This window comes from Rothia sp. HMSC08A08 (genome assembly GCF_001808385.1).
GTDB lineage: Bacteria > Actinomycetota > Actinomycetes > Actinomycetales > Micrococcaceae > Rothia > Rothia dentocariosa.
In genome coordinates this window covers 1-42430 of sequence record NZ_KV793057.1, presented here as the reverse complement: position 1 = coordinate 42430, position 42430 = coordinate 1, and the positions used below count along the sequence as shown (strand labels likewise).

Below are 42430 nucleotides of genomic sequence, written 5' to 3'. Positions count from 1 at the left end.
AGGGCGGAGTACTAGGCCGCTATACGATGGGGCCGGACTGTTTTTCGGGACCCGCCCGAACAACATATATAACTATACAGTTAAGGAAATACCCCACCAACTCCAATAAGCATGATATGCATCACTAGATTTAAGGGAGTATTCCTCATAGGGTTGAAAAATTATCCCCGCAGGTGCGGGGAAAACAGCGAGAGTGTGGCAGCTGCTTCTTCAGGGTTCGGCTCATCCCCGCGGGTGCGGGGAACATATTCGATGGTGATTTCCGTCATCTCTCCCACTGGGCTCATCCCCGCGGGTGCGGGGAACATGCTCCTTAGAATTCGTTGCGCGGGTCCCAGTCGGGCTCATCCCCGCGGGTGCGGGGAACATTGTGACCCTTTCTAATACCCCGCGGCGTGTACGGGCTCATCCCCGCGGGTGCGGGGAACATAATGAGAATAGGCAGGTGCTTTTGTGTGCCCCGGGCTCATCCCCGCGGGTGCGGGGAACATCCAGCAGAGAAGCCGCGCACAAAATCACCAGAGGGCTCATCCCCGCGGGTGCGGGGAACATTTACCCCCGCCTGTTTCGGGTAAGTCTAGTTGGGGCTCATCCCCGCGGGTGCGGGGGAACATCCCCTACGCCGCCATACCACCCTTCAACGTCTGGGCTCATCCCCGCGGGTGCGGGGAACATGGATATACTCGAAGAGGCGAAAGGCGACGACGGGGCTCATCCCCGCGGGTGCGGGGAACATTGGTGAATTGATCACCTGCGTAGCGTCGCTCTGGGCTCATCCCCGCGGGTGCGGGGAACATTTTTCCTTCAGAAGGTCAAGGTAACGGGCAAGGGGCTCATCCCCGCGGGTGCGGGGAACATTGGTGGGGTCTGTGCGTGGTGAGTCGGTGGTTGGGCTCATCCCCGCGGGTGCGGGGAACATGATTGGTCTTTTTCAACGGACGGGTGGGTAACGGGCTCATCCCCGCGGGTGCGGGGAACATTAGCTTTTCGTAGTTAAGAAATTCGCTCATTTGGGCTCATCCCCGCGGGTGCGGGGAACATCATTCGCGCAGAGCGGTACCGAGCTGAAATATGGGCTCATCCCCGCGGGTGCGGGGAAAATGCCGCTCCTACCGTTGCATATAGGGGCGGCGGCGGCTCATCCCCGCAGGTGCGGGGAAAATGGAACTGCATTCGCTGTCCTGCTCATAGTCTGCGGCTCATCCCCGCAGGTGCGGGGAAAATGCCACATTTATCAGCGGGAAGGGCACTACGATCGGCTCATCCCCGCAGGTGCGGGGAAAATCACGAAGACGACGCTGTGCGAGACCAAGGCAGCGGCTCATCCCCGCAGGTGCGGGGAAAATTGATCCGGTGCACCATACACGATGAACGATGTCGGCTCATCCCCGCAGGTGCGGGGAAAATCGTCTAGGGAGCCGCCTAGTTTGATGATGCGCAGGCTCATCCCCGCAGGTGCGGGGAAAATGCCTAGTAGCGCGCCGATGATGCCGTATAGTGCGGCTCATCCCCGCAGGTGCGGGGAAAATACGAAACTATCTTCTCTGACAGGGACATAGAGCGGCTCATCCCCGCAGGTGCGGGGAAAATACCCATGTGTCACCGCTACGCGCTAGGCTATTCGGCTCATCCCCGCAGGTGCGGGGAAAATTCTTCAAGTGTCAGGTAAGAGCGTTGTTCGTACGGCTCATCCCCGCAGGTGCGGGGAAAATAGTATTGGCATAAAGGACGCGGTGAGTACGTTCGGCTCATCCCCGCAGGTGCGGGGAAAATTTCTTTCGGCTGTACTTTCTGCTCTGGCACGCCGGCTCATCCCCGCAGGTGCGGGGAAAATACTGTATCCCCGATTTGGAAGTTCACCCCAAACGGCTCATCCCCGCAGGTGCGGGGAAAATACTTGCTGATATGGGGCTTTATCCCCACAAAGCAAGTTTTAGAATTAGTTTGGAGCCCAAAGCCTCTATTAACCCTACATGATTTTTAACTGTAGCGTCGCCGGGAAGCACGCCTATATCGACTCGCTTTACTCCACCCTTTTCGAAGTCCCAATTTTTCTTTGGGAGTAGATGGACGCATCATAAGTTTGACTCCCTCAAAATCTACAGGCTCCCATGGATAATTATGAATCTTAAAATCAAGACGCTGTTCATTATCTGCCGAATACACCATAAGAGCACGACCATCACTACAAGTAACCGTAATGCGATTCCATAAATGTTCACGCACGCGCGCACTCACTTTTCCTACGAAAACGCCAGCACTAATTTCTAATAACCACCTCGTAAGATCGCCTCGTAATCCAACTGGGCATGCAGATAAAACCACTACAATCATGCGTCCCCATCCATCTCAAAATTGTGTCGAGCAGATGTGCCACCAGTTTTCTCATCCCAAAGCATCATATCGGTGCTTTCTAGAATTTCTTCTGGAATCTCATTGGGAACAAGTAAACGTTGAATATCCCGAGCCACCCGCTGCATAATCTTTTCGCCGCGAATACGGTCGCGAACAGCACGACGAGTAATAGCTCCAATATCTTGGCCTTCCTCATACTTAGCAGTCACCTGAAAAGCCACCGGAATAGTAATCTCCGCCTTATACAAATCCGCTATATCGTATACAAATGACCAGGAATTACCGGTATGCACAAACCCCAATCCTGGGGCGCATCCCAAAGCAACAATCGCGGCATGAACAATCCCGTAAAGACAAGCATGCGCCGCCGAAAGAGATTGATTTATAGGGTCTCCATCCCCAAAATCATTTGGGTTATAGCTACGTCGCGTCCATGGAACTCCCGTTTTCTCTGACCAATACCTATACACACGCCTCACCCGGGCACCTTCACGTCCCCGAAGCTGTTGCATCGTGAGCCCGCTAGTGTCATCGTCAGGAAAACGCCACGCATACATAGTACGTGCAACTTCTAGGCGAGAACGCGTGTTTGATACTTTCTCTGCCTGAGCAATGAGTAATCGAGAGGAACGTGCTAGAGACCGTCCGTGCGCATAGTAACGCACCCCTTGCTCTCCCACCCATATTGCCGAAGTACCGCACTCTCCTAATAATGTCATGGCCTGATGGGTTACCCGCGTGCCGGGTCCCAGCAGTAAAACACTTAAAGATGCTGCTGGGATATGGATGACTCCCCGCTCTTCTGCCACAGTGATTGCATTGTCTGCACGGTGAATTGTTGCGTGTTCCACATAAATGTAAGAGAGCCGTTCTGAACTCCTTGTTAGCTCACTAATATTGGGTGGAGTTGCCCCAATCATCGTTCCTCCTTGAAGAATAAACACTCAATAATAAGGCATTTATACAACGGGCGGGGTGCTGTATAACACCCCGCCCAAATAATCTATGCGATAAAACGGGGCAAAGTTTTACCGAGCAAGCGGCGCTAAAGTCATCAGGCCCATTCCGTAAGCCTTACCCCGACCCATACCGTTCACCAATGCTTTACGGAACAGTTCGACATCGGTAATGCGTAGGACACCATCGAATTGCACCTTACGTAAGGTAACTCGTCCTAAATGCCCACCAGAATCACGGCGGCTAAAGGAAAGATTCTTACGAGCCGTTACGAGAGGAGCATCTTCAATCCCCTGGTTTTCAACCGGTATGACTTCAAATCCCCACTGCTGAGCGCGCTCGCGCAACCAAGCGCTTTGCTGAATTGGTGTTACGTGTGGCCATGTCTTACCGCTTTTACCCTGGCGTTTTACCGGATTGGCAGCAAGCCTGAACCCCCATTCCTGCCCGTCCTCAAGTTTTGAGAGCAAGCGTCCATAGTGGGCGCTCTCCCCCGGTCGAGTATTCCATCCGGCTTGTTCGACCAAAGCCGAAAAGTCAGGCTTTTCGGGGCTTAGCACGTACAGCACATACTGGTGTCCGGTAATATCTAGACGCCATAGTATGCGCCCATCTTCATTTTTTATGTCTGGAGGGTTGGTTGCCATGACGGCCGCATGCAAAGCCTGCGGGCTGGTCAATAGCTTACGGGCGCCACGACGCTGCGGGTTAATGAGGAACTTTGAGAAGTAGGTCATGCTTCAGTCACCGTCCTCATAAAATCAATGTCGTTGTGACGTTTGCCTTTGGGGTTCTCAACTATCTTAGGTTCGACAGAAACTACCGCCCGTACTGCATATTGACGATGTTCCTGGCTAAAGCTCACCGGAACATCTTGTACTAGGTCTCCCTGCTCGCCAGGTTTTGCGTCCCGTAAAATACGCAGCCGCATAGGATCGGGGAACTCGGTGCGGCGATACTCAGGCACATGCCATTCTTCATTCCGTAGGGCTTCTTCAGCAGATTCTTCACGAATACCGAGCACAAGATCATACCCTGCGGGGCAGGAACGCCGCCCTAGATACAACGGGTACACCGGTTTTTTGAGTGCCGACTCGATATTCTTTAGTTCCTCTTGCTCTCCTTCTACAGCAGCCACGAAAACTGCGTCTGAAAGATAATAGCGAATAGAGAGCGACGCCATGCCATGTGGATCTGTCGCCCAGTCTTTTGCGGTTTGGTAGTCGCGCAGTAAAGTACCAGGTGCATCTACACGCACCGCAAATTTAAGCCGAGCAAGGTCATCTATGGGCTCCGTCCGTGCACGTCCTAAGGCTGCGGCTATCAAACCAATAACACCAGATTTGCTGGGTTCATGTCCGGAATCTCGACGGCGGTATCGGCTCTGTGTGCCCCAGGACTGCATTGGCCCGCTCAGTTTAAGGAGCAGACTAGGCATAATTAAGACTCCTGACCGATTAGCTCATTCAGCTGAGTTTCAAGGGAAGTCAGAAGCTCCCTTAAAGTGACAGCCTCTCCTATATTCGACAATGCCTTACGTAGCTCGCCAAGCGCTACCACGTATGAAACCTTAGGCTCATATCCGTAGGTATCAAGGATATTTGCTGCTTCCGTTGCTAACGCATGGGCGGCCGCGAGACGGCGTCCTTCGGAAGCTTTCTCTGTAACAGGCTTTTCGAATGCATTAATGTAAGAAATCGGGCGATGCTCACGCACCGTCACAACCACGGCCTCAGGCAGAGTACGTGCAGCAAACGTATTCTGTTTACCAGTGGGCATCGAATCAATGAAGGCGCGGATAAAAGCGAGGGTAGCTTCAACAGTAGCAACCGAAGAACCGCCCAAGTTAGTTTTCAGAGCGTCAACATTGATGTTGGCGTAACGGTAAAGGGTGCTGGAGGCCATCTCGATGGTGCCGATCATTCCAGCACCGGTTTCATCTTCTGATTCACGAATTACATCATCAACGGCAGTATAGTAGTCAAAATCAGGTTCCGAACCATGTACCCCAAGGGCGTGAGCCACCTGGCAAGCGGCATCCACATTGAAATCTGGGGCGTCGGCCAGCATACGGCCAAAGAGTGCAATATCAACACTATGCTCGGTATCCAGAATGTCTTTGATTTCCTTAGCGGGGATTTTCTCGCCCTTAGCCTCTATGATGGCGTTGGCAAGACGGTTAATCTGCTGGTTACTCAGGAAGAGAAGGTAACCCGATACAGCGCGGCCAGTATTTTCTTCTCCCTTCTTGGCCTTGGGCTTCTCAAGTTTGATTTTGGCCGCTTTGAAAGCATCCACAACAGCTGATTCGGCTTTATCTGGGTCAAAATCGGGGCTGATATTGGTGATGCGGTCTACAATCATGTCAGCAACTTGGCGGGTACGAACACCGATTTCAGAGCGGTCTAAGTGTTCTTCAAAGTTACGGCGGATGACTGATTTCCATGCCTGGCTAGAGACACGCTGGCGGCTCACACCGCCAAAAATAGCAGATTTCGGGCTTCCAGTATCGTCACGGTTAATGTTTGACGGGGGAAGAGTTTGCAGAGCGTGAATATCAACAAAGAACGACATAGTTCTTATCCTTTCAATTAGTTATTAGAGGTTTCCTCTGAGGTTTTAGATTTCTTGGGTTCGTAGCCATACAAAAAGTCACGGCTCCAGCGCAGAATAACCGCATCGCGTTTTTCAGGATTTAGTAACTGCATGTAATCTTGAGCAAACTGCCCGTAGTCAAAAGCAATTTCTTCTGACCGTAGAAGTGTTATGAGGCTACGCAAATAATGCCTGCGTGCCGGTTCGCTTCGTGCTTTTAACAGCGAATCAAACCTTTTCTTCATAGACTCACTAGTTTTCAGGGTAAGTTGCCCCGCTGCTGTACCGAACCTGAAACCTGGCACATGCATAGGCTGAGAACGTGCTTGCTGGTGCAAGGCAAAGAGGGTTACTGCATTAAAGGTTGCATATTCCCCACAAGTAGGAGTGTCATATTTGCCTCTATGACATTCGGGAAAACCAGAGGTATCTTCATCTTCTCCGAAAATAATTCCCCATAGTTCCGGATGGCTTACAGGGTCTGTTCCTGCCCCACGACGCAACTGTGCCAGTTTTGCGATAGCAGCTGAACTACCAGCATCTTTCTGGTGATAGAGGGACATCACCTTGCGATTAACATAGTTGCTCAAGGTGACTTGAGACTCGACGTCACTCATTGCCTTCCTCCTTTGTCTTAGTAGGTGTTGAAGAATATGCGCGAGGAAGCAGCTTACGCAGCCGCCCGCCAAACAGACGCCGTACTTTTGCCGTATTGTAAAGCTGCTCATCATAGATAGTTCCTATTGCAGCTTTAGGTCCAGCGTTCACAGCGAGCTGGTCAGCTTCATCCTCAAGAATGCGGCGTACTTGTAATTGCCACTCATCCTCTTGCGAAGAAACATCGTCAGAAGCATGCAACTTTTCAAGCCAGGTACGGAATTCATCTTCCATACGGTGCAAAGCGCTTTCTGTCACGGCAGGACGAAACTCGTATTCCTTACCTGCTGCGCGAAGAAGGTCTCCCGCATATTGTCCAAGAGCAATAGCTGCATTCATGGTTGTCTGGATATTGTCACGTACCATTGTAGAAATTTGGGTGCCCTGCTCTGTCAAAAGAGCAAGTTCCAGAGTCAATGATTCATCAATGGTTCCCTCAATCACAGCACTTTGGTTTCCATAAACCACACCAATAAGCTGCACATGAGCCTTGGCACCTGTAGGAAAATATTTTCCACTGGCAATCTGCTGTATAACAGGTGCTGGCTTATCCTGTTTCGCTTCTGACGAGTTCAACCGCGTCAATAACGCATCAACCCCACGCCACAGCGTACGCTCAGCACTGTGTACTTTTGGCATCCATACAGGGCGAGTTTGAGTAGATTGGTTTTTACTGTAGCGGTAAGCAGTTAACGGATCGGTATATGTGTTACGGTCAAACCACTTATCACCATTCGAGACGAGTACTCCAGTAACTCGCCCATTTTCAGGGAAAAGACGAACACGGCGTGATTGCCAGGTCAAGATCTCACACATACCAGTTGCCAGAGCAGGTTCGTCTTTATATTTGGTGGGATCACCGTTTTTATATGCACGAGGAGCAGCGGTATCAGGGTCTTCATGTTCCCACACAGGCTTGTCTTTCAGAGCAAGCGGACGTTTCTTACCCTTTACCTTTTCGACGTTAAGAAGCTGTTCATAATCAATGCAATACAACAGCGTTTCGATCAGGTTCTCGCCATGAACAATAATCTTTCCGGTAGTTCCGTACCACCCCACTCCCAAAGGGTATCCCTTACCACCTTTAACACGAGGATCCCCGACAGCACCAGATTTAATGCCCGAATAATCGTATGCCTGCACGGTTACTAGGTACCGCGCTGCTTCAGCATAACTCAACGATATCAACGTCTTTTCGGCGCGCATCGAGAAGTATTCGCTCTCAGAATCAAGCACAAGACGCGAGACTGGTTTTATCTCCCCTTTACTCGTATGCAGATCCGCGACCTGCATAAAGGGACGTTCAGGGTCAAAAAGGTTGAAACGGTCTTGATGCCTCTCAAAGTAATCAAAAACGAACCTTAACCGATCAGAATTACCTGAACGAACATCTCGAATCCAGCTTTTCGGATCGCCCTCTAGATCCTTATGTTCACTTGGATCTTTCAGAACTGCGCGAAACAGCACAACAACAACTATCCCAAGGATCGCAACATCGGTCGTTGCATCACCCGAATGGATTTTGCGGATTGAATATCCATCCTCAAACAGCTGTTTCAGGGAAACTGTTTGGATTTCCCCTGAAGTGTAGAGAACAGGAATCCATGGTTCATAGTATAGATTGAAGCCGGAGCTCACATTATCTTGCACCGACTGATTACTAGACATGATCCATCCTTTCATTATTGATTAAAGTCACACATCAAGAACCATCGTACGATGACGAATTCTTAAGCATGTTCTTGTTGCATACTTCAAAATAAATGATTATGAAGCTCATTAGATACTCCGTCGTGCCACTAGGTTCGACTGAGCACAGTCTCAGTGTAGACCCGATGAAAGTATTAAGTCAAGAAGAAAACGTACAAACTTATAAAATAAACTTAAAACGAGAAGATCCCCAGAAATCTGGGGAACATTTTAAGAAGGAACCGTACAAAAGGCTCATCCCGCGCTTCTCGCCTCGCGGGAACAATGGCTTATAAGTCTAACCGATAAGGAGTTAAAATGACAGCCGAAAATACTATGTACCCCAGCCAACTTGCCTCAATAGAGACATCATCACTATGGGCCAAAACTGGGTCTGAGGAAACACCCTCTATAGGCCTCTCCCTACCTCAACACATGACAGATGCAGGATCTGTAGCTGCTGAACTTTGGGATAAGTGGCTCTCCCCTGGCGCTAAACAGCGCATCATGGAGTTACTCGACCTCACACAGAATGAGGCCAAGTCTTTCGCCTGTTGGGTTGCCGCCACCCACGATATGGGCAAAGCGACACCAGAGTTTGCGGGGCAGTTAGATTCACGTGGCAAAGAAGAACTCCGCGTATTTCGAGACAGGATTGAAGAACACAAGTTTAATTTTCCTCTTCACCTCACAACACCACCTGCAGGCACCCGATGCCCTCACTCAACCTATAGCCAGAGCATCCTCATCAAACTGCTTACTGAACGTTACACAGACGATGTAGAAACTGCCAAAACGATTGCAAGTATTGCAGGTGCTCACCATGGCGTGCCTGCAAAATATGTCTCAGACACTGGACGTGCTTGTGCAATTTTTGAGGGGCTTAACGACAGGTGGCATCAAGCGTGGCATGAACTTTTCGAGATGACGCTGGAGCAAACCAGTGCAGATCAGGTTCTTAAGAAACTCATGTCAGGGACCAAAATCCCTGTTTCCGTGCAGCTTTATCTTACGGGCCTGGTAATTATGGCGGATTGGATCGCTTCTAACCCAGAGTTTTTTCCTATGGGAACTTTTGATGTTGAGGCTCAGCGCAATCGATTAAACCATGGTTGGGAAGAACTAGGTTTTGAAGATTCTTGGAATGCACACGTTGAAGAAACCGAGGCTTCCATTTTATACAGCTCACGTTTTAGTTGGGTGAACCCCACACTACGTCCCATGCAAGAAGTTGTCGTCGAAGCCGCGCGCTCGATGAAGGGCGGCGGCATGATGTGCATTGAGGCTCCCATGGGACAAGGCAAAACTGAGGCTGGACTCATCGCTGCCGAAATTCTAGCCCAAGAAACAGGGCGCAGCGGGCTTGCTTTTGCCGCACCCACGCAGGCTACCTCCAACGCATTATTTGACCGAGTTAAAGCGTGGGCTCAAGGATCGGCAGGTGGTCCCAAACCACACACTATGTTTTTAGGTCATGCAAAAAGTCAGCAGCAGGATTCTTTCCGCTACCTCCAACGAGCTGATATTTTCGATTCAGAGGTCGAAGTTGAAGGAAAACAAAGTATACGTCCCAATGCTTCGATTGCACGCCACAGCTGGATGGGGGGCCGCAAACGCGGCATTCTTTCAACCTTCGTAGTGTGTACCATCGATCAGATTCTTATGATGGCTCTACAGTCACGCCATGTGATGCTTCGCCACCTTGGGCTAGGTTCTAAAGTCGTCATCATTGACGAGGTGCACGCTTATGATGCCTATATGGGTGTTTATCTCAAGGAGGCACTCTACTGGTTGGGTCAGATGAACGCACCCGTTATTCTCATGTCGGCTACTCTACCTGCACATGTTCGCACCTCTTTGATGGAAAGTTACGCGGAAGGTCTTGAAATTCAGGATTCTACTGAATGGGATTTTGATGATGATTTCGACTCAGAGGATGTTACCGAGCCTTCTCTCGACCTAGATTATCCAGTTATTCATACGCTCACTGCCGAGGATGGTTACACGCCACGTAAATGGCAGGTAACAGCCCCCGAAGAGCAGGTAACAATCTCCATTCGTCAGATAGGTGACGAGTTCACCGACCTTGATAAAGTGCTGGAACCCCTAGAAATCGGGCACGGCTGTGCCGCGGTTATCTGTAATACGGTGGGTCGGGCTCAAAACGCTTACGAGCATCTTCGAGCAAAATTTGGCGCTAACGTAATGTTGACCCATTCCCGTTTTACCTCTAAACATCGTGCGGAGAAAGAAGCTGATTTAGTTTCGCAGCTCGGTAAAGGCGCTCACCGAGGTGATGGCCGCCCAGAACGTTTAATCGTGGTGGGAACACAGGTTATCGAGCAGTCTCTCGACCTCGACTTTGATGTCATGGTGACCGACTTCGCCCCGGTAGATTTAGTACTTCAAAGGCTAGGCCGCCTGCACCGTCATGAGCGTGATGACTCAGAACGACCTTCCGAGTATCGTTCACCCATCTGCTACGTTCGTGGTGTTGAAATTTTTGGTTCTGAAACCCAAGTCCCCGAGTTCCCCAAAGGCTCACGTTCGGTCTACGAGCCCGCTATCCTGCTCAGCAGTTATGCGCAGTTACTCCCCTATTTTGACGGCAAAGCTCTGCGCATTCCGGCGGATATGAGCGAGCTTGTTCAGAAAGCATACGAAGATACTCCAAAGTACCCTGATGCTTGGAACGATGCATACCAGGAAGCACGCGAAGAATTCAATAAGAACTGGGAAACCGCTGAGCGTAGGGCGCAATCCTACTTACTGAAACATCCAGGTGCGCAAACCCAAACGGTGATGGCTGATGTGATGAATAATTACATCAGCACCAAAAACGGAACACTCTCAGAAGACCAAATCGGTGAGGCACGTGTACGCGATAGTGACGCTTCTCTTGAGGTGATTGCGATAGTGGTTGAACGCGATGGAGACGGCTACATTGACCGCTACCGTACGATTCCCAGCGCTACACGGAAAAACCAGGATATTGACTGGCACAATGCAAAAGATCCAGAGGAGCCCACAAAGCCCCTAGCCTTCGAGCTGTTAGCATCAGCTATACGTCTGCCCTACCAATACTCGGATTCTCCAAAGAACAGGGTTAATGGACAACTCCGCTTTGATGCTGCCATTGAGGAGTTAGAAGACGAGCGCATTGATTCGTGGCAGAAAAGCTTTATGCTTGCCGGTGAGCTAATTTTGCCTTTTGAGCTACAGGATTCCGGTTTCTACGAGGTGAAGCTCGTCGATTATCTTCTTCGTTACTCTCCTGAATTAGGCCTTGAGGCTATTCAAATTTCTGATTACTAAAGAAGGTTTATAAGCAGCATAAAAGCCCCAGCTCTTAGAGATCTGGGGCTTTCTAATTGTGCGCGATACTGGGTTCGAACCAGTGACCTCTTCCGTGTCAGGGAAGCGCGCTACCGCTGCGCCAATCGCGCCTACAACATCAATGTGTTGTTGCGAGGTGAGGACGGGATTCGAACCCGCGTACACGGCTTTGCAGGCCGCTGCCTAACCACTCGACCACCTCACCGCATACATCTCTCGCGAGATGAGTTCGAACTCTAGGAGTCCTACGAGCGGTTGACGAGACTTGAACTCGCGACATCCACCTTGGCAAGGTGGTGCTCTACCAACTGAGCTACAACCGCTTATCAGGTGCTTTTCAAGCATCAACAACAGGCTTTACCCGTCACACTGACAGATAAATACTATACGGGTTTTTTCGTCGTTTGCCAAATCTTTTGCCGCACTTTTTAAGCCGAGCGTCAGTACCAAAAACCTTACAACCTTCTACACAATTAAGGTCGCAAATATCAAGCACAGCCTTCTACGCTATACCGCAATGCCATGAGGTCTAAGCCTCTGATTCCCCTAGCAAGCCTTCACGAGCGAGCGCCGTCAGACGCGAGACGGCACGGAAGTACTTCTTCTGGTAACCGCCAGCAAGCATTTCGGGTGTGAAGACCTGGTCGAAGGGTACACCGGATGAGACGATCGGCAGGTCTTTGTCGTAAAGACGGTCAGCGAGCACAACAAAGCGCAGCGCTACCGCTTGCTCGGTAATCGGGTGTACATCGCGCCAAACGATACCCTGCAGACCGTCGATAAACTGGCGGTAACGGGAAGGGTGCACTTTCGCTAGGTGTTCGACAAGCTCTGAAAAGGTATCGATACCCACGGTTTTTCCATCGAATACTTCCTCAACCTTAGCGTCGAACGCGTCGGGAGTTACGGGTTCCGGTGCAGCTGGAAGACCGCGATGACGGAAGTCTTCACCATCCACACGGTGTACTTCGAATTGTTCGGCAAGTACTTGGATTTCACGTTTGAAGTCTTCGGCGGCAAAGCGTCCTTCGCCAAGGGCACCGGGTAGAGTGTTGGAGGTTGCTACGAGTTTGACGCCCGCATCTGCGAGTTCGCGCATCAAGCGGGACATGAGGACAGTATCGCCGGGGTCGTCAAGCTCGAATTCGTCAATGCAGACGAGCTTGTATCCACTGAGCGCTTCTACGGTTTTGCGGAAGGTGAGGGCACCAACCAGGTTGGTGTATTCGACGAAGGTACCGAAGGCTTTGGGTCCGTCAACATAGTGCCATAGGGAGGCTAGAAGGTGGGTTTTCCCAACACCGAAGCCGCCGTCTAAATAGAGCCCGGATTTTGCGGAGTCTTTCTTTTTACCGCTAAAAAGTTTGCCGAAGAACCCGCCAGAACTTCCTCCTTTGTTGATTTTATCGCCGAAGGTTTTGAGTTTTTGTACTGCTTCAGCTTGGGAGGGCTGGTTTGGATCGGGAATATAGCTGTCGAATGACACTTCACCGAATCGTTCTGAGGGACGAAATCCAGCGAGAAGCTCTTCTGCTGAGACGTTTGGGATACGTTCGGTGAGGTGTTCGTAGGTGACGGGCACGATATAACTTTCTGAGTGACGTCTATGTTACTTGTCTTAAGTTTAGTACGGATGTGCTGAGCTTGCCGCAGCCCGGTACTCGGAGTGCTCTCTCCCTCGGGGACAGATACGGTAAAACCGCAGTAAAACCCGGGACTATGCGTTTTACGTGGTTTTAGTCATGTGTGATCTAAAGCCATGAAAACACAGTCCCGGGTTTAGTCGTCAGGGGTGAATTCTGTGTGAGATTCGGCAGAGACTTATGAGAAGGTGAGCGAGTACAGCTGCACTCCGGGCGAGACCTTGAGCTCAATAACTCCGCTACTTTGCTCATCGCCGCGCACAATGTGGTGGGCGTTGGGAGCGCCGTCTACGTGAATCTTTTCCGTTGTACCATTGCGCCGCACTTCGATGGTACCGCTGCCGCCGGCAACAACCTGCGCTCCGTGGGCACGATAGTTTATCCGCAAAGTGCCGTCGTTTCCTTGAGGCTCAATACGTTCGGGGGTTATAGACCACGTACCGTTGAGGTCGTATTGGTCAACAGCTAGACGATCTGCTGGTTTGAATGTTCGGGTTCCGTTAGCGTAGCTTTCTTGCCCCGCAAAGTACATTGCGCGCTTAGAGCCTAGATACGTTTCAGGGGTTCGCGCATCATGCGCGTTTTGTGTTTCCTCTTGTACATCATCCTTGTGAATAGGGTCTGGAAGCTGCACTTGTGGGTTTGCAGCTTTGAGAAGTTCGCGTACCTGTGCCTCAGTCACCTTATGCCCACCTTCACCATAGTGAACAGCACGAAGTTTACCTTCACTATCAATGAGATAGTGTGCAGGCCAATAGCGGTTGCTGTAAGCACGCCAAATAGCATAGTCGTTGTCTTGAACTACCGGGTATTTAATACCTAGGTTCTCAATGCCTGCCTGGACGTTCTTACCTTCGTGTTCGAACGCATATTCCGGCGTGTGTACTCCCACTATTTCTAGACCATAATCATGATATTTGGCGTAGAGTTCATTCAGGTGCGGTGCCGTCCTCTGACAGTTAATGCACGAGTATGCCCAAAAATCAACGAGTGTAACCTTTCCACGCATATGAGCGAGACTTGGCTGATTCTCAGTGTTAAAGTTACCCGTGCCACCTGCTAATTCCGGGGCAGAGCCGCAGTCCTGCAATTTTTCTTCATCGGGCCGGCACGAGCTTATCGACCCACCGGTGGAGGAAGAAATAATATTATTCTGCGTATCTTGACTGATAGTCTGCTCAATCCCTTCCGTATAATTCGGAATTGCGCGCTGTAGCTGGGCGGGAACGTTGAATACTAGTCCGATTGAAAGAGCAATCAAGAGTACACCCGATGCTGTGCGCACTCCACGCTGGTGGGTGCGGAACGTCTTAACTCGTTCTGCAATGCTTCGCCCCGCAAGAGCAAAGATCAACAGCGGGATAGCTGTTCCGAAAGCAAAGGATAGGGTGAGTGCTACGGTTTCGATGCCGATGTTTCCAGTTGCGCCAGCAAGGGTAATAGCTGCAAGAACCGGACCTGCGCAGGGCACATAGACGAGACCGAGAGCAAGCCCCATGAGGAAGCCGCCACGTGTGGTGCTACGTTTCGCTCCGAGTTTTGAGAATTTCGCGAAAGGTTTTTCAAGCAGGCGCTCCAACGGGGGTATAAGCATGCTCAGCCCAACAATAATGAGGAAGGTGATACCTAAAATCCTCAGCGTATCTTGCGGCAAGTGCAGGGCAGCAAGAATAACCGAACCGAGCAGGGTAAAGAGGCTGAAGCTCAGAACGAGCCCGCCTACAACTTGATAGGGACGCCAGCGTGATGCAGTACGCTGCATGGGTGCTGGAGCTGCGTTTCCGAGAACTGCGCTTCTACGCGAGAATAAGGCTTGCACATTGTCCGCAGAATCTTTTTCTGTGCCTATTTGTCCAAATTCGGTAGATGCAGTGCGCGCTGAATCTGCACCGCCAGTGACGAGAATAACGGGCAAGATAGGCAGGATACAGGGCGAGATCCCAGTGATAAGACCACCGAGTATGCCAAGGATGATGAGCGATAACAGCATAGTTATTCTTCCTCATGGATTGGTAATGCGAGGCGATGCTGCCTCACGTGTTGTCATGGTTATATTCGGAACGAACTGCGGTTTCGGTTTGGTTGAAATTATTTTTATAGCGATGCCTGCACAATTGACAGCATCTTAATGAGGCCTTTTACTCCGCAATATTCAAGTTCATGGAAGTTTTTCTCAAGGTGTTGCGAGAGGTAGTCGGATACATCATTTAAAAATTTTTCTGAGGTTTTGCAATCCGAGCGGGCTGAATGTTCCGAATACCTAATGAGTCCAGTTTAGGATTCTGAATATTTTGCAATGGTACGGGCGCTCCTCCGCGTTACCTGTGCCGATATAAGATTGGAGTTACGTATGTCCGTTATTCTTCGCACTGCGTCTTTTGCAGCTGTTTCTCTAGCCCTCGTTGCTGGTGTTTCTGCATGTTCTTCTAACGCTTCTGATCAGAACTCATCGCCGAGCGCATCGTCGAGCTCTTCTGCATCATCCACCCCCTCTTCTTCTGCCATGATGAGTTCAGACGCTATGATGTCGCCTTCAGCTATGCCGAGCCAGTCTGCCATGTCTGGGGACAAGATGGATGGCGACCACGGCAAGATGGACGGCGATAAAATGCAGGGAGATCATGACAGCATGAAGCATGATGACAATAAGATGGACGGTGACAAAGGGGGCAAGATGGAAAACAAAGACGCCATGATGTCTCCTTCGGCTTCCGCCATGTCGAAGTAATATTTTGCCGGTATGCTGCTTTACACCCTGGAATATTTTCTAGGGTGTAAAACATACCTAAACTTCGCTTATCACCGACACAATAATCAAATGTCATCATAGGGCGTGAGATGATATGACCATGACTTTTTTGGATCGTCAGGTGACTTCGGCGTATCAAGAAGCTCAAAAAGCCACCCAAATTCCTCAGGAATATCAGCGCTTAACTGCGTTGATGGAGTGTGCTGCCGCCGGAAACGAACATTGTTTTGAAGCTCTATACGATGCCCTTGTTCCGCGTCTGTACGCGCTTATTAACCGCATTCTTCATAACCGAACGCATGCGGAAGAAGTTACTCAAGAAGTTTTTCTAGAAATATGGCAAAAAGCGCCTTTATACCGTGCAGAACGGGGTACCGTGTTGTCGTGGGCTGCAACTATTGCTCACCGCCGTGCGGTTGATAGGGTGCGCTCCGTTGCAGCCTCCACAGAACGTGATTTCACACGCGGTCTTGAGGAGTATCGCGAATCTTATCATCATGTTGATGACGCAATAGCTGCTTTTATGGATACGGAGGAGGTTCATCATGCTCTATCTGGTATTCCACGCGAACAAGCGCAGCTGCTCACCATGGCATATTTCGGAGGTAAATCACAGCGCGAGATCTCCGATGAAACGGGCATTCCTCTAGGAACTGTCAAAACCCGCATGCGCGCTGGCATGCAGAAACTACGTGAACGATTGGAGGGCACCCGTGAGCACTAAAGACTATCCCGAAGATTTCCCCGATAAACTCGACTACGCCCTCCACACGCTTTCACCAACGCAACGTATAGCGTTTGAATCGTGGGCCCCCAAACACGAACGCGAAGATGCTAAGGCCGATGCTGCGGTTCTCTCTGAGGTTTTTGGTACTTCGCTCACTCCGCAAGAGCCGTCCGCTGAGCTTAAAGCTCGTGTGATGGCGCAGGTTGCGCATACCGAGCAAATCCAGCCAGCTAATGAGCTAGATACAGATGACGTGAATGCCGAGCATAAGAGTGATCATGCCGATTCCGAAGGTTACTTTGTATCAGATAATGCAGACAACGCTCAAGCTATCGCAGGCTCAGAGGATTCCGCTTATGCACGAGCTAAACGGCGTTGGTTCGGGGCTCAGGGTAAATTCTCACCATCTCGCATGACGGCTGCGGCAAGTATTGTTATCGCTGCTGGTCTGGGCATATGGGGTTTCACGCAGCATCAGCAACTAGAACGTACCTCCCAGGAGCTTCAAGCCGCGAGGGTGTCCTCTTCGGCTCCAGCACATCCGGCAGCTGCACGACCTGGCGACCAGTCGATCGTCGAGCAAATCAGCATGGCTCCTGACCTTTCAATGGCCCAAGGTAAAGTCAACGGTATGCCAGTATCGGTCATGTACTCCCCTTCCCACAACATGGCGGGTGTTTCAACGACAAATCTGCCTGCGCTACCCGAAGGAAAGGTCTATAAACTCTGGTTTTACGATGCTCAGGGCAATATTGTGGGATCTGGAATCCTCAATTCTGCTGGTCGCGGTGCAGGGATCACAACCATGACAGAGCACGATCTGAGTACAGTCACCGACTTTGGTATCTCAATTGAAGATGAATCGGCTAATTCTCCTAGTCAGAAACCCGCTATGTTGGAAAACGTTGTGTAGCCTAACGCTTGCAGGCGCCCCATCCATACGCAGGTAAAGGTGATACATACCTTAGGGGTTCACCTCACGTTTTCGTAGAATAGTCTTCATGGCTAAAAAGAATAAAAGCGGCAAGAAAGGTGCCTCCACCGCTGCGGTCGCGCTCTTGAAGGAAACTAAGACTCCTTTTGAGATTCGTGAGTATGAGCATGTGGAGGGAGAAACCTCCTTTGGGCTGGAGGCCGCGCAGAAACTTGGCGCCAATCCTGAGCAGGTATTTAAAACGCTTCTTATTGTTCATGACAAAGATTTTGCGGTGGCGGTAGTGCCGGTGAGTGGGCAGCTAAACCTGAAAGCAGCGGCACACGCCCTTGGTTGGAAGAGCGCCTCCATGTGCGATCCGAAGGTTGCCGAGCGCCGCACTGGATATGTGGTGGGTGGTATTTCGCCGTTAGGGCAGAAAACTCCTTCCCCCACACTTTTGGATGCCAGCGCTGAGCAGTATCAAACCATCATGGTCTCTGGCGGTAAACGCGGGCTTGATATTGAGCTCTCCCCCGCCGACTTGCTTAAACTCACCGGCGGCAACTATGCGCCTCTTCGCGCCTGAGCAGCCGTGTCTTGAGTTGCGGATCCCTGCAGCGAAGGACGCCGCCGAATGGTATGCGCTGTTCAGGGATACGCGCGTCATGGAGTATTTGGGGCGACCCGCAGATTCACTCGCCCACTATGAGGATATGGTGGTGCGTACCCTGTACCACCGGGAACAAAACCCGAGCCAGCACCGTTATAACGACGACAGCTCATAAGAGAAGATTTGAAGGAGCAACAGTGGGAAACTCACTACCGGGTGTCGGTAAAATTGCGAAGAATTGGCGTGAAGTTCTCAAACCCGAAGAATACGCGGTACTGCGTGAAGGAGGCACCGAACGTGCTTTCACCGGCGAATACTGGGATACGAAAACCGAGGGCGTGTATTCGTGCCGAGCCTGTGGGACCGAGCTTTTCCGCTCTGCTGAGAAGTTCGAGTCGCACTGCGGCTGGCCCTCTTTCTTCGCTCCACTCGCCGAAGATCGTGTGCGGTATCTGGAAGACACCACGTTAGGGATGCGCCGAGTAGAGGTACGTTGCGCCGCCTGCGATTCGCATCTGGGTCACGTGTTTGAAGGCGAAGGATACGATACTCCGACTGATCTGCGGTATTGCATCAATTCTGTCTGTCTCACATTGGAACCGCAAAAGTCGTAAGCTAGAGCTATTTACGAGACAATACTGCTGTTAGCCCGGTGCCGGTCCTTGGGTTTTCGGTATATTTGAAGAAACATGTAACGCACAGCGGCAACGGGTAGAATGGTGGAGTCATTGTTTTCAGCCCCGTCGAGGGAGCTACCAGAAACGGATATTCAAGGAACCACTTTCGATGAGTCTCAGCCCGAGTACCGAGCCTATCAAACTCCCCCCTATGCTCGGATTACCTGCTGATTTCACGGTTCCCGATGTTATTCCGCTAAATACCCCGTCAGTTCCGGTCCCCTCCATTATCAACACGGAGAGGGCGCTTGAACGTGCTGCTGAATCTTTGCGTGCTGCATCCGGCCCGGTTGCAGTCGATACGGAACGCGCACAGGGTATACGGTACGGGATCAGGGCTTTCTTGGTGCAGCTGAAACGCGAAGATAAGCTCTACCTGATCGATCCCGAAGCTTTCTCTGACCTTAGGATCATCAACGATGCTCTAGCAGATGCCGAATGGATTATTCACGCGGCAACCCAGGATTTTCCGAGTCTGGATCTTCTTGGAATGCGACCGCGTCTTCTCTTTGATACCGAGCTCGGTGCTCGTTTAGCGGGCCTGGAACGGGTGAACCTGGGGGCAGTTGTCGAAGAGCTTCTGGGGTACAAACTTGAGAAAAAGCATTCCCAAGAAGACTGGTCACAACGTCCTTTGCCAGAGTCTTGGCTGAACTACGCATGCCTTGATGTTGATGTACTGGCAGATTTACGCGATGCCTTGGAAGAGATTTTAGAAGACCAGGGAAAACTTGAGTATGCCCGCCAGGAATTTGCCTATCTCTGTTCACTGCCGCCCGCTGACCCTGCTGCGAAGAAAGCCGAACGGTGGAGGAAAACGAAGGGACGGAACACGCTCCGATCCGTACCGCAACTAACAGCCCTGCGGAATCTTTGGTTCGAGCGCGATAAATTAGCGCAGAAGAAAGATATAGATTCTAAGGCTTTACTCTCAGATGCCGCACTTGTTGAGGCTGCGCAGAAAATGCCTCGTAATGTACCAGCTATCATGGCGATTCCGGGGTTCCGTACTCGACTGTTGAAACGTGAAGGCCCCCGCTGGGTGCGTGCGATAGTATCAGCTTCTCGGGGTGAGGACCCGGCGCCCTACACCATTCCGGCAACCGCGCCTCCCCCGCTTAAAGCTTGGGAAACGAAACGCCCTATTTCACTAGAGATTCTTAGCGAAGTGCGGAAGATAGTACAACGGGAGTCAGAGCGGCTCAATATTCCAGCACAGAATATTATCAGCGCTGATTGTATACGGCGTCTGTGCTGGGATCCGCCCGAGCCTTACTCTCAAGAGGCCCTTCTTGAGGCTCTTCGCTCGCATGATGTGCGCCCGTGGCAGGTTGAAATCCTCGCCCCGGATCTTCATGAAGTTTTCCAGCGACACCTTGGCTAATGCCTTAACACATGGATCTCTCAACCCAAGAAAAATATGGAGGCACGCGCCACACAACAAAACGGCTTATTCGCGTGCATACGATTTATCCTCTAGATTTATAAGAGAGCGACACGCAGCTATCCCACAGGTACGGTCGCCTCAGCATCACACAAGCCCGGCTTCACACACCGGGGAATTCAAGGAGGAACGATGAACGAAGTACCATCGTGCACCTGTTCGTGCGCACAATCAGAAATTTCTGCGCACGAGCCAAACTCTCAGAGCATTCAGGAGCTGGAGCATAAACTTTCGCGCCGAAATGCACTCGTAGCGGGGGCTACAGCTACCGCAGGGGCTCTTGCTTTAAGCGCCTGTGCCGAAGGTTCCAGCGGTGGTGGTGGTGGTGGAGGCGGCGGTAACGGTGCTGCCGGGCCAGAGTCCCCCACCGATATTGCGGCAGTTTCGGAGGTACCCGTCGGCAAAGCGGCGAAACTTACCAAAGGCGGCGTTACCGTTATCGTATCTCAGCCTGAAAACGGTGTCTTCAAGGCTTTTAGTTCCACCTGCACCCACCAAGGATGCCAACTCAACGTACAAAACAACAGCCAAATTGTGTGCCCATGCCATGGTTCTCAGTTTGCGCTCGCCGATGGCTCAGTCAAAGGTGGTCCTGCCGAGTCGCCGTTGAAATCCTATAAAGCAGAGGTGAAAGACGGCAGGATCATTGTTGGAGGATAATACCTTTCACATATGGGCATTGACGGTATATTAGTTTTCAACGTCTAGATTTCGTGTCAATAAAAACGTTAGGGGGTGTGTGAAAATCTACACACCCCAACGTTTTATTTTTTGCACTCGGTCAATCACCACAAGAAAATTACTGGGTATGCCGCGGTTTTTGTCCTTCCTCGCGTGCGAAGGGAACCTTATCGCCCGCAAGCTGCGCGAGAATATCGGCAGTAATGGTTTCCGCGCACAAACCAACATCTTCCAGGATTTCCTCACGTGACGCATGCGGTATAAATTCTGCCGGTAAACCGAGCTCACTCAACGCCGTATCCACGCCAGCCGCACGCATCTCTTGGCGAATGCGTGAACCCACACCGCCCGCGCGCACACCATCTTCGAGAGTCACAACGATGCGGTGGTCTCGTGCAAAATCCACCACCGAATGCGGAACCGGCATAACCCATCGCGGATCAATCACCGTCGAATGGATGCCCTGCTCGGCAAGGCGCTCAGACACTTCGAGCGCTACCCGTGCCATAGCGCCAACGGCAACAAACAGCACATCGCGCTGCCCAGTTTCAGGATGCGGTCGCCCGGTGCGGGTCAGCACATCCACCCCGTCAGAGCGGCGTTCCAGGGCAGCGATATCTTCACCCACCGACCCCTTTGGGTACCTGACAACGGTCGGTGCATCATCAATAGCGACGGCTTCACGAAGCGCTTCACGAAGCGTCGCAGCATCGCGTGGGGCGGCCAAGTTTAACCCAGGAATAAACTGCAAAAGCGATAAGTCCCACATGCCGTGGTGACTTGCGCCGTCAGGTCCAGTGATGCCGGAGCGGTCAAGAACCAGAGTCACGCCCGCCTTGTGAAGAGCAACATCCATCAAGAGCTGGTCGAAGCCACGGTTTAAGAATGTTGCATAGAGTGCCACCACAGGGTGCATACCGCCGTATGCCAAGCCCGCACTCATAGCAACGGCGTGCTGTTCTGCGATACCAACATCAATGACTCTGTTCGGATGCGCTTGCGCGAATTCACGTAGGCCAACAGGAATGAGCATGGCACCGGTAATGCCCACAATGTCTTCGCGTTCATCCGCGATCTGTTTGATCTCACGACCGAAAACACTCGTCCATGACTCTTCGGTGCTGGTTGATACGGGCTTACCGGTAAGAGGATCAATCCTTCCTACCGCATGGAATTGATCATCATCATTCGCACGTGCCGGAGCGTAGCCGTGCCCTTTCTCTGTAATAGCGTGCACAATCACCGGGCCGCCGTAGTTCTTAGCGGCACGCAAGGCGGTCTCAACAGCTTCTTGATCGTGCCCATCAATTGGACCAACATATTTCATGCCGAGATCTTCAAAAATACCCTTGGGGACCACAACGTCCTTAATACCGACCTTCATGCCGTGCAGCCCCCGGTAAATCATCTGCCCCAGCGGGCCGCCACGCTGCAGACCACGGCGCATAGCATCAAGCGCCCGATCATATCGATGGTCAAGACGCATACGGTCAACCTGCTGCTGCACCTCGTGCTTAAGTGCCGTCAGCTGGTTAGCAAAACCGCCAATAGTAGGCGCATACGATCGACCATTGTCATTGACTACAATAACAACTTTACGACTACGGTCGGCAGCGATATTATTCACGGCTTCCCAGGCCATGCCTCCGGTCAACGCACCATCACCGATTAAAACCACCGTATAGCGGTCATTTTCTCCGTTGAGAGCGTAGGCGCGTGAAATACCATCAGCCCAGGAAATTGATGATGAAGCGTGCGAGGACTGAATAATATCGTGTTCAGACTCACCACGATCCGGGTACCCCGACAACCCGCCTTTTTGGCGCAGGGTGTCAAAGGCGTGACGACCGGTCACCAGCTTGTGCACATAGGACTGATGCCCTGTATCAAAGAGAATAGAATCGTGGGGCGAATCAAAAATACGGTGGATACCAAGAGTCAGCTCAACAACGCCAAGATTGGGACCTAAATGACCACCCGTTGCAGAAACATTCGTTACTATAAACTGACGGATCTCTTCAGCGAGTTCACGCAGCTGCTCGTAGCTGAGGGGGCGCAAATCCCGAGGTTCACGAATATCGGACAAGAGCCCTGAGGATTCCTTGTTCGCCTCGTTCTCAGCAGACATACACTCTCCTTCTGCACAGTTGAGGTCAACAATGTACCTCTAGGTCTAACAGTTAAATTCTAACGGGTTGGGTTATATATACCCATTTGAAGGTTGCCGAAAAAAGTCATGGTTACCGTGTTCGCCATCTTAGGTACATACAGTTTTGCTGTATCTACGGGAATTTACTTATGACGTTTTGACAGACGCGCCGGACGAATACGCGCAGGCGCACGGTGAAAAAGAGCGAGCGTCTCAACATGATGCGTATTAGGGTACATATCAAATGCCCGTACCTGTACGAGATCCCAGCCTAGTTCACGCAAAATAGCTGTATCGCGTCCCAAGGCTGCAGGATCACATGCCACATATAGAATGCGCCCGGGTTTGAGTTCGTTGAGGCGTTCCAAAACTTTGCGGTTCGCCCCTTCACGAGATGGGTCAAGTACCACGGCATCCGGGGTAGGTATCTGGCCAAGGCTATGTGCTGCTTTAAGATCTTGAAGGCTTTGTGCAACGTCTCCGCGAATAACCTCAACACGGGTTTCCTTGGAGTTATCGCTTCGGGAAGGACCATCCGGCGCGAAGTTGGAACGCGCATCACGGTGTGTTACCGGGGAACCTTCAACGCTGATAACCGTTCCTTCTGAGCCGACAGCATCCGCGAGCGCTGCTGTAAAGAGCCCAGCACCGGCGTATAGGTCGAGGGCGCATTCGCCCAATGTTGGGCGGAGCATGGTCAACATGGTGCCCATAAGAGTTGAGGGGGCACAGCGGTGAATCTGCCAGAAGCCACCTGCGGAGACCTGATAGCTGAACCTTCGCGGACCAAAACTTACTTCTTCGGTTACGGAACGTAACCCACCGCCAAGGAGTATATCTCCCTGACGCACACGCCGATAAGGGCTATGCACGCTGGGCTGCCCCGAACGCTTGCTCGGTTTTGCTTTCGATCCGCTATAGGGAGTGAAGAAAAGCGAGATTTTACGCTTAGCAAGCTCGCCCCAAAGCTGGATGCACTGCCTTTCAATCTCTTTGGCAACGTGGGTTGTCTCAAACCGGGGGTCAACCATGAACTGGAGCAGAATACGTCCGCGTGAAGACAGTGTTGCTTCCAGTTCTCGAACGCCCCGCAGGTTGAGCTTGTGAAGTTCTAGATCACGTAATTCGCGTGCCACGAGGGGAAAATCAACGACGGGTACCGGCTGCGAGCTGTGGTAGGGGTACATGCCGATGCGCCAATACGTGGTACCGTCTTCAATGCTTTTAGCGGTAGTGTACCGTATACGAGATCGCCAGGAGAGGTCGCCTTCGACGAGGTCTCGATTAGGCATAGACTCAACGATAAGGTTTGTTAAGAGTGGTGATTCTAGAGGGATGCCGCCTAGGCGATGAAGCTGATTTCGTACGATCTCGGCTTTGTAACGCCGTTGTTCAGAGGGTTCTAGGTGTCCATATTCCATCCCACCAAGAAGCTCTGCTATGCCGGTGAGTTTCTGACGTTCTTCGGGGGTTTTGAGGGCATCTGCCTGTGCCCAGGGATGCTTACGGCGCACTGGTGCAGGCACTTTGACGGCTACAACATCTGCAAAGTAGAAACGGTTTTTGGGGCCTATTGCGGTAATCCGAACTTGGGCTTCTTCACCCACTACACCGTGCCGTACGAAAACGACCCCGGCGTGCGTACGTGCAACGAGTGCACCTCCGTGGGCGGGTGTCTCACAGGTTACCTGGATTAGATCGCCTATAGTGTACCCCTGCTCCGAGGTAACGTTATCCGCACCGGAGTCACGTACTGTGCTGATTTCAGGGGTGTTCACGCGTCTTCTCCTTACAGAATTCTGATGTGAAGCATTCTACACCGCTTATTTTTAAATAACCGTTCAACCCTGCCATAAGCATGAGAAAATCTCAAGGGTTCTCATGGAATATCACGTTTCTTCTGTGTGGGTTGAGCCCCGATACATCGTATCGTTTTTATGGGAGTGAACGGAGGTATCAATATCCTCGGTATCGATGGACGTTGCATTCTCATGAATGCTCCACGGAACAGTCACAAGAATAACATTAGGTTCTTGCTCTAAAACTTTCTTAAGCTGTTTGACAGTTCGCGGATGAATGAGGCGCTGCCACCAATGTTCTGGAACAAACTCTGGAATGTAAACGGCAATAACATCCCGCGATGTATTGTTCTGAATACGGCGCACATAGTTATGTACGGCTTGGACGGTATCGCGGTAGGGTGAGTCAATCACCGAGAGTCGTACAGGAATCCGCATGCGATCCCAGCGAGTCTTCACATCGTCAAGAGTGGCCTGGTCGTTATTAACGGTCAGAGCTTCCAGCGTTGAAGGATGGGATGCGCGCGCATAGGCTAGGGCACGAAGCACGGGTTTGTTGAGGTCCTTCGTGTAAACAATGGCGTGCACCCGTGAAGGCAGCGAGGATAGATCGGCGGTTTCTAGATCTTCATATGGTATTTCTGCTGCTTTGATGACGGCATCGTAGTGTTTACGGGTTATCATCATGCCCCCGAACAAGGTAGCGATTATAAGAAGCGAAAGCCAGGCACCTGCCATGAACTTAGTGACAACAACAGTAATGAGTACAGCGGCAGTCACGATAACCCCGATGATACTGACGGCTAGGTCACGGATCAGGTGTCGGCGCGAAGTAAATGCCAGTGTAATGCGCAGTTTTCGGATGCGGTAGCTCACTACCGATCCCTGAGTGAGCAGCATCGAGAGGAACATACCCACGAGATAGAGCTGAATGAGCGAGAAAATATCCGAGCCAAAAAGCAACGTTAGACATGTTGCCATAACAGCCAGCAGGAGAACCCCGTTACGGTAGAGGCCCACAGAGTTGATACTCCGTAGCTGAACTGGCAGATACCTGCGATCAGCGAGAGCAGATGAACTCAACGGAAAACCGATAAAAGCTGTAAAAGACGCTATGGTCAGCACTGCAACGGTGGCAAAAACAAGCAGCTGAGGTATGAGCGGGGCACCATCATAGATAGCGAGTGCTATCTGATAGAGCGCGGGTTTCTGGTGGAAGAATTCGCCCGGCGCGCGCCCCTCAATCAACAAATATTGTGTGGTGTCATGCACCATAGTAACGCCGGTAACTTGGGCTATGTAAAGTATGCTGACGAGAAGCACACCCGTTATGGTACCCATAATCATGAGGGTGAGGGCGGCATTATGTTTTTTGGGACGCCGGAAGAAACGCACGGAGTTCGAGATCGTGGAAACTCCGGAGAGCGCAACGGCACCCGCTGAAAAAGACCGTGAGATCAAGAAGAAGAACGCTATGCCAATCAGCTGTGAATCGACGTTTTCGGGGAGTACCGAGTAGTTTGCCGATTCTGCTTTAGCAAGCACACCCATCCAGGATTTGATAATTCCAATGCACAGCGTAACGCCTAGGATCGCGAGGAAAATATAGAGCGGCCAGTGTGCTATCTTTCCCATGAGTTGTAGACCGCGCAGAGACACTACGGTCAAAATAATGATGAGCAGTATTGCGATGGCGCTGCGATGATCTTGTAATTCTGGGTAGAGTGCCACCAGGAATGTTGCCGCCGACGACATGGAAACGGCAACCGTAAGCACGAAATCAAGAAGTACCGAGGCCCCCAAAATAACGGCGGGTTTACTGCCCAACCGCCGGTGCACTAGTTCAAAGTCGCCTTCAGCAGCAACCTGATTAACGTTGTATCGGTAGGTTCCTACGATCATAAGACCTACGACGGCGACCGCTAACCCAACCCAAGGGGCATAGACAATGGCTGCGTTACCCGCAACGGCGAGCATCAGAATAATCTCGTCGGCGGCGTATGCGACAGATGAAATACCGTCAGAGCCGAAAAGGGGTAGGGCAAAACGCTTAGGCAGCGACATGGCCGCTACTTGACGCGAATCTACCGGCTTACCGGTGAAGGCGCTGCGAATTTTTTCCCAACGATATTTCACAGGTTTAAGGCTATCCGCCTGCGGGGTAAAGCTCAATTTTATTTGCCGCGTGTTTCGCAGGTCATCGGGCGTTTAGTGGTCTTACTCGGTACACTTAACAGGAAAACCGGTCGTCTGTTGAGGAGGAAAGCACATGCCCCATTTCGTCATTATGGGTTCTGGTCGTGTGGGAGTTATGCTTGCCCGTACTCTAGAGGCTTCGGGGCATACGGTAGCCGTTATCGATCAAGATGAGCGAGCTTTCCAGCCCTTACGTAAAGGGTTCAGCGGGCAGTTGGTGACCGGCGTCGGTTTTGACCAAGAAACGCTCAAACAGGCGGGTATTTCGGACGCGTACGCTTTTGCTGCTGTATCTTCGGGAGATAATTCAAATATTATTGCCGCCCGCGTGGCGCGTGAGACTTTCAAAGTAAAAAATGTTGTTGCCCGAGTCTACGACCCAAATCGTGCCGAATTCTTTCAGCGTCTAGGTATTCCCACGGTAGCCGCCGTGCGGTGGTCAACGGATCAGGTGCTTCGTCGTCTGTTACCGGAGCAGGCGCTCAAGGGTGATTTTCGGGAGCCATCGGGCAGGCTCATGCTTACTGAGATTCCACTGCATGAACAATGGGCAGGTCATGCCCTCGTGGATATTGAGCGTGCTGCCGGGGTGCGCATCGCCTACATTACCCGATTCGGTGAAGGCATGCTTCCACGCCCAGATACCGCCTATCAACAGGGAGATACCGTACACATTATGATGCGCACGGACGATATTAACGAAGTCTCTCGGATTCTTTCACGGTCGCCTCGTACTGATGAAGACGTCGAGTACAGTACCGATCCCCGGCTGGATTGGTTCCATGCGAAGCCGATAGACCCGGCGCAGCACCCCGGCGATCGTCGTCGCCCGAAAGCATAAGGAGCTTATAACATGAAGGTACTTATTGTTGGGGCCGGTTCCGTGGGGGCATCTATCGCTAAGGAGCTCAAGGCGAATGGGCACACTGTCACTATTATTGATTCCAAACCTGAGATGAAAAAACGTACCGACCTGCCGGGAGTGCGCTGGCATATTGGTGACGCCTGTGAGCTGTCTGTTTTGCGCCAGGTTCACCCGAATACCGCTGATGTGATTGTTGCCGCAACCGGTGATGACAAAGTTAATCTGATGGTATCTCTACTGTGCCGCAGCGAGTTTGGTGTACAACGCACGGTAGCGCGTGTAAATAATCCCCGGAATGAGTGGCTTTTCGATGATGCCTGGGGCGTGGATGTGGCAGTTTCCACTCCGCGTTTGATGACGGCCCTCGTGGAGGAAGCCGTCGAGGTGGGCGATGTGGTACGTCTGCTTACACTTCAGGCCGGCGGGGCGACGTTGGCGGCGTATACGGTACCGCTCGATCATCCTGTGATTGGCTACAGGATAGACCATGTGCAATGGCCAACCGATACGGTACTCACCGCCATCTTGCGCGATGGTGTTCCGGTTGCACCTTCCGCCGATGTTGTTATTGAGGGTGGCGACGAACTTTTCTTCATCACGACGCTTGACGGAGAAGACCAAATTCGGGCGCTCTTCGCCTAGGTTATCTCTCTGCCCCTCCTAGATCACCAACGAAAACGAGCTATTTCTCAGCTGAAACGCGCGAAATATAGACGCACGTTTAGCGTCTCTAATGATGGCTGAGGATTGTGTGAGGTCTAAAAGCTTCCGCCGTCTCCCCCGCCAAAGCCTCCGCCGCCACCGTCAAAACTTCCGCCGTCACCTCCGCTAAAGCTAATTCCAGAGTCTGAGGAGCTGTTGTCGGCAGGAGTAAAGCCGTCGCCGTACCAGGATCCCCACGAGTATTGCCAAGGATCGACATCCCAGCCGCTCGTTTCGGGAGTAGCACTGTTTGCATAGGTTCCGTGTGTAAGAACGTTCTGAACCGGGAACCAGTAGGTTCGGCCACTCCCGGTTTTCTCACTTTCTTTTTGGTCAAGTTCCTGCAGCTTCTTCAAAACAGCATTTACACTGAAAACACCAACAGTTGTGGGAACGGCATAACGTTGAGCTTCAAGCACGAAATTTTGCGCGTCGAGGCGTCCTGAGAGTTCTGGGTATAAATATTTTCCGGTTTCTTGTGCCCATTCATGGGATGCCCGCACCAAACGGAGCGCTTCTTGGCGGTCTTCAAGAACTCGGGTAGTGCTCTCATGCTCAGTCTCTAAAAGATCTTGGATGCGTTGCAGCTGAGCATATTCCTTAATATCTTCTGGCTGTAGAGAGAGATAACCCAGAGGCGCATACATTCTAGTTTCAATGAGAAGACGTTCCGCAATTTTTTGAATTATAGAAATTAGAGTCTGTTCAAAAATATCTTTTATATCTTGTGGCATAGGAATAGGAAAACCTTGATATATCCTCATAACCCACTCCAAAAAATGGTCTGCAACAGCATAAAATTCTTCGGACTCAAGAGACTTCGCATAGTTACTTATTTCTTGTATGCGACTATCAAAATATTTTTTGAAGAATCTATTTTCATGATCTTGTGCAAAATCAAAAAGATAATGCGCAAGACGAGAAGAACTTTCTTCAATATGTGCGGGAGCATCAACAGATTTTTCCCATTCCTTAAGAAATTCTTGAAGTTTAAAAAATAGAATCCAAAGAGCAACTTCTGCATCCTGCGCAATATATGCACTCTTGAATATTTTGATGCGTTGCTCGTCCGATACGTTGCGAGAAACTAACAACAGCTGTTTTTCCGCTTCAGTAAGATTATCATCAATATCGCTTAATAGATTATCAAGTGCAGCAGAATACATAATAATTGGTTCAACTATTGAACTCTTCTGTTGCCGTCCCTGCAGTAATACATCACTTAGCTGCGGAGCTAATGAAGCAACTTTAGTTTTAGCATTTTCAAAACATTCTCGGCGCAGCTCTAAATCTTTGCTTATGTGAGAGCGCAGTACGGGAATTTTAATCTTATTTATAGGATCTTCAAGACGTTGGGCTTTACTCCGAATAAAGGCATAAGCATGCCTTATCGCTTCATCATCTGCTTTAATAGATTCATGTCCAGACTCCCAGTGGTTCTCAGCGTCATGTAAATAACGGTATGCCTGGGCCAAATGCCGATGATTGCTATATGTTTCCACGGTGTCCTCATCAGAAAGATTCAAAATATCTTTATGCAACAGCATAATATAATTTACATAATCGACATAACCTGCCCAGAATACGTATTCTCTAACACGAGTTTTGCGCCCATCAATTTCTAGATTAAAATATTCTATAGACTCCTGTGAAATAGGTTTTTTATAGTTCAAATACCTCTGACTTTCACTTTTAGCCTCCCCCAATGTTCGTATAAAAGCAAAAGAATCTCTAGGCTTCACCACCTGGGTATACAGATTTTCCGCACTATATTCTTGACCAACAAGGAAATAAAGAGTATGGATAACCATGGTATCTAATATTAAAAGTGAGAAAAATGTATATATTGTAAATACCCAGATACTTTTATCATCGAATGAAATAGCTAAACCCATAAACATTAAGGGAAGATACCCCCAGGCTACAATCTCAAAAAATTTTGTCTTTGTAACTTCATACCTATAAGCACCTAATATCAACTCCCATAGTACATACCACAAAAATCGCGAAAGAATAACAGACGCTGTAAAAATAACAGCACCAGATACGACATTTACTGGATTATCTCCACGTAATGCAATAAGAATTACTGCACACGCGCTAATAAAAAATGCAAAAATTAAAATAGATTTAGCATATAATGATTTTAAAATACTTACCATAACTTACTCCTTGGGTGGTTGGATAGACCAGGAGGCTACAAAGACGTCACTAAGCATACTTTAAGCATGCTTAGTGACGTAAAGAGTTTTATAAGGTTTCAGCCGGATCAGATACTCGCCACGCCAGCCAGATACCCGCCGCGTACAGAGGCAGCCCCATAACGATGCGCATAGCACCTAAAACTTCGGTAGCGTTCATATAGTAAAGCGGTATTTGGATCGCAAGTCGCAACAGCAAGACAGCCGCCATAATCCACGTTGCCAGCTTATAGGCTTTCAAACGTTCGGGTTTTTGCCGCCAGGTAAGCTGCTCTCCCCTGATATACCCGAAAATGAGTCCCGCCAGAGGCCAACCCACGATAATCGAAGCTATGAACGCAACACTGTAAATGCCGTTTGTCCAAAACCCCGGCAAATAGTAGTCGGCAGCGTTCCCTGTGCGAAAAGCAGTGAAAGCACAAATTGCAACACCCACAATACCCGACACCGCAGGTATGAGTTTACTGCGCTGTATAAGGCGCAGCACGGTAAAAATACCTGCAGCTGCTACCGCGATAACTAAGGCCAAGTTTAAATCTTTGGTGACCGTGAAGAAGATAAGGAAGAGTAGTGAAGGCAGAGAAGTTTCTACGAGTCCACGCCACCCGCCAATTGCATGGAGCACATCCACATGACCTGACTCTGTGCGGCGGATATTGCCCCCCAAAGAAGCACTTAGGCTCTTACCTAATGACTCTTGCCCCGATATCGAGTTTGTCTCTGCACTCTGGGCGCCGTCAGAGGCATACTGGTTATTCAAATGCTGAGGGTCATGTGGAGTATTAACCACGTCGCGGATCCTTATCTAAGAAGTATTGGGGAACAATCTCGTATCGGGGGTTGTACATCACGGGCGGGTACGTGTGCGTTGAGATAACCCCAGAGCACCGCAGCAGGCACCCTGCCAATAAACCAGGAACCATACGCTGCCCATGCCAAATAAGGGTTACTCTTTCTCCTACAGAAAACGGCGGACGTGAGGGGAACCGCACTTCTAAGCTCTCCGTCATGGGGTTCTTCCCCAAAACTGATTGTTGCTGGTCTCCATCAGGCATAATGGTCTCAGCATTCTGCGAGTCTTCCTGCTCATCGTCAAAGTCTTCGCCAGGAGGCTCAACAATGGGCATACCAATCAGAGCTAGAGGACTGGCCCATTGAAGCGGCTTTGATTTCGCCACGATAAGTTCTGCTTGGTAGAGAGGTTTATCGTGAACAGCAGGAATCCACACCTGATCGATACGGCCAGCTAGGCGAACACGAAAACGTTCGGGGTACTCCGCCTCAACTTGAGAAGAAGTCCCCGAACCGGGGGCAGAGTGGCTGTTATCTATGCGCGGCATTACCCAATCTCTGTAATCTCGGGTCCACGACGAGGCATTGGGCGTAGTTCGCGTTTATCCTCGTTCTTCTTTTTCTTCGTTTCAGTCTCTCGACTACTCTCCTGCTCCTCAGGTTCCTGCTCTTCATCATCTGAGTCGTCTAAGGTATATATCTGTTCCGGCATCGTCATGGGTAATAGCTCACGTGGCGGGCGGGGGTCGTCGCCACGATTGACAATAGCGGTACGGAAGACCTCTTCGATCGCTTCAGCAGCTTCTTCATTGCCTAGAACAGCCTCGCCAGAGATAACACCGCGTAAGAACCATCGAGGGCCATCGACGCCAACGAATCGTGCGATGCGCTCCCCTCGTTTCCCGTCCTCAGTCGTGGCGGGAAGGCGGGTTAGCATCTCGGCGCCGAACTCGCCCGTATACATTTCGGCGGTTCCACCCTGCGATGCCACAGACTCGGCAAGATCATGCCGAATATCATCCCATATGCCAGTACTACGAGGCGCTGCGAACGCCTGAATCTGGAGGGTTCCACCAGCACGAATACAGGTTGCGGCAATTACAGCTCCCGTACCTTCGTCCATCTCAAGACGCAGATTTAGGCCGTCAAGCATCTTAATATATAGAGCACCAAGGTCGATGTATTCTTCGGTATCATCAACCTCACCAATATCGTGGGGGCCTTCAGAACGGTCGTAGATAACTACCTCGGGCTCTTCATCATCACGATCGACCTTGTTAAGGCTGGACTTAGACTTAGCTTTGGTTAGCTCAGCATCTTCTTTCTTGGAGTCTTTAGAAGTAACCTTAGTAGTTTTCTCTTCTGCTTTCTTACGCTCATCGTCAGAGCTTTTCTTGCCAAAACCAAACACTGAATATCCCTTACTGGTAGATGTTAGTGCGTCTCATATTGTATGCAGATATTGTATATTTCTTTGTGCGATTAAAGTCTATTATCTGCCGTATTACGCGGTAAAAGATTATTTCAAGCCGCTTGAGCCGAATCCCTGAGATCCTCGTTCGGTTTCGTCAAGGTTCTCTACCACCACAAAATTAGCGTGTTCATAACGCTGAATGACAAGCTGGGCAATACGATCACCACGCTTGATTTGGAAAGACTTTGCACGGTCCGTATTCAATAACGTCACCATAAGTTCACCGCGATACCCAGAATCGACAGTTCCCGGTGCGTTAACAATTGTGATGCCGTGTTTAGTAGCAAGCCCCGAACGCGGATGCACCAACCCTACATATCCTTCGGGAAGAGCAATAGCAATACCGGTAGGTACAAGTGCTCTCTCTCCAGGCGCCAGTGCAAAATCTACTCGTGAACGCAGGTCCGCGCCCGCATCACCAGGATTGGTGTAAGACGGTGCTGGGAGCTCTGCATCAAGCATTTTAATCTGGACATCAATGGGATTAATCATGTCTTTCACTCTACCGAACATACGGGGGCTACGTCATCTCTACCCCCTTAGCGTACAGGAGTTTCACATAAGTACTGCACGGTGCTGGAGTGCGCAGAAAATAACCTCGGTTAGAATGTTGAATATGATTTTCTGCCCAGATGGTGCACACACTCTATTTTCTAGACGCCATCTGAACAGATACCCAACAAGCTTAGAAGGACTATTACGATGGCTTCTTCGTCACCTCATACGCTCTATTATGAGCGTCTTTCTCCTGGACCTGGCATGTGGTTTCTCACGCTGTGTGCCGGGGGTGCATCTTACCTGGTGGGCGCTCCTATTGGTATTCCGGTGGGTATTATTGCTGCTGTCGTTGTTACGCTTCTTCTCGGGTGGATTTTATATTTCTCCGCGCCCACTATCGAGATATCGCAGGATTGGGTTCGTGTGGGGCGAGCAAGTATTGAGCGTGCTTATGTGGGTGAAACACACGCATTTCGTGGCGAACAGGCCCGTATTGCGGCTGGTCCCGACCTTGATGGGCGCGCATATATGTGTTTTCGCGGCTGGATTACACCAAAAATCCGCCTCGATATTACCGCCCCTGCCGATCCAACCCCCTACTGGATTGCCTCAACCCGTAACCCCGAAAAAATAGCCGAGATTCTAAACGGCTAGTTTTCTTCTCAGCTAAAAGGGCGGTCTCCCTGAGGAAACCGCCCTTGAGTCGTATGGTTTAGCTTCTTATCCTTCGCATTCTACGCAGTACAGCAGACCGTCTTCTTCACGCGCAATCTGCGAGCGGTGACGAACCAGGAAGCAGGATGCGCAGGTGAATTCGTCTTCCTGTGCGGGCAAAACCACTACGTTGAGCTCTTCATTGGAGAGATCTGCACCGGGCAGCTCAAAACTTTCTGCCGCGGTATTCTCATCCTCATCCACCGCCCCGGACTGCATCTCCGAACGGTGCGCGTTCAGCTCTTCGTAGGATTCTTCGTTCTGTTCGTCATCCTGCTTGCGGGGTGCATCGTAATCAGTTGCCAAACTATCACGCTCCGTCGTTTTTGGTGGGCTGAAATCCTACCGCCCACGGTGGTCTAAATAGGTAGTACCCCATCACATATCAGCGTGTTATGCGACGGCGGCATGCAGGTATTGTTCACTATTGATACCCATTTTGTCTAATCGGGACGCAGTTAGTGAACTTTTAGCCGTCATAAAGGCCTCTTGGAAGGTATCAATTTAGGATTTTTTCACGATGTTTTGGGGGTTTTACTACCGTTTTTTGCGGCTCTCACGGTACCCTTGGTAGGTAACTTTATGTTTTTAAACCGGCATAACGGCATGGTTGTGGTGTTGCCCCACCCATGAATTTGGAGGTTCTTATGCTTGAATTGCGTCTGATTGGCGTACATGATGACGGTGAAAATCTGGTGCTTGAGTCTGCTGACGGCACTAGGTTTCTCCTTCCAATTGACGCGAATCTGCGCACAAGCATCACTAAGGCACGACGCATCCAGCCGCTTCGCGGGCGAGGTACTAAGGGGTCTTTCGGTCCGCGTGATATTCAAACTCGCTTCCGACAGGGTGCAAGCGTAGAAGAAATTGCTGAAGAATCCGGCTGGGAACCGGAGCGCGTGCGCAGGTACGAGTGGCCTATCGTGGCGGAGCGCTCGCACATTATTCGCGCCGCTCAAAACGTGAAAGTGGGACGACGTGATTCAGCTTCTGGCATAGGACAAATTCCTGTCACCCTCGCGGCTCGTATTGCCGAGATTGCGCACCAGCACGGTTTTGAGGATGCCACCCAGGATTGGGAAACTCGGCAGAAAGAAAACGGGCAGTGGCGGGTTGAAGCCGACTTTGCGCTCTCCGACGAGGCACGCGCGAACTTGTCTGAGAAGGTGCGGTTCCCCGCTCGTTGGACCTACAATCCGGCTAATCAAGGGTTGTACGCATCAAATGAGGCAGCATACTTCCTGATGGGAAGCCCGGCTGCGGTGGCAGCTGCGGCTAAGAAAACTTCTTTAGACGGCGAAGATGAAGAGCACGAAGAGCATCCGGAGGCAACCGCCCCGGTGCAGCAGCGGCTTGTGACTACTCATACGACTCCGGTACACGTTAATGCGCCTACCTCTTCTTTGAAGGGCGAAAGCCGTGACGAACGTAAACTCAATGAGCTTCTCGAACGCGCCCGCTCGGTACGCCCGGTTACTCCCGTGGTGGAAGAGCCGGAAGTGTATGAGCCTGAACCGGATACCCCGCAGTCAGTTGAACCCGTTGATGAACATGACAGCGACGACTCTGCTCCTTCGACGCCCGAGCATGCTCATCACACTTCGGAGCCTAAAGGTGAGCATCACCAAAACAATCGTGATGGGAACAAGACCAGTTCTTCGAAGAAGCAGCGCCGAAGCATTCCCGCATGGGATGATATCCTTTTCGGCGGGCGTAAATAGTAGTTAATTTCTTACTAGGATTCCTGAAGACACAGACAATTTAGCCTTGTCGTCCTTGACGTTACGAGGTCGGCAGATACCGCAGAGGAATAAGACGCTCCGCATCGGTCAGCGAACCGTGCTGCCCCACCATAGCGAGTGCGCGTTCCTTCTGGCGGCGCATATCGTAGAGCGCATAATCATCACGAGCGCAAACGATCAGATCGCCAATTCGTTCTCGCGCTGCATCACGAATTATCGTGCCGTAGTAGCCCCGCTCATACAGGTCATGCGAATCTAGCACCCAAGCATGCTCACCCCAGTGCCGAACCCAATATTGTGCGCTCTGGCGACGGGCATCCGGTGAAGTATCGTGCAGATAGAGCTGCACCGCTCGCGGTTCCCCTGCCGTCATAGCGACATTTTCCAGTAGTTCTTTGGTCGCCGAATAGTCGATGCGGTTTTCCTGCGGAACATTTACCATGCCGTGATCGGCCGTGAGGAAAATACCAGCCCACGCCGGGGAACGTTCGGCAAGGCGACGCAGTGCCAGGTTAAGTTCTTCAAGTTGTTCAAGCCATTCGTTACTTCCCGCACCGTAGCGATGCCCCGCTTGGTCAAGCTCTCCCCAGTAAAGGTATATCAAGGTCGGTGTGCGCGAGGCCAGAAGTTCGCAGGCATAAGTGATACGAGCGTTATAGTCGGCTGCGCCCACAAATTCGCCGCCGCGCAAGTTTGCTTCGGTGAGTCCGCTCCCCCGGTATTTCTCCAGTGAAATCGTCACCACGCGCCTATCGGTACAGTACCGCTCGAACACGGTGGGCAGGGGTTGCCAGGCGTGCGGATCAACATTCTTATCCCACCCCGAAAGATGGTTCATCACGGTATTCGTCGTGGGGTTGCGAACCTCATAGCCAGCAATCCCATGAGCCCCCGGCGCGGAGGCGGTGCCCAGCGAACCCAACGACGCTGCAGTCGTGGTGGGGAATGCCGCATCCAATGCCCCTAAAAAGACTGTTTTCTTTAGATAAGGCGCATAAGATCCGTAGCTTTGCAGCAGTTGTTCTCCCAGACCATCGACCATGATCAGGCAGATATTACGGAATCCGTTTGGGTCAGCCCCAGCTTCAGTTAGTCGCTGTGCCAGGTTGAGTGGGTCTGCGTCCAGGCTGAAATCTGGTTCATCATCTAATGGGTGCTGAGCACGCGGTAAGCTTCTTTGCGCTACCAGTGATGCGGCCGATTCGAAAACATCTGCCACGCTGTTGCTTCCATAGGCAGGTGGCGGGGGCACCGGATTTCCAGCGTAATCGAGGTATTCAGACATATCAGCGGCTTTCGCTCACCTGAATATGTGCACGGTGTAGGGCGCGGGCGAACTGCTGCGCTTGAAGGATAGCTTCGGGACCGTCCGCTGTTGCCGAGACGCGTAGGGCTAAATCTTCTCGGCTGGCGTCACCACTATACCCGTGATCTGCGGTGCAGTGCGGATCGGGGCAGGTAGCGGGTGCCAGTTCCAGGTGCAGCGAGCCCGTCCATGCTATCTGCATTGAAAGTTCGGTGGGGACCGTTCCGGGCTTATATGCCTGCGGATTATCGTACCCGTAACTAATAGTGACGGCACGCAGAGAACTCAGCTTAACCGCTTCAACGCCCACATGTGCTACGGTCTGCTGCCCTTCTTCTTCAAGGTGCTGGTCGTCTAAATGCGCTAGAATCAGCAGAGATCCACTAACAACTAAAACCGTGATATGGCGATGCAAATTATTATGGCTGAAATGCGTTTCAACCTGCACAAAATGGGATTCTGGTTCTAAACCGGCAAGAGCTTCATCAACAATGTCACGCACTAAATCTGGGTAGAAACCTGCACGTTCGATATCGGCCGTGAGTTTTTCCCGCGGATCATATGCGGTCGCTGTCATGAAGACTCCTTAGGGTCATAGGTAATAAGGCAGGTTTGTGTGCGCATGTGTGGTGCCGTTGTTAGACACTGTAGTTTATACCTTAGTGCTTTACATGCCGCCTGTGCTACTTTGAAGGGCATTTGGGCGGATTTTTCTGCGCTACCTGTAGAATAGAATTACGAATACGCCCACCCCACATTGGGCGCATTATTGTGCGCCTCAAGGAGAGAAATGGCACGCCGCAGCAAGTCCGCCGTTGAAGATTACCCGGTTGATATTGTCGAAAATATTGTCGATATTGATGTCTCTGCCGAGATGGAATCCAGCTTTTTGGAGTACTCCTACTCGGTTATTTATTCGCGTGCTCTGCCGGATGCGCGCGACGGGCTGAAACCGGTGCAGCGGCGCATCCTCTATATGATGCAGCAAATGGGGCTGCGCCCGGATAAGGGGCATGTGAAGAGTGCCCGTGTGACCGGCGAGGTCATGGGTAAACTGCACCCGCACGGCGATGCCGCTATTTACGATGCGATGGTGCGTTTGGCGCAGCCTTTTGCGATGCGCCTGCCATTGGTGGATGGGCACGGTAACTTTGGTTCGCTAGACGACGGCCCAGCGGCTGCCCGCTACACGGAGGCACGTATGGCCCCCGCAGCGACGGCGCTGACTGCGGATCTTGACGAAGACGTTGTTGATTTTGTGCCGAACTACGATAACCAGTTCATGCAGCCGGGCGTGCTGCCAGCGGCGTTCCCTAACCTGTTGGTCAATGGTACGACCGGCATCGCGGTGGGTATGGCAACGAACATGGCTCCGCATAACCTGCGCGAGGTTATTGCGGGTACGCGGCATTTGATTGCGCATCCTGATGCCACGCTCAAAGAGGTTATGAAGTTCATTCCCGGCCCCGATCTGCCCAGCGGCGGCACGATTGTGGGATTGAGCGGTATTAAGGATGCCTACGAAAGCGGGCGCGGCACATTCAAGACCCGTGCCAAGGTCTCTATTGAGCAGGTGACCCCCCGTAAACAGGGTATTGTGGTGACTGAACTGCCGTATATGGTGGGCCCCGAAAAGGTTATTGAAAAGATCAAGGACGGCGTTAACGCCAAGAAACTGACCGGTATTTCTGATGTGGTCGATTTGACCGACCGCAAACACGGGTTGCGCCTTGTTATTGAGATTAAGAACGGTTTTAATCCGCAGGCTGTGCTGGCCTCGCTATATAAGCACACGCCTTTGGAGGATTCCTTCGGCATTAATAATGTGGCGCTGGTGAATGGGCAGCCGCAGACCTTGGGGCTGCTTGATCTTCTGCGGGTGTATATCGATCATCGTCTGTCGGTAGTGCGCCGCCGCACCGAATTCCGTCTGGGTAAGCATAAGGATCGTCTGCACTTGGTGGATGGTCTGCTGATTGCTATTGTCGATATTGACGAAGTTATTGAGATTATTCGGTCTTCGGATGAAACCGCGCAAGCTCGTGAGAAGCTGATGGCGGTCTTCGATCTGACGGAGGTTCAGGCGAACTATATTCTTGAGCTGCGTCTGCGCCAGCTTACAAAGTATTCCCGTATTGAGCTTGAGGCTGAGCGTGATAAGTTACGCCAGGAGATCGCTGAACTGGAGCGAATTTTGGGTTCCGATTCTGCGCTGCGTGAGCTGGTATCTGACGAGCTTGCCGAGGTTGCCGAGAAGTACGGCAACGATCGCCGTACCGTTTTGAAGACGAAAGACGATATGCAGTCTGCGATTGAGGCTGTCTCAAACGGTGCCTCAAAGGCGAAGAAGAGCCTCGGGTTGGCGCTTGAAATTGCCGATGAGCCCTGTTGGGTGCTGCTGACGGCATCCGGCATACTGGGGCGCACGGTGGGTAAACCAATGCGTGAGGCTTTGGTTGATCCGGGCAAACGTATTAAACATGACGTCTTCACGTCTATTGTTCCTACGACGGCGCGGGGCGAGATTGGCGCGGTGACCTCTATGGGGCGCATGGTGCGCCTGTCGGTTATGGATTTGGTGGTGTTCGATGATTCTTCGGGAACTCCCGTATTGACTACGGGCGTCAAAGCTACCGAGGTTGTTGCCCTAGCAAAGGGCGAGAAGCTGGTGGGGATTGTACCGTTGAATGAGGTTCTTGCACTGGCAACGGCGAACGGCGTGATTAAGCGCGTGAACCCGGAGTATCCGCTGAACCAGACGGAGTGGGACGTTATCAAGCTCAAACCAAAGGATACGGTCATTGCCGCAACCGTGTGCTCTTCCGACGATAACGCCCTAACGTTAGTCACCCAGGAAGCGAAACTTCTGACCTTCGATGCGGCTAAGGTTCGTCCGCAGGGTCGCGCGGGCGGCGGTATCGCTGGTATTAAGCTGGGCGCACAGGATGCGGTAATTGCGCTCGGCGTGATCGCCCCGGGTTCTGCCGCAGAGGTTGTGACCGTCACGAATGGGCAGGATGGTATGGCGAGTGCGAAGGTCACTCCCCTGGCGGAGTACCCGCAGAAGGGTCGCGCGACCGGCGGTGTGCGGGCGCATCGTTTCTTGACGGGAGAGTCGAAGCTGGCACTGGCGTGGGTTGGCGTTGGCCCCGCAAAGGCTGGCACGCCGGGCGGTGTAGCACGCTCCTTGCCGACCGAGCACGGTTCACGTGACGGCTCGGGTGTGCCCCTTACCCAGGCGATCGGCGCGGTAGGTCCTAACTATGCGGCTATCACTGAGCAGGCAAAAATGGCGTCTGACGGAGAAAAGTTGTTCTAGCCTTTTTTAGTTGGGTTGCTGCTATTTTTCTTTCGGTGTGGCAGGTAGCAGTGTTGCCTCTGTGCAAGTTGAGGCAACACTGCTACCTTTAATGTGAAGTTTTAGGTGAAACCTGGATTTTTTCTACCGCAGCATTAAGGATAGGCAGGCATGACCGAGCCGAATAAGCCCCGGGAGCAGATGACCGCGCAAGAGCGGCTTGACCTTGGTGTAGATTGCCTCGACGCGGGCAGGCTGAATGACGCCGTTCATATCCTGGCTACGGTTTCAGCGGGTGAAAATCCTGGGGCGTACTCTTGGGCGCAGTACTTTCTAGGTGACGTCTACGAGGATGCGGGGAATCTTCGTGAAGCGATGACCGCCTACAACAATGTCCATCGCCGTGATAACCCTGTAGCCTACGCTTCGGCGCAGAACAGCGCAGGTATTCTCTATAAGAACATGGGGCGGCTTGATGATGCTGTTGCCGCGTTTAGCCGTGTTGTTCGTGAAGACAACCCGGAATCCTATGCGTGGGCGCAGAATAACCTTGGCACCGTCTTTCAGACGATGGGGCGGCTTGATGATGCCGCCGCCGCGTTCGGGAATGTGCAGCTTAGCGACAGCCCCGAAGCGTACACTAACGCACAGTTCAACCTTGGCAACACCTATAAGCTTATGGGCAAGACAGATGATGCCCTTCAAAGCTGGGGAGGCGTGCTTCGCGAGGTAGACGCAGAAACCTACGCCCAGGCACAGTTCAACATTGGTTCTACGTGCAAGAATCAAGGGCGGATAGATGAGGCAATCGCCGCGTGGGGAAGGGTGCGCCGGGAGGATAACCCTTCAGTTTACGCTCGGGCACAGCTTAGCCTGGGCCTCACCTATGCCCCGCTAGGGCAGCTTGATGAGGCGATCGCCGTGTGGCGTAACGTGCGCCGGGAGGACAACCCAGAAGCGTACGCCGCAGCACAAAACAACCTGGGCAGCGCGTACGAAGACAAAGAACTATTTGAAGATTCTTTTGCCGCCCGGAGCAGGGTTCTGCGCAGCGACAGCCCTTACATATATGCTGTGGCACAGCTCAACATGGGCATCGCCCACTATAACAACGGGTCTCTTGATGAGGCCGTGACCGCGTGGAACAATGTCCTCAAAGAGGACGACCCGCAGTCCTACGCCGAAGCTCAACGTAACCTTGCTCTGGTGAATAAACACTAGCTGCCCACAGCGTTGTTCCTACGCGGCCAAGGGTAATACTGCTACCTTTTAATATGAAGTTTTAGGTGAGACCTAAGGCTTTGAACTTTTCTAACCACTGCGTCAAGGAGAAACAGGCGTGACCGAACCGAATAAGCCCCTAGAGCAGATGACCGCCCAAGAGCGGCTTGACCTCGGAATATCCTACCTCGGAGAGAGCAGATTTGATAAGGCTATCGGAGCCTTGTCAAGCATCCGCCGCGAAGAAGCCGACCCCGAAACCTACGCACAGGCACAGCTCAACCTCGGCGCCGCCTACTATGCCCAGAGCGAGCTGGATCAGTCCATCGAAGCCTTGTCAAGCATCCGCCGCGAAGAAGCCGACCCCGAAACCTACGCAGACGCACAGTTCAACCTCGGAGCAGCCTATGCCAAATCAGGCAAGCGGGAACAGTCCA

General features: G+C 51.5%; 36 protein-coding genes, 3 tRNA genes and 1 CRISPR repeat array. Of the genes, 16 read left to right on the top strand and 23 right to left on the bottom strand.

Going from position 1 to position 42430, the window contains the following annotated elements:
- Window positions 1–158: 158 nt before the first annotated feature.
- Window positions 159–1895: direct repeats of the CRISPR family, unit length 28 nt; unit sequence GGCTCATCCCCGCGGGTGCGGGGAACAT.
- Window positions 1896–1980: 85 nt separating this feature from the next.
- The 7 genes from cas2e to casA all read right to left on the bottom strand — a co-directional run bounded on the left by cas2e (window position 1981) and on the right by casA (window position 8232).
- Window positions 1981–2334 (bottom strand): type I-E CRISPR-associated endoribonuclease Cas2e, encoded by a 354-nt coding sequence (cas2e, locus tag HMPREF3164_RS10770; protein WP_083297318.1) that lies wholly within the window; start codon window positions 2332–2334, stop codon window positions 1981–1983.
- Window positions 2331–3275, bottom strand: coding sequence for a type I-E CRISPR-associated endonuclease Cas1e (cas1e, locus tag HMPREF3164_RS02130; RefSeq protein ID WP_070448627.1), 945 nt, complete (start codon window positions 3273–3275; stop codon window positions 2331–2333). The genes cas2e and cas1e overlap by 4 nt, the downstream gene beginning before the upstream one ends.
- Before the next feature lie 108 nt (window positions 3276–3383).
- Complete coding sequence (gene cas6e / locus HMPREF3164_RS02125; protein WP_070448626.1) at window positions 3384–4049, bottom strand: type I-E CRISPR-associated protein Cas6/Cse3/CasE; 666 nt, start codon at window positions 4047–4049, stop codon at window positions 3384–3386.
- Window positions 4046–4750: a type I-E CRISPR-associated protein Cas5/CasD gene (cas5e, locus tag HMPREF3164_RS02120; protein WP_070448625.1), complete on the bottom strand. Its 705-nt coding sequence runs from the start codon at window positions 4748–4750 to the stop codon at window positions 4046–4048. Before cas5e ends, cas6e begins: the two co-directional genes overlap by 4 nt.
- Before the next feature lie 2 nt (window positions 4751–4752).
- Window positions 4753–5886, bottom strand: coding sequence for a type I-E CRISPR-associated protein Cas7/Cse4/CasC (cas7e, locus tag HMPREF3164_RS02115; protein WP_070448624.1), 1134 nt, complete (start codon window positions 5884–5886; stop codon window positions 4753–4755).
- A 17-nt stretch (window positions 5887–5903) separates the two neighbouring features.
- The gene (casB, locus tag HMPREF3164_RS02110; RefSeq protein ID WP_070448623.1) at window positions 5904–6524 is read right to left on the bottom strand and encodes a type I-E CRISPR-associated protein Cse2/CasB; all 621 of its coding nucleotides are present in this window, start codon (window positions 6522–6524) and stop codon (window positions 5904–5906) included.
- Window positions 6517–8232: a type I-E CRISPR-associated protein Cse1/CasA gene (gene casA, locus HMPREF3164_RS02105; RefSeq protein ID WP_070448622.1), complete on the bottom strand. Its 1716-nt coding sequence runs from the start codon at window positions 8230–8232 to the stop codon at window positions 6517–6519. The genes casB and casA overlap by 8 nt, the downstream gene beginning before the upstream one ends.
- Before the next feature lie 339 nt (window positions 8233–8571).
- On the opposite strand from casA, the gene HMPREF3164_RS02100 reads away from it, so the two are divergent.
- Window positions 8572–11568 (top strand): CRISPR-associated helicase/endonuclease Cas3, encoded by a 2997-nt coding sequence (locus HMPREF3164_RS02100; protein WP_070448621.1) that lies wholly within the window; start codon window positions 8572–8574, stop codon window positions 11566–11568.
- A 59-nt stretch (window positions 11569–11627) separates the two neighbouring features.
- On the opposite strand, the gene HMPREF3164_RS02095 is transcribed toward HMPREF3164_RS02100, so the two are convergent.
- From HMPREF3164_RS02095 to HMPREF3164_RS02075, 5 genes are all read right to left on the bottom strand, one after another.
- Window positions 11628–11699, bottom strand: a tRNA-Val gene (locus HMPREF3164_RS02095).
- Between the two features lie 24 nt (window positions 11700–11723).
- A tRNA-Cys gene (locus tag HMPREF3164_RS02090) sits at window positions 11724–11794 on the bottom strand.
- Window positions 11795–11839: 45 nt separating this feature from the next.
- Window positions 11840–11912: transfer RNA gene (locus HMPREF3164_RS02085), tRNA-Gly, on the bottom strand.
- A gap of 206 nt (window positions 11913–12118) precedes the next feature.
- Entirely contained in the window at window positions 12119–13171 is a 1053-nt protein-coding gene (zapE, locus tag HMPREF3164_RS02080) for a cell division protein ZapE (protein ID WP_070448620.1), read from the bottom strand.
- A 239-nt stretch (window positions 13172–13410) separates the two neighbouring features.
- The gene (locus HMPREF3164_RS02075; RefSeq protein WP_070448619.1) at window positions 13411–15222 is read right to left on the bottom strand and encodes a cytochrome c biogenesis protein DipZ; all 1812 of its coding nucleotides are present in this window, start codon (window positions 15220–15222) and stop codon (window positions 13411–13413) included.
- 360 nt (window positions 15223–15582) lie between these two features.
- Between HMPREF3164_RS02075 and HMPREF3164_RS02070 the strand changes: the two genes are divergently transcribed.
- The 8 genes from HMPREF3164_RS02070 to HMPREF3164_RS02035 all read left to right on the top strand — a co-directional run bounded on the left by HMPREF3164_RS02070 (window position 15583) and on the right by HMPREF3164_RS02035 (window position 21015).
- On the top strand, window positions 15583–15960 hold the full coding sequence (locus HMPREF3164_RS02070; protein WP_013398938.1) for a hypothetical protein: 378 nt from the start codon (window positions 15583–15585) through the stop codon (window positions 15958–15960).
- Window positions 15961–16081: 121 nt separating this feature from the next.
- Window positions 16082–16705 carry a sigma-70 family RNA polymerase sigma factor gene (locus tag HMPREF3164_RS02065; RefSeq protein WP_238382318.1) on the top strand — a complete coding sequence of 208 codons (624 nt, stop codon included), beginning with the start codon at window positions 16082–16084 and terminating at the stop codon, window positions 16703–16705.
- On the top strand, window positions 16695–17621 hold the full coding sequence (locus HMPREF3164_RS02060; RefSeq protein ID WP_070448618.1) for an anti-sigma factor: 927 nt from the start codon (window positions 16695–16697) through the stop codon (window positions 17619–17621). Before HMPREF3164_RS02065 ends, HMPREF3164_RS02060 begins: the two co-directional genes overlap by 11 nt.
- 88 nt (window positions 17622–17709) lie before the next feature.
- A complete protein-coding gene (gene ybaK, locus HMPREF3164_RS02055) occupies window positions 17710–18210 on the top strand; it encodes a Cys-tRNA(Pro) deacylase (RefSeq protein ID WP_070448617.1) in 501 nt (166 codons plus the stop codon).
- The gene (locus HMPREF3164_RS02050; RefSeq protein WP_070448616.1) at window positions 18191–18409 is read left to right on the top strand and encodes a GNAT family N-acetyltransferase; all 219 of its coding nucleotides are present in this window, start codon (window positions 18191–18193) and stop codon (window positions 18407–18409) included. The genes ybaK and HMPREF3164_RS02050 overlap by 20 nt, the downstream gene beginning before the upstream one ends.
- A gap of 22 nt (window positions 18410–18431) precedes the next feature.
- The gene (msrB, locus tag HMPREF3164_RS02045; RefSeq protein ID WP_013398933.1) at window positions 18432–18848 is read left to right on the top strand and encodes a peptide-methionine (R)-S-oxide reductase MsrB; all 417 of its coding nucleotides are present in this window, start codon (window positions 18432–18434) and stop codon (window positions 18846–18848) included.
- A 172-nt stretch (window positions 18849–19020) separates the two neighbouring features.
- Window positions 19021–20295: an HRDC domain-containing protein gene (locus HMPREF3164_RS02040; protein ID WP_070448615.1), complete on the top strand. Its 1275-nt coding sequence runs from the start codon at window positions 19021–19023 to the stop codon at window positions 20293–20295.
- Between the two features lie 192 nt (window positions 20296–20487).
- Entirely contained in the window at window positions 20488–21015 is a 528-nt protein-coding gene (locus tag HMPREF3164_RS02035) for a Rieske (2Fe-2S) protein (RefSeq protein ID WP_070448614.1), read from the top strand.
- Between the two features lie 139 nt (window positions 21016–21154).
- Here the strand turns inward: HMPREF3164_RS02035 and dxs are convergent, their stop codons facing one another.
- From dxs to HMPREF3164_RS02020, 3 genes are all read right to left on the bottom strand, one after another.
- Complete coding sequence (dxs, locus tag HMPREF3164_RS02030; protein ID WP_070448613.1) at window positions 21155–23164, bottom strand: 1-deoxy-D-xylulose-5-phosphate synthase; 2010 nt, start codon at window positions 23162–23164, stop codon at window positions 21155–21157.
- A 164-nt stretch (window positions 23165–23328) separates the two neighbouring features.
- The gene (locus HMPREF3164_RS02025) at window positions 23329–24963 is read right to left on the bottom strand and encodes a class I SAM-dependent RNA methyltransferase (protein WP_070448612.1); all 1635 of its coding nucleotides are present in this window, start codon (window positions 24961–24963) and stop codon (window positions 23329–23331) included.
- Window positions 24964–25074: 111 nt separating this feature from the next.
- Complete coding sequence (locus HMPREF3164_RS02020; RefSeq protein WP_246822562.1) at window positions 25075–27120, bottom strand: APC family permease; 2046 nt, start codon at window positions 27118–27120, stop codon at window positions 25075–25077.
- 133 nt (window positions 27121–27253) lie between these two features.
- Here HMPREF3164_RS02020 and HMPREF3164_RS02015 point away from each other — a divergent pair, with 133 nt between their 5' ends.
- Window positions 27254–28021, top strand: a complete 768-nt coding sequence (locus HMPREF3164_RS02015; RefSeq protein ID WP_048751600.1) for a potassium channel family protein — start codon at window positions 27254–27256, stop codon at window positions 28019–28021.
- Between the two features lie 12 nt (window positions 28022–28033).
- Window positions 28034–28687 (top strand): potassium channel family protein, encoded by a 654-nt coding sequence (locus tag HMPREF3164_RS02010; RefSeq protein WP_004004494.1) that lies wholly within the window; start codon window positions 28034–28036, stop codon window positions 28685–28687.
- Between the two features lie 116 nt (window positions 28688–28803).
- Here the strand turns inward: HMPREF3164_RS02010 and HMPREF3164_RS02005 are convergent, their stop codons facing one another.
- The 5 genes from HMPREF3164_RS02005 to dut all read right to left on the bottom strand — a co-directional run bounded on the left by HMPREF3164_RS02005 (window position 28804) and on the right by dut (window position 33706).
- Window positions 28804–30909 (bottom strand): hypothetical protein, encoded by a 2106-nt coding sequence (locus HMPREF3164_RS02005; RefSeq protein WP_048754279.1) that lies wholly within the window; start codon window positions 30907–30909, stop codon window positions 28804–28806.
- A gap of 88 nt (window positions 30910–30997) precedes the next feature.
- Window positions 30998–31738: a DUF3159 domain-containing protein gene (locus tag HMPREF3164_RS02000; protein ID WP_048754278.1), complete on the bottom strand. Its 741-nt coding sequence runs from the start codon at window positions 31736–31738 to the stop codon at window positions 30998–31000.
- Window positions 31731–32288, bottom strand: a complete 558-nt coding sequence (locus tag HMPREF3164_RS01995) for a single stranded DNA-binding domain-containing protein (protein ID WP_070448611.1) — start codon at window positions 32286–32288, stop codon at window positions 31731–31733. Before HMPREF3164_RS01995 ends, HMPREF3164_RS02000 begins: the two co-directional genes overlap by 8 nt.
- On the bottom strand, window positions 32288–33151 hold the full coding sequence (locus HMPREF3164_RS01990) for a DUF3710 domain-containing protein (protein WP_070448610.1): 864 nt from the start codon (window positions 33149–33151) through the stop codon (window positions 32288–32290). Before HMPREF3164_RS01990 ends, HMPREF3164_RS01995 begins: the two co-directional genes overlap by 1 nt.
- 108 nt (window positions 33152–33259) lie before the next feature.
- Entirely contained in the window at window positions 33260–33706 is a 447-nt protein-coding gene (gene dut / locus HMPREF3164_RS01985; protein WP_238382320.1) for a dUTP diphosphatase, read from the bottom strand.
- Window positions 33707–33916: 210 nt separating this feature from the next.
- Between dut and HMPREF3164_RS01980 the strand changes: the two genes are divergently transcribed.
- On the top strand, window positions 33917–34366 hold the full coding sequence (locus HMPREF3164_RS01980) for a DUF3093 domain-containing protein (RefSeq protein WP_070448609.1): 450 nt from the start codon (window positions 33917–33919) through the stop codon (window positions 34364–34366).
- 66 nt (window positions 34367–34432) lie between these two features.
- Here HMPREF3164_RS01980 and HMPREF3164_RS01975 read toward each other — a convergent pair whose 3' ends face one another.
- Window positions 34433–34732: a DUF4193 domain-containing protein gene (locus tag HMPREF3164_RS01975; protein WP_004004482.1), complete on the bottom strand. Its 300-nt coding sequence runs from the start codon at window positions 34730–34732 to the stop codon at window positions 34433–34435.
- 323 nt (window positions 34733–35055) lie between these two features.
- On the opposite strand from HMPREF3164_RS01975, the gene sepH reads away from it, so the two are divergent.
- Entirely contained in the window at window positions 35056–36147 is a 1092-nt protein-coding gene (sepH, locus tag HMPREF3164_RS01970) for a septation protein SepH (RefSeq protein WP_070448608.1), read from the top strand.
- Between the two features lie 61 nt (window positions 36148–36208).
- Here sepH and HMPREF3164_RS01965 read toward each other — a convergent pair whose 3' ends face one another.
- Both HMPREF3164_RS01965 and HMPREF3164_RS01960 read right to left on the bottom strand, forming a co-directional pair.
- Window positions 36209–37453: an alkaline phosphatase family protein gene (locus tag HMPREF3164_RS01965; RefSeq protein ID WP_070448607.1), complete on the bottom strand. Its 1245-nt coding sequence runs from the start codon at window positions 37451–37453 to the stop codon at window positions 36209–36211.
- 1 nt (window position 37454) lies between these two features.
- On the bottom strand, window positions 37455–38051 hold the full coding sequence (locus HMPREF3164_RS01960) for a DUF5998 family protein (RefSeq protein ID WP_013398920.1): 597 nt from the start codon (window positions 38049–38051) through the stop codon (window positions 37455–37457).
- A 213-nt stretch (window positions 38052–38264) separates the two neighbouring features.
- Here HMPREF3164_RS01960 and HMPREF3164_RS01955 point away from each other — a divergent pair, with 213 nt between their 5' ends.
- The 3 genes from HMPREF3164_RS01955 to HMPREF3164_RS01945 all read left to right on the top strand — a co-directional run.
- Complete coding sequence (locus HMPREF3164_RS01955) at window positions 38265–40793, top strand: DNA gyrase/topoisomerase IV subunit A (protein ID WP_070448606.1); 2529 nt, start codon at window positions 38265–38267, stop codon at window positions 40791–40793.
- 150 nt (window positions 40794–40943) lie between these two features.
- Window positions 40944–41993 (top strand): tetratricopeptide repeat protein, encoded by a 1050-nt coding sequence (locus HMPREF3164_RS01950; protein ID WP_070448605.1) that lies wholly within the window; start codon window positions 40944–40946, stop codon window positions 41991–41993.
- 118 nt (window positions 41994–42111) lie between these two features.
- A partial coding sequence (locus tag HMPREF3164_RS01945; protein ID WP_141744094.1) for a tetratricopeptide repeat protein occupies window positions 42112–42430 on the top strand: 319 nt, incomplete at its 3' end.

Bases quoted from the DNA above. Each gene is read 5' to 3' on its own strand.
- HMPREF3164_RS01950 (WP_070448605.1), top strand. From the start codon at position 40,944: ATGACCGAGCCGAATAAGCCCCGGGAGCAGATGACCGCGCAAGAGCGG.
- HMPREF3164_RS02050 (WP_070448616.1), top strand. From the start codon at position 18,191: ATGCGCCTCTTCGCGCCTGAGCAGCCGTGTCTTGAGTTGCGGATCCCT.
- cas7e (WP_070448624.1), bottom strand. From the start codon at position 5,886: ATGTCGTTCTTTGTTGATATTCACGCTCTGCAAACTCTTCCCCCGTCA.
- casA (WP_070448622.1), bottom strand. From the start codon at position 8,232: ATGTCTAGTAATCAGTCGGTGCAAGATAATGTGAGCTCCGGCTTCAAT.
- HMPREF3164_RS01955 (WP_070448606.1), top strand. From the start codon at position 38,265: ATGGCACGCCGCAGCAAGTCCGCCGTTGAAGATTACCCGGTTGATATT.
- dut (WP_238382320.1), bottom strand. From the start codon at position 33,706: ATGATTAATCCCATTGATGTCCAGATTAAAATGCTTGATGCAGAGCTC.
- HMPREF3164_RS02015 (WP_048751600.1), top strand. From the start codon at position 27,254: ATGCCCCATTTCGTCATTATGGGTTCTGGTCGTGTGGGAGTTATGCTT.
- HMPREF3164_RS02040 (WP_070448615.1), top strand. From the start codon at position 19,021: ATGAGTCTCAGCCCGAGTACCGAGCCTATCAAACTCCCCCCTATGCTC.
- HMPREF3164_RS01965 (WP_070448607.1), bottom strand. From the start codon at position 37,453: ATGTCTGAATACCTCGATTACGCTGGAAATCCGGTGCCCCCGCCACCT.
- cas1e (WP_070448627.1), bottom strand. From the start codon at position 3,275: ATGATTGGGGCAACTCCACCCAATATTAGTGAGCTAACAAGGAGTTCA.
- HMPREF3164_RS02035 (WP_070448614.1), top strand. From the start codon at position 20,488: ATGAACGAAGTACCATCGTGCACCTGTTCGTGCGCACAATCAGAAATT.
- cas5e (WP_070448625.1), bottom strand. From the start codon at position 4,750: ATGCCTAGTCTGCTCCTTAAACTGAGCGGGCCAATGCAGTCCTGGGGC.
- HMPREF3164_RS02100 (WP_070448621.1), top strand. From the start codon at position 8,572: ATGACAGCCGAAAATACTATGTACCCCAGCCAACTTGCCTCAATAGAG.
- cas6e (WP_070448626.1), bottom strand. From the start codon at position 4,049: ATGACCTACTTCTCAAAGTTCCTCATTAACCCGCAGCGTCGTGGCGCC.
- ybaK (WP_070448617.1), top strand. From the start codon at position 17,710: ATGGCTAAAAAGAATAAAAGCGGCAAGAAAGGTGCCTCCACCGCTGCG.
- HMPREF3164_RS01960 (WP_013398920.1), bottom strand. From the start codon at position 38,051: ATGACAGCGACCGCATATGATCCGCGGGAAAAACTCACGGCCGATATC.
- HMPREF3164_RS02065 (WP_238382318.1), top strand. From the start codon at position 16,082: ATGACTTTTTTGGATCGTCAGGTGACTTCGGCGTATCAAGAAGCTCAA.
- HMPREF3164_RS02005 (WP_048754279.1), bottom strand. From the start codon at position 30,909: ATGGTAAGTATTTTAAAATCATTATATGCTAAATCTATTTTAATTTTT.
- dxs (WP_070448613.1), bottom strand. From the start codon at position 23,164: ATGTCTGCTGAGAACGAGGCGAACAAGGAATCCTCAGGGCTCTTGTCC.
- HMPREF3164_RS02075 (WP_070448619.1), bottom strand. From the start codon at position 15,222: ATGCTGTTATCGCTCATCATCCTTGGCATACTCGGTGGTCTTATCACT.
- HMPREF3164_RS01995 (WP_070448611.1), bottom strand. From the start codon at position 32,288: ATGCCGCGCATAGATAACAGCCACTCTGCCCCCGGTTCGGGGACTTCT.
- cas2e (WP_083297318.1), bottom strand. From the start codon at position 2,334: ATGATTGTAGTGGTTTTATCTGCATGCCCAGTTGGATTACGAGGCGAT.
- sepH (WP_070448608.1), top strand. From the start codon at position 35,056: ATGAATTTGGAGGTTCTTATGCTTGAATTGCGTCTGATTGGCGTACAT.
- HMPREF3164_RS01980 (WP_070448609.1), top strand. From the start codon at position 33,917: ATGGCTTCTTCGTCACCTCATACGCTCTATTATGAGCGTCTTTCTCCT.
- HMPREF3164_RS02070 (WP_013398938.1), top strand. From the start codon at position 15,583: ATGTCCGTTATTCTTCGCACTGCGTCTTTTGCAGCTGTTTCTCTAGCC.
- HMPREF3164_RS02010 (WP_004004494.1), top strand. From the start codon at position 28,034: ATGAAGGTACTTATTGTTGGGGCCGGTTCCGTGGGGGCATCTATCGCT.
- casB (WP_070448623.1), bottom strand. From the start codon at position 6,524: ATGAGTGACGTCGAGTCTCAAGTCACCTTGAGCAACTATGTTAATCGC.